Source organism: Micromonospora sp. CPCC 205539, assembly GCF_036906815.1.
In the GTDB taxonomy this organism is placed as follows: Bacteria; Actinomycetota; Actinomycetes; order Mycobacteriales; family Micromonosporaceae; genus Micromonospora.
Map to the genome: position 1 here is coordinate 1 of NZ_JBAKHW010000017.1, position 57671 is coordinate 57671.

Genomic DNA, 57671 nt, shown 5'->3' on the forward strand with positions numbered 1-57671 from the left:
CCACCGGTGAACGCGAGACCAGCAGCGGTCAGAGCGGTGCGACGGATCAGATCGGTACGCATGATGGCGTGCTCCTCTGCCTCGGGGGATGTGCGGCATGGGGGCGTGCGGGCCGCACGAAGAACGCGGGGAAAGTTTCTGGGGATCTGCCCGGCGGCCGGGGGGCCTGCTCGGGTGTCCGGGGGTGTAACCGTGGCGGCCCGGCGGGTGTTCCCGACGGCCGGTGGCTCGGGGTGTAACCGTGGTGGCTTGGCGGGTGTTCCCGGCGACCGGTGGTTACGGGGCTGTGAGCGTGGCGGCCTGCCATGTGTTCTCGGCGGCTGCCGCACCGGGCTCGGGGAGCCGCGGTGGTATGCCATGTTCAACGACCCGGCCCCGGCCACGATTCCACCCTCAGAGTGGCCCCGCCCACGGGACACCACGGCGCAGACCGGCCCACTGCGCGCATCCCACCTCAGACGGAACCGGACACTCACCCCAGAGATGACGAGCGCGCGCCGCCACCCGCCGACACCTCAACCCGCCCCCACGCTCACCGGGCGGCTTGGTGGACGCAACTTCAGGGAAACTGCTGCCTCCTCAGCGTTCGAGGCAGCAGTTTCCCTGAATTTGTGCAGGGCGACGGGATATTAACGACCGATTGTCCGACTCCAGGGCACCTGCGCGCGTTGGCGGGCCCATGATCGCGCCCGATTCAGGAAACAGTGCCCTCCCGGCGCGGACGAGGCCACTACATCCGGGATCGAGCACGATCAGGCGAGGCGGCCAGCAGCGGGCGTGGCCTGACTCCGGTTCAGGCGCTGGGGGCGGGGACGCCGTCCGGCCCGGTCTGGGTCGGAATGGGACGGGAGGTCGACGCGGCGGCCGTACCGGACTGATCCGCTGGCCAGGGGATCTCGGGCGCGGGGTGGAAGGTGATGCCGGCGGTGGCCCAGCGCTGACCGTGGCCAGCCAGCCGATCCCGGAACCCGGCCCAGTCGTGCGTCGCCCGGGGCGACCAGCCCAACTCGGCGATGGCGGGCAGCCGGGGCAGCAGCATGAACTCGATCTCGGCGAGCGAGGTCACCGACTCGGTCCAGAGCGGTGCCTCCACGCCGAGCACCGCCGACTCCGGTACGTCCGTCACGTGTGTGCCGGGGTCCCAGTCGTACGCCTTCCGTACGTCGATGAGGCCCGCCCAGTCGTGCCCGATCGGGGTGTCCGCGGTGTACTTCATGTCCAGGTAGGAATGGTTGCCGGGGGAGACGATCAGCCGGGCGCCCCGGCGTACCGCGTCGAGCGTCGTCGGGTCCTCGTTCGTGGTGCCCCACCACTGGAGGACCCGCCCGTCGACGTGCGCCGCCGGTGCGAGCTGGTGCCAGCCGACCACGGTCTTGCCGGTGTCGGCCACGATCCGCTGTGCCCGCTCGACGAAACCGGTGTACACCTCGCCCTTGACCTTGAACGCCTCGTCGCCGCCGATGTGCAGCCACGGCCCGGGGGTCAGCGCGGCCAACTCGCCGAGCACGTCGGTGACGAAGTCGTACGTCCGCTCGTCGGCGGGGTCGACGTAGCTGAAACCGACCTCGGTGCCGGTGTACGGCGGCGGCGCGACCTTGTCCGGTGCCAGCTCCGGGTACGCGACCAGCGCGGCGTTGGTGTGGCCGGGCAGGTCCACCTCCGGGACCACGGTGATGTGCTGGGCAGCGGCGTAGGAGACGATCCGGCGGTAGTCGGCCTTCGTGTAGTACCCGCCGGGGCCGTCGCCGACCTCGGTCGTTCCACCGGTGGTCGTCAGCCTCGGCCAGGTGTCGACGGCGATCCGCCAGCCCTGGTCGTCGGTGAGGTGCAGGTGCAGGTGGTTGAGCTTGTAGCGGGCCAGGTGGTCCACGACGCGCAGCACGTCCTCGACGGCGAAGAAGTGCCGCGCCACGTCGAGCATCGCGCCCCGGTACGGGAACCGGGGGCGGTCGGTGACGGTGCCACCGGGCAGGACCCACTGCTCGGCGACCGGAGTCAGGCTCTCGATCGCCGATGGCAGCAGTTGGCGCAGAGTCTGTACGCCGTGGAAGAGGCCCGTGGCCGTGCCGGCGGTGATGGTGACGCCGGCCCGGGTCACGGACAGCCGGTACCCCTCGGCGCTCGAACCGTCCGGCTGGTCGTCGGTCAGCACCAGCGCGATACCGCCGGCCGGGGCCGGTCGGGCAGCGCCGGCCACCGGCAGCGGGTAGCCGGTGGCCGGGCGCAGCAACTCGGCGAGTTGCTGGGCGACCGCGAGCGCGGCCGGGTCGTCGCTGGCCAGGACGACCGCGTCGGCCGGCAGCAGCCAGTCCTCGGCGGGGTCCGATTCGACCCGCTGCGGGGCGGGCACGACGTCGGCCAGCCGGACCCGGGCCGGCGAGACGAGCAGGTCGCCGGCGGTCCGCGCGGCCAGCTGGGCCAGCTCGGCCGCGGCCGGTTCGCGAGTCGAAGGACCGGCTAGCTCGGCCGGTTCCGGTTGGCGAGCCGGTCGCGGCACCGGACCGGTGGGCCCGGCCGCGCCGGGGGTGGCGGCGGTGGAGGGGGTGGACACGGCGGCGGCTCCGGGGGTGTATTTGCATCGAATATGGCAAAGGTGAGGTTCGCCGGTGGGCGTGCCATCAAGCGTACGGCGGCGGGCTCGGATGCGTGATCGTGCGCGTGGAAGCGTTCCCAAAAACCGGTACGAACGCGGATAGTCGTGATGGCTGTGCACATTGTCACCGAACGGGCCCAGGTTGCCCGTTGTTCGCTTAACCTTCGCCCACCGATCGGCGGCAGCGGCCGGATTACCGGTGGCCCACCCCGGGGTATGGGAGCAACTGAACCTTCGTTAAGTGTCGGACCGGCGCGCGTGGGAGGCTTTGGTGGCAGCGCAAGACATGGTGCAGGACAAGTACGTCTACGACTTTGCCGAGGGCAACAAGGACCTCAAGGACCTGCTCGGTGGCAAGGGGGCCAATCTGGCCGAGATGACCAACCTCGGCCTGCCCGTTCCGCCCGGCTTCACCATCACCACCGAGGCCTGCAAGGCGTACCTGGCCACCGGTGCACAGCCGGACGGACTGGCCGGCCAGATCGAGGCGCACCTGGAGTCTCTGGAACGCGCCATGGACAAGCGCCTCGGTGACCCGCAGGACCCGTTGTTGGTCTCCGTCCGCTCCGGTGCCAAGTTTTCCATGCCCGGCATGATGGAGACCGTCCTCAACGTCGGCCTCAACGACCACAGTGTGGTCGGGCTCTCCGCGCAGGCCGGGGGCAACGACCGGTTCGCCTGGGACTCGTACCGGCGCCTGATCCAGATGTTCGGCAAGACCGTCTGCGACGTGCCGGGTGACGAGTTCGAGCACGCTCTCGACGAGGCCAAGCGCGCCAAGGGCACCCGGGACGACCTCGACCTGGACGCGGACGACCTGCGCGGGCTGGTCGACGCGTACAAGAAGATCTTCTTGAAGCACACCGGTCGGGAGTTCCCACAGGAGCCGCGCGAGCAGTTGGACCTCGCCATCCGCGCGGTCTTCGAGTCGTGGAACGCCGAGCGCGCGGTGCTCTACCGCCGTCAGGAGCGGATCCCGGCCGACCTGGGCACCGCCGTGAACGTGGTGGCCATGGTCTTCGGCAACCTCGGCCCGGACTCCGGCACCGGCGTGGCCTTCACCCGTGATCCGGCGAGCGGCGCGCAGGGCATCTACGGCGACTACCTGGCCAACGCCCAGGGCGAGGACGTGGTCGCCGGCATCCGCAACACCGTGCCGTTGCAGGACCTGGAGCGGCTGGACAAGTCGTCCTACGACGAGTTACTCGGAATCATGGCCCGGCTGGAGGGGCACTACCGGGACCTCTGCGACATCGAGTTCACCATCGAGCGCGGCAAGCTGTGGATGCTGCAGACCCGGGTCGGTAAGCGCACTGCGGCCGCCGCGTTCGTCATCGCCGGGCAGCTCGTCGACGAGGGCCTGATCGACCTAAACGAGGCGCTGCACCGGGTCAACGGCGCGCAGTTGGCCCAGCTCATGTTCCCCCGCTTCCAGCTCGACCACGAGTTCCAGCCGGTGGCCAAGGGCATCGGCGCCTCACCCGGCGCGGCGTCGGGCAAGGTGGTCTTCACCTCCGCCCGGGCCGTCGAGCTGGCGGCCGAGGGTGAGTCGGTGATCCTGGTCCGCCGGGAGACCAACCCGGACGACCTGAACGGCATGATCGCCGCGAAGGGCATCCTCACCTCGCGCGGCGGCAAGACCAGTCACGCGGCCGTGGTGGCCCGGGGGATGGGCAAGACCTGCGTCTCCGGCGCCGACGAGATCGAGGTCAACGTGCCGGCGAAGCGGTTCACCGTCGCCGGCCAGACCGTCGGTGAGGGCGACGTCGTTTCCATCGACGGCACCACCGGGAAGGTCTACCTCGGTGAGGTGCCGGTCATGCCGTCCGAGGTGGTGCAGTACTTCGAGGGCAGCCTCGACCCGGAGCACATCGACAATGCGCTGGTTCGGGCCGTACACCGGATCATGACGCACGCCGATGCGAATCGGCGGCTGGCGGTCCGCACGAACGCCGACACCGGCGCGGACGCGGCCCGTGCCCGGCGCTTCGGCGCCGAGGGCATCGGGCTGTGCCGCACCGAGCACATGTTCCTCGGCGACCGGCGTGAGCTGGTCGAGCGGCTGATCCTCGCCCGCGCCGAGGGTGAGCGGGACGCGGCGCTGGCGGCGCTGCTGCCGTTGCAGCGGGCCGACTTCGAGGAGATCTTCCGCGAGATGGACGGCCTCCCGGTCACCGTCCGGCTCATCGACCCGCCGCTGCACGAGTTCCTGCCGCCGCTGGAGCAGCTCGCCGTCGACGTCGCGGTCGCCCAGGAGCGCGGCGAGGACGTGGCCAAGGAGGAGGCGCTGCTCGCCGCCGTCCGGCGGATGCACGAGGAGAACCCGATGCTCGGGCTGCGGGGCGTTCGCCTCGGCCTGGTCATCCCCGGCCTGTTCGCGATGCAGGTCCGCGCCATCGCCGAGGCGGCCGTCGCCTGCGTGCGCGGCGGCGGGACGGCCAAGCCGGAGATCATGGTGCCGCTGGTCGGCGCCGTGCAGGAGCTGGAGACGGTCCGCGCCGAGGCCGAGAAGATCATCGCCGAGGTCGTCGGTGACAGCGGGGTCGAGGTGCTGATCGGCACGATGATCGAGGTGCCCCGGGCGGCGCTGACCGCCGGGCAGATTGCCGAGGCGGCGCAGTTCTTCTCCTTCGGCACCAACGACCTGACCCAGATGGGCTGGGGCTTTTCCCGCGACGATGTCGAGGGCGCGTTCTTCTGGCGCTACCTGGAGTTGGGCATCTTCGGCATCTCGCCGTTCGAGTCGATCGACCGCGACGGGGTGGGCCGGCTGGTGCGGATCGCCACCGAGGAGGGGCGTGCCGCCCGGCCGGGCCTGAAGATCGGCGTCTGCGGCGAGCACGGCGGTGACCCCGACTCGGTGCACTTCTTCCACGAGGTCGGGCTGGACTATGTCTCCTGCTCGCCGTTCCGGGTGCCGGTGGCCCGGCTCGAAGCCGGCCGGGCGGCCGTGCAGACCGACGGCTCGGACAGCCGCTGACGGAGGACCGGCGGCGGGCCCGAACGAGACCGGGCCCGCCGCCGACACCGGCTCAGATCGGCGGGCGACGCCAGGTGGGTCGGGTCGAGCGGCGCAGCTGCGTCGGCAGGGTTGCCATCGGGGTACGCATGGCCAGCGGGGCGTGTGCGTCTGGGATGCTGGCGACGGCGCGGACCCCGCTGCGGCGACGATCGTCCAGCATCGAGCCGGCCCGACGGGCCACCACCCGCGCCTCCTCGTGCAGCGCCTCCAGGTCCTCCGCCGGCGCGATGGTGACCAGGGTGAGCAGAGCGGTGCGCCCGGCCGGGTAGGTCACCACGCAGCCGGCGGTCGTGCACACCACCGACTCCCGGAACTCGCCGTGCTTGACCGTGTCGGCTACCCGGTGGCCGAGGCCGAAGCTGGCCGCGGCGAGCGCGGCGAGGTGGGTCGCGTCGGTGCTGGGCAGGTCGCTGGAGATGAGCAATCCGTCGGTGCCGGCCAGGACCGTCCCGGCGATCTCGGGGCGACGTCGGCGCAGCCAACGTAGTTCCGTTCCCACCGTGTCTGCGTCCACGAGCGTTTCCCCTCACCGGTCGGGCTCTGGCGTCGGTCGGCTGGTCACGTTACGCGCTGGGAACGCTACCGGTGGCCACCTCCGCTCGCGAGCCCGTAACCCTCGGCAATCGGTTGACAACTCAGGGCCGATCGGCGGTTGTGGACCCATGAACGAGGCGTCGGGAGCAGGTCGAGTGGGTGTGGCGGGCGTAATCTTGGCTCGCTCGTACACCGCCGATTGCGTTCGCCGTCGAGGGGGAAGGGTCACTGAATGACCAGCGTCTGGGAGAACCTGACCGTCGACGCCCGCGACCCGGCCCGACTGGCCCGTTGGTGGGCCGAGGCGCTCGGCTATCACATCATCACCGACCGGCCCGACGAGGTGGAGATCCGCCAGTCTGCCGACAAGCTTCCCGGCCTGGTCTTCGTGCCGGTGGCGGACGGAAAGCAGACCAAGAACCGGCTGCACCTCGACCTGCGTCCGGCGGACCAGGAGGCTGAGGTCGAGCGACTGGTCGACATGGGTGCCCGGCACGTCGACGTCGGCCAAGGCGACGTCGAGTGGACGGTGCTCGCCGACCCGGAGGGCAACGAGTTCTGCGTTCTCCGTGAGCGCGAGGAGTGAGCCGGGTTTGCGAGCCCCGCAGTCGCGAGCAAAAGCGGCCGTGCGAGCGCGAGGAGTGAGCCGGGCGGACGCCCGGCTGGTCGAGGAGGCACCGAAGGACACCGGCCATCGCCGGTCACCGTACGAGCGTGACCGTGCCCGGGTGCTGCACTCCGCGGCGTTCCGCCGGCTCGCCACCAAGACCCAGGTGCACACCGCCGGCACCGACGACTTCCTGCGTACCCGGCTGACCCACTCGCTGGAGGTGGCCCAGATCGCCCGGGAGATGGGTGCCCGCCTGGGCTGCGACCCGGACGTGGTGGACGTCGCGGGTCTCGCCCACGACCTCGGGCACCCGCCGTTCGGGCACAACGGTGAGGCCGCGTTGGACCTGCTCGCCACGCCGTGCGGTGGCTTCGAGGGCAACGCGCAGACGCTGCGGGTGCTGACCCGGCTGGAGGCGAAGGTGCTCGCCCCGGATGGGACGTCCGCCGGGCTCAACCTGACCCGGGCCTCGCTCGACGCCAGCGGCAAGTACCCCTGGCCGCGCCGCCCGGGGCAGCGCAAATTCGGGGTGTACGCGGACGACACGGCCGTCTTCGGCTGGATCCGCGCCGGTGCTCCCGGCGACCGGCGTTGTCTGGAGGCGCAGGTGATGGACTGGGCCGACGACGTCGCGTACTCGGTGCACGACGTCGAGGACGGCATCCACGGCGGGTACGTCACGCTGCGCCCGTTGCTCACCGATGCCGACGAGCGGGCCGCGCTCTGCGCCGACGTGGCACAGACCTACTCCGGCGAGTCCGCGGTCGATCTGGCCGAGGTGCTGGTCGACCTGCTGGCCGACCCGCTGCTCGCCCCGTTGGCCGGGTACGACGGCAGCCACCGCGCGCTGGCCGCCCTGAAGGCCACCACCAGCGGGTTGACCGGCCGGTTCGTCTCCGCGGCGGTGGCCGCCACCGAGGAGAAGTTCGGCTCCGGCCCGCACCGGCGCTACGCCGCTGATCTGGTGGTGCCGAGGCTGGTTCGGGCGCACTGCGCCCTGCTCAAGGGCATCGCGCTGCGCTACGTGATGCGTCGTTCCGGCTTCCGGGGCCGCTACGAGCGGCAGCGGGCGATGCTGGCCGAGCTGGTGGCGGCGCTCGTGCACAGGGCGCCGGACGAGCTCGATCCGATCTTCGCCCCGTTGTGGCTCGCGGCGCCGGACGACGACGCCCGGCTGCGCGTGGTGATCGATCAGGTCGCCTCGCTGACCGACCCGGGAGCGGTGACGTGGCACACCCGCTTGGCCGGCGGTGGCGGTCAGCGCCACTTAGGCTAACCTAACTGGCATGACGGAACGCCCCAGGAACGTCACCTCGGCCCGGGTGCTGCGCACCGAGCGGCCCACCCCCCACCTGATCCGGCTCACCCTCGGCGGGGACGAGCTGACCGGCCTGCCGGTGGGCGAGTTCACCGACCACTACATCAAGCTGGTCTTCCTCCAGCCCGGCGTCGCGTACCCGCAGCCGCTCGACCTGGCCGCGATCCGGCGCGACCTGCCCCGGGAGCAGTGGCCCCGGCTGCGCGCGTACACCGTGCGGCGCTGGGATCCGCTGAGCGGTGAGCTGACCGTGGACGTCGTGCACCACGGCGACGAGGGGTTGGCCGGCCCGTGGGCCGCCGCGCTGCGCCCGGGTGACCCGGTGCACTTCGTCGGCCCCGGCGGGGCGTACGCCCCGAGCCCGGCCGCCGACTGGCACCTGCTGGTCGGCGACGAGAGCGCGCTGCCGGCGATCGGCGCCGCGCTGGAACGGCTGCCGCTGGGCGCCCCGGCCCACGTCTTCGTGGAGATCAGCGACGCGGCGGAGGAGCAGCACCTGCCCAGCCCGGGCGCGGTCCAGCTCACCTGGCTGCACCGTGGTGACCGCCCGGTCGGCGCCGCATTGGTGGCGGCGGTGCGTGAGCTGGAGTTTCCGCCGGGTGTGGTGCACGCCTTCGTCCACGGCGAGGCGACCTTCGTCAAGGAGTTGCGCCGGCTGCTGCGCGTCGACCACGCCGTGCCCGCCGACCAGCTCTCCATCTCCGGTTACTGGCGACGCGGCATGGACGACGAGGGTTGGCGCTCGACCAAGGCCGACTGGAACCGGCAGGTGGCGGCCGAGGAGCCGGCCTCCCTTCCCGCCTGACAGGTGGATCAGTCTTGGCCGTCGTCGAGGCCAGGTACCCACCTGAGTGCCGTGGCGGTCCCAGCTCACCGCTCGGTCCGCCGGTCCCAGTCCTGACGGAGCGTGGTGAGCCGTCGGTTGAGCACCACGGCGTACGCGACGATCGTCGCGGAGAAGAGGAACAGCAGCAGGCGCGGCTCACGTACCGTCGTGGCGATCACGCTGACCGAGATCACCACGTACGCGGTGATCGCCAACCGGCCCACGCTCGGCCGGGCCGTGAGCCAGTAGAGGGCCAGCCCGCACAACGTCCAGACCACGACCGAGGCGGCCAGCAGCAGGCGTAGCTCCAGCGGCAGCCGGTCCGTGCCGTGGTCGACCAGCCGTACCACCTGCCCGAGCGACCAGCCGAGCAGCAGCAGCGACCCTTCGAGTGGGATGTGCAGGTAGCTGTAGGCCTGTCCACCGCGTAACCACACCACCGCGAGGCGGGTGGTGACGAAGGTGGTGTAGACCCACCAGATGGCGGCCGGCACCACGAAGGCAAGCCCGGCGATGAGCAGCTCGTGCGGTCGGGGGTGGTCGGGTACCGCGAAGAGCAGGCCGGCCAGCGCGCTGCCCAGCACGATGATGGTGAACTGCCCGATCCGCTCCGGCAGGTGGCGTTTGTCCACCGGCCACTGGTCGAGCCGGCGCCGGCCGACCCAGGGCGTGGCCAGTTCGATGACCATCGCGACGATCCACAGCACCGGGCGCTGCGCGGTCGGCACGGCCAGCGAGACCAGCCAGATCAGCCAACCCAGCCCGAACCCGATCAGGTAGACCGTGGTTATCGTGCGAGCTGTCGGGCTCGTCGGCCGGGCCCGCAGGTAGAGCAGGAGCAGCACGCCCCGGACGATCAGGTACCCGACCGGCAGCAGGACGCTCTCCGGCACCTCGTCCACGCCGAGCGTCATCGCGCCGGCCCCGACCAGCGCGACCAGCACCAGCAGCCGGTGCGGCAGGTCGTCCGGGTCGAAGCGGGTGTCGTAGTAGACCTGCCCCAGCCAGGCCCACTGCACCACCAGGAAGAGCCCCAGCACGGCCAGCACGGACCCTTGGGCGGGGGTCGGGTCGGTCTCCAGTCGGGCCACCACCGCCGCCAGCGCGTACACGAAGACGACGTCCAGGAAGAGCTCCAACCAGGTGGCGTGCCGGTGTCCGGCCTCGTCCGTCACCGGTGTCTGCCCGCGTACGGTGAGCCGACCGGTCAGCCAACCCGGCAGGCGGGCGCCTCCGGTCCGTACCCTCCGCATCTGGTCATGGTCCCCGCGCGGGCCCGGCACCGGGCGCGAACCGGCGAGCCGGCGGCGGTGGCCGCCACACCGGCGTCCCCCGGCCGGCGTGCCGCCGGTCCGGCAGGGCAGGATGTACGCCGAGGGGGTGGCGCATGGCTGGGCGGATCCGGGACGAGGACATCGCACTGGTCCGGGAACGCACCTCGATCGGTGACGTGATCTCCGAGACCGTCACCCTGAAGTCCGCTGGCGGCGGCAACCTCAAGGGTCTGTGCCCGTTCCACGACGAGAAGAGCCCGTCGTTCAACGTCTCGCCGGCCCGCAACGTCTGGTACTGCTTCGGCTGCGGGGCGGGCGGCGACGCGATCAAGTTCCTGATGGACGCCGAGCACCTCAGCTTCATCGAGTCCGTCGAGCGGCTGGCCGGCCGCGCCGGCATCCAGCTGCGCTACGTGGAGGACGACAGGGGCACCCCGCGCCCCCGCCCGCAGCAGGGTCAGCGCCAGCGCCTGGTCGCCGCGCACGCCGCCGCGGTCGAGTTCTACCGGTCCCAGCTCAGCACGGCAGGGGCGCGGCCGGCGCGGGAGTTCCTCGCCCAGCGTGGCTTCGACCGGGCCGCCGCCGAGCGCTACGGCTGCGGGTTCGCGCCGGACGGTTGGGACCTGCTCACCAAGCACCTGCGGCAACAGGGCTTCACCCACCAGGAGTTGGTGACCGGCGGGCTGTCCCGGGAGGCCCGCTCGGGCTCGCTGATCGACCGGTTCCGCCGCCGGCTGCTCTGGCCGATCCGCGACCTCGCCGGCGACGTGATCGGCTTCGGCGCCCGCAAGCTCTTCGACGACGACGACGGCCCGAAGTACCTGAACACCCCCGAGACGCCGATCTACAAGAAGTCGCACGTGCTGTACGGCATCGACCAGGCCAAGCGGGAGATCGCCAAGCAGGGGCGGGCGGTGATCGTCGAGGGCTACACCGACGTGATGGCCTGCCACCTGGCCGGCGTGACCACGGCCGTGGCGACCTGCGGCACCGCGTTCGGCGCGGACCACATCGGGGTGCTGCGCCGGCTCCTGCTGGACACCGACTCGGTGGCCGGGGAGATCATCTTCACCTTCGACGGGGACGCCGCCGGGCAGAAGGCCGCGCTGCGCGCCTTCTCCGACGACCAGCGCTTCGTGGGCCGTACGTTCATCGCGGTCAGCCCGGACAACATGGACCCGTGCGAGCTCCGGCTGGCCAAGGGCGACCTGGCGGTACGCGACCTGGTGGCCCGGCGCGAGCCGCTGGTCGACTTCGCGCTGCGGCACGAGATCGGCCGGTTCGACCTGGACACCGTCGACGGTCGGGTCGAGGCCATGCGCCGGGCCGCGCCGCTCGTCGCGCAACTCAAGGACCGGGAGAAGCGCCCCGAGTACGTCCGCAAACTCGCCATGGACCTCGGCATGGAGATCGAGCCGGTGCAGCGGGCGGTGCTCGCCGCCGCGAACGCCCCACCGCCCGGGGCCTCCCGGGACGCGGCACCCGCCGCCCGGCCCGCGCCGGCCCGGCCCGAGCCGATGCCGGACAACCCGCAGTCGATGGTCGAGCGGGAGGCGTTGAAGTTGGCCCTCCAGCAGCCGGTGCTGGCCGGGCCGATGTTCGACGCGGTGGAGGCCACGGAGTACGGGCACCCGATGCACGTCTCGGTGCGCGCGGCCATCGCCGCGGCCGGCGGGGCCGCGTCGGCGACCGGCGGCGCGGTCTGGATCGAGTCGGTCCGCGACACCTGCGAGGATCTGACGTCGGCGGCGCTGGTCGGTGAGCTGGCGGTCGAGCCGCTGCGGATCGACGGCGAGGCGGACCCGCGCTACGTGTCGATCACGATGGCCCGGGTGCAGTTCGGGTCGGTGACCGCCCGCGTCCGGGACCTGAAGTCGCGCATCCAGCGGATCAACCCGGTCAACAACAAGGACGAGTACTTCGCCGCCTTCGGCGAGCTGCTGTCACTGGAGCAGCACGCGAGGGCGCTGCGCGAGCAGGCCGCGGGAGGTCTCTAGATGGGGCTGTTCAGCCGCAAGCCGAAGCTTCCCCAGGCTGCCCGGCCACCGCTGACCGCCGACGAGCGGGTGCTGGCCTGGGCGGCGGCGGGTAACGGCGAGGGCGACGGGGTGGTGGTGGCCAGCAACCTCGGGCTGTGGCTGCCCGGCCGGGGGCACCGGATCGGCTGGCACGACATCCTCAAGGCGGTCTGGTCCGGCCGGGAGTTGACCGTCACGCCCGCCGAGGCCCTCGTCGAGCGCGACGGCTACACCGTGGTCGTCGACGGCCCGGCCGAGCCGTACCTGCTGCTCGACCCGGGTGAGTTGCCGCACCAGGTGCGGGCTCGGGTGACCCGCTCGGTCGCGTACACCGAACACCACCCGGTGCCCGGCGGCGCGGCCCGGGTCGCGGCCCGACGAGCGGCCGGGGTGGACGGTCTGGCGTGGACGGTCCGTCTCGACCCGGGCACCCCGGCGGACGACCCGGAGCTGCTCGCCGAGACCGACCGTCTGGTTACGGCGGCCCGTGCCGCCACCGCACCCGCCAACCTGTGAGCGAACGCTCGGTCTGCTCAACTGCCCCGGTAGTAGCGACTGGCGCCGGGGTGCAGCGGGATCGGGTCGCTCAGCGCGGCGCTGGTCCGGTTGAAGTTCGCCGCCTCGGGATGGACGCTGATCAGCTCCCCCTGGTGGTCGAAGAGCGTCCGGGTGAGGTCGTACGCCAGGTCGTCGGGCATGTCGGCGCTGACCAGGATCACATTCGCCACGGTGATGGTGGGCGCGTCGCTCGCCGTGTTGTAGACGTTGGCGGCCAGCGTCGAGGTGGTGTAGACGGAGCCGTAGCCCTTTTCGAGCGGCTGGAGGAGGTCGTCCAGCGGTAGCAGTCGGAACGTGCCGGGCGAACTGGTGAGCAGGTCCTTGATGCCGGGCGTGGGCAGGCCGCCGGAGAAGAACAGGGCGTCCAGGGTGCCAGCCCGCATCTGTTTCACCGTCTCGGGCAGCGACAGGTTGAGCCGCCGCACATCGCGATCCGGGTCGAGACCCGCAGCGTTGAGCAGCCGGCCGGCGATGATGTCGGTGCCGGACTTCGGCGAGCCGGTGGAGACCCGCTTGCCGCGCAGGTTCGCGACGGTCCCGATCTTCCCGTCGGTGCGCACGATCAGGTGGGTGTAGTTGCTGTAGATGCGGGCCAGCGCCCGGACCGGCTGCGGCTTCCCATCGAACGCGCCCCGCCCGGTGATCGCGTCGGCCGCGGTGTCGGCGAGACTGAAGGCGATCTCCATGTCGCCGTTGGCCAGGCGGTTGATGTTCTCCACCGAGGCGCCGGTCGGTTCGGCCCGCGCCTCGTAGCCGGGCAGATGCCGATTGATCAGATCCGCGTAGCCGCCGCCGAGCTGGTAGTAGACACCGGTGGTGTTGCCGGTGGCCAGGAAGATCCGCCCGCCGTGCCAGGCGTTCGACCTGGGCGATTCGCCGCCGCAACCCGTGACGAGCACGGCCAGCAGCAGCGACGCCACCAGCCGCCGCAGTCGTCCGGTCACCGGCGCGCCGCCGGCTCCAGTGCCTCAGCCACCCGCTGGACCAGGGTCGCCGTCTCGTAGCCGATCTGGCCGAGGTCGCAACCGGGCGCCGCGAGCACGCCGAGCAGCGCGCGTGAGCCGACCGCCATCACCAGCAGCACACCGCCGTCCATGTCGACGATCTGCTGCCGTACGCGGCCGGCGGACATCAGCCGAGCAGCGCCGATGGTCAGACTCGCCAGACCGCTGATCACCGCGGCGAGCTGATCGACCTGGTCGGTCGAGAGGTGGGGGGAGGCGGCCAGTCGAAGCCCGTCCTCGGAGACCGCGAGGGCATGCGAGACGTCCGGCACCTGGTCCACGAAGTTCGCGAGCAGCCAGTCCAGGCCTGTTGTCACGGGTGGGGTCAACGGATTCTCCCGGTGGGTGTCGAGTACGGATTGGAGCGGGCGGCGCTCGCCACGCCCTCGGCGAGGGCGCTGAGGCGACGCCGGACCACCTCGGGATCGAGCAGATCCGGCTCGGTGCGCGACGGCGGTGGGGCGGGCGGGTTCGTCGGCAGGTTCGTGGGTAGCTGTTCACCGCGGTTGCGACGAGGCAGCCCGCCGGCGGTGACCTGTGGCGTTGGCGGGCTGCCCGGCGGCGGCGAGAAGGCAGCGCCGGGCAGGGGCGGCACCGCTGGTGGCCGTACCGTGGCGACGCCGCGAATCTGACCGCCCGCGCCCAGACCAACGGCGAACTCGGTGGCCGCCGGGTGCGGTGGCCCATCCGGTGGCTTCGCCATGCCCGCTCCCGGTGCCATGCCCCTGCTCCCGGCCTGGGCGGACACCAGCGGTCGCGCCCCGGTGGCACCCTTGCTGCCCTGCCGAAACCATGCCGCTGGCCGGCCGGGCAGCGGCCGACCCGCCACGGGCTGGTGACTGGTGACCGCCTCGACCCGGGTCAACAGCACGTCGGGGATATCCACCTGCGCGACCGTGCCGCTGCCGGTGTTGTAGAGCTGCACCTGGATTCCGTACCGGTTGGCCAGGTGAGCCACCACGTGCAGCCCCATGCTGCCGGCCGCCGCGCTGCTGAGCATGGCCGGGCTCGCGAGCCGCTCGTTGATCGCGGCCAGCCGGCCCGGCCGGATGCCGATCCCGTGGTCGTGCACCCGCAGCAGGAGCCCGTCCACCGTGCGCCGGCCGTCGACCAGCACGGGAGCGTGCGGCGGTGAGTAGACGGTGGCGTTCTCCAGCAGCTCGGCGAGGAGGTGCACCAGGCTGCCGACCGCGGCGCCCTGGACCCCAGCCACCGGCAGGTTCAGCTCCACCCGAGGGTAGTGCTCGATCTCCGAGGCTGCCGCCCTGACCACGTCCTCCAGAACGAGCGGAGCCTCGTGCCCCCGGCTCGGCTCGCCGCCGGCGAGGACCAGCAGGTTCTCCCCGTTGCGGCGCAGGCGCGCGGCGAGGTGGTCCAGGGCGAAGAGGCGTTCCAGGATCTGGGGATCGGTCTCCTCGCGCTCGAAGTCGTCCAGCATCCGTAGCTGGCGGGTGATCAGCGTACGGATCCGGCGGGCCAGCGCCTCGGCCATCCGGGTCATGTCCAGGCGCAGCTCGGCCTGCGCGCCGGCGAGGCGCAGTGTGGTCTTGCTGACCGTGCCGAAAGCGGCGGCGACCTGGGCCACCTCGTCGTGACCGCGCGCGATCGCGGCGGTCACCGCGTCGGCGGCGCTCTCGTCCGGGCTCTCCGCTCCGGCGGCGATGGCGGTGACGCGTTCCGGCAGCTCGTGGTTCGCCATGGCCAGTGCCGCGGCCCGGAGCCGGCTCAACCGCCGACTGATGCGAATCGCCAGCACCGCCGCCGTGACCAGTGAGCCTAGCGCCACCGCGCCGGTCACCCCACCGGTGAGCAGGGCCGTCCACAGCGCGTCGCGGGCCAGCGCCGCGGCGTCGCGGTCGAGGTCCTCGGAGAGTTCCCGGCCGAGCAGGTTGTACCGGCGGATGGTGCCACTCTGCGCCACGAACCAGGCGTCGCCGTCGGTCTTCATCGCCTGGGCGCCACCGTCGGTCTCCAGCACCGCGTCCCGCATGCCGTGTGCGGTCTCCACGTCGGCACCGCTCATCAGCCGTACCCAGGAGCTGTTCGCCGTGCCGGTCGCGATCCGGAGGAACTCGGCCTCGCGCTGTTCCTGGGCACCGTGTAGCCAACCGAGCCTGGCGAGTTCGCCGGCGGCGAGCTTGCCCCGAACGAAGACAGCGCGCAGCAGGTCACGTTCGACGGAGGCCAGATGCTCCTGAGCGGCGACGGCGGCGACTTCCCGGGCGGCGTTCGCCAGCTCCGGGTCACGCAGCTGGGCCGGCAGCGCGTCCGCGACGGCGAGCAGTGACTCGACGGTGCGGGCGTACGCCGGGTCCGCCTCCGTGCCGGCCAGCGCCAGGGCGCGGTTGGGGGAGAGTCGTTCGAGCTGCGCTTCGGCGCTGCTGAGCACCGGCGTCAGCTCCGGCACGGACTGCCGGGCCTCTTCACCGGCGGAGCGGTACCGCTCGACGGCGGTGTCGACGCGGCGCCGCTGCGCATCCACCAGTGGCCGTCCGGCCGTGCCGCCGCGTTGGCGTAGGGCCGCCGTCTCGCCGAGTTCCCGTTCCAGCTCGTGGACCAGTTGGACGGTGACGGTGGCGGTGCCGGAGAGGACACGGGCCCGGTCGGCGTCCGCGGTGGCGGCGAGCGCGGCGTTGGTCTGCGTGGCACCGAGCACGGTCAGACCGATGATGGTCACCATGATCGGCGCGAGCAACTGGGTGCGGATCGAGCGCAGGTTCTCGAGGGCGCGGCTGGTGCGGTGCTGGCGTACGTGGGCGGGGAGCGGCACGGGGTCTCCCAGGTCGGGGTGGTGCCCGGCCCGGGCGGTGAGCCCGGGCCGGGACGATCGGATCAGCTCGCGGCGTTCAGCTCGGTCAGTGCCGTCTCCGCCCCGCGGTGCAGCGGCACCGGGTCGGTCTTGCGTGCCTTGTTGAGGTCGATGCCCTTGGCCGCCGGGTTGGCCTGGCTGAGGGCGTCCTTCTTCTCGAACACGGTCTTTGTGATGACGCAGGCGACGTTGGCGTCGAGGTTGTCGCGCACCAGTAGGACGTTCGGTACCACGATGGTCGGGACGTCGGCGGGGGTCTTGTAGACGTCCTTGGCGATCGTGCCGGCCTGGTACGCCGGGTTCAGCTCCGCCATCTTCGGCAGCAGCGGGGTGATGTCAATGAACTTGACCTTGTCGGCCGCGGTGGTGAAGAGGTCGGTGACGCCACCGGTCGGGGTGCCCCCGGACCAGAAGAAGCCGTCGATGCTGCCGTCCTTCATGCCGTCGACGGTCTTGGTCAGGTCGAGCCGCTGCGCCTGGACGTCCTTCGCCGGGTCGAGGCCGGCCGCGGTCAGCAGCCGCTGCGCGATGACCTCCGTACCGGACTTGGGCGATCCGGTGGAGATCTTCTTTCCCTTCATCTCAGCGACCGAGGTGATCCCCGCGTCGGCCCGGACGACGACCTGGGTGTAGTTGTCGTAGATCCGCGCGAGCGCCTTGACCGGCTGCGGCGCTTTGAAGCTCCCCTTGCCCTGCGTCGCGTTGACCGCGGTGTCGAAGAGCGAGAAGGCCACGTCGTACTGCCCGGCGACGAGCTGCTCGATGTTCTGCACCGAGGCGCCGGTCTCGGCGGCGGTGCCGGTGAGCTTGCCGCCGCTGGCGGTGGCCAGTTGCCCGGCGAGCGCGTTGCCGACGACGTAGTAGACCCCGGTGGCGTTGCCGGTGGCGATGCCGACCCGGGTGTCCTTGGTGACCTCGCAGGCGACGGCGCTGGAGGTGTCGTCGGTGGCCGCACCCTTCTGCTGGCCTCCGCATCCGGCGACGCCGGCCGTGACCAGGGCGAACGCCCCGAGACCCGCGGCTATTCGCACGTTGATCCGTCTCACCTTTTCTCCTCCTGATGGTCTTGCTGATTGACGCTCCTACCAGCGGCGGCCGTCCGGTTGGCCGCGCCGCGACGGAGCAGAACACCCGTCGCGGTGAGCGCGACCAGGGCGGCGCCGACCATGACGGGGACAGGTTCGAGCCACAGCAGCACCAGCCCGGCGATCGCGCCGAGGATCCGCTCGGGCGTCCCGGCCCGGCCGACGCCGGGCAACCAACCGCCGGCCGCCACCGCGAGCACGGCGACCCCGAGCGCGGTGGCCAGGCCGGCGAGCAGGACGCGGTCCACCCCGCCGATGCCGAGCAGCCCGAGCCCGGTCGGCGTGAGCACGAAGGCGATCGGAATGAGGTACGCCGGTAACGCGTACCGCAGGGTGTGCCACATGGTCGGGACCAGTCGCCCGCCCGTGACGGCGGCGGCGGCCACGGCGGCGAGCGCGGTCGGTGGGGAGACCTCGGAGAGCACCGCGAAGTAGAAGACGAACATCGCCGCGGCAGGTGTGGCGACGCCCAGGTTGAGCAGTGCGGGCCCGATGATCACCCAGCCGATCACGAACGAGGCGGTGACCGGCACGGCCAGGCCGAGCAGGGTGAGCGCGATCGCGGCGAGCAGGGCGGTGAGCGCGAGCACCACGAACGGGTCGGAGCTGACCGCCTGGGCGCCGCTGAGCAGCAGCGCCGCGGCCTGCGGACCGAGCCCGGTCTTGGTGGTGGTGGCGGTGATGATGCCGGCCGCGGCGCAGACCGCGCTGACCGCCAGCACTCCGCGCACCCCGTTGCTGAGCGCCTCGACCAGGCGTGCCGGGGTGAGCCGGTGCCGCCGGTCCAGGAAGGAGAGCGCAGCCGCCAACGCGGTGGCCAGCACCACGGCCCTGGTCGCCGAGGCGCCGACGGCGAGCATCACGACGATCACGATCAGCGAGAGGAAGTGGTAACCGAAGCGGGCCAGCAGCGTCCAGGCCGAGCCGGCGTCGATCGTCACCCGACGCACCCCGGAGCGGCGGGCGTCGATCTCCACGGCGAGCAGGATGCCCAGGTAGTAGAGGAGGGTCGGCACGGTGGCCCAGCCGAGCACCTGGAGGTACGAGACGCCGAGGTATTCGGCGATGATGAACGCGGCGGCGCCCAGCGTCGGCGGTGACAGGATCGCGCCGACGCCGGCCGCGGCGAGCATGCCGCCGGCCCGCTCCGCCGGATAGCCGGCCCGCCGCAGAATCGGCCAGGTGACCGAGCCGATGCTGACCGTGGTGGCCGCGCCCGAGCCCGAGACGGTGCCGAGAAGGAAACCGGCGGCGACCGCGGTGCGTCCCGGTGCGGTTCGGGAGCGGCGGAAGGCGGCGGCGGAGAGTTCCACGAAGAACCGGCCGGCGCCGGAGAGGTCCAGCACGGCGCCGTAGATGGTGAAGAGCACGATGTACGAGGCGGCGACGTCCAGTGGGGTGCCGTAGAAGCCGCTGTCGGAGTTGTAGAACGCGTCGATGAGCTGCCCGAAGTCGAGCCCTGCGTGGGCCACCGGCCAGGACTGCGGCAGCAACCCGCCGTAGTAGCCGAAGGCGAGGAAGAGCACACAGACCGCGGGAAGGATCCACCCGGTGGTCCGCCGGCACGCCTCCAGCAGCAGGAGCAGCAGTACGGTGCCGAGCACCATGTCGACCGGGTCGAGCAGCCCCTGACGATCGAGGAAGGCGTTGTAACCGCCGCCACCCGTGCCGATGGCCACCGGCAACACCGGGTAGAGGCAGCTCATCAGCGCGGCCACGGCGAGCGCCCAGTCGAGCGGGGTGGGACGGTTTCGTCTCGTCGATCCGCTCGGCGGGTCGGTGGTCGCTGCCGACGTGCCTCGTCGGGGCAGGCGCACTCCCGAGGGGTACGCCAGGAAGACCATGGGCAGGATGCCGGCAAGGAAGATGATCAGGTAGAACTTGCTGCCCTGTGCGAGAGGGAAGAAGACCTGCCAGATTGCGAGGGCGGCGACGGCGAGGGTGACACCGGTGCAGAAGAGGCCGAGCGGTCCGGTGAACACCCGACCCGGTTTCTCATCCTCGAATTGGGCCGCCAACTCACGGTCGGGCTGCCCGCCGACGGCCAGCGGGGCGGGGTCGGTCGCGCCGGGTTCCGTCGCCGGCTCCTTCTCGGCGGGTGGCCTCAGCAGCCGTTCTTCGACGTCGGCCGAGGCGGACGCGTCGATGTCTCGGGGCGAGGGGTTTGGGTCCTGAGCGGGGTGCACGGGCGACACGGTGGGGGACAATACGCGGGTGTGTGCCCTATGGGAATATCGTCGAAAGCTATTGCTGTGAGTAGCTGATTGCGTTGAGGGGAAACCCTCAGCGCGATGATGCTCGTGAATGTGAAGCCACGTCAGCAATAGCAGGAGAGTCCCGGATGGGCGACGATGGTGCAGGTGGCAGGGGATGTGGTTGCCGTTCCGAGGTCGACCGATCGACACGGCGGGCAAGCGCATAATTCTCCCCCTGATATGACCGAGAGTCACATCCGCTGTTCTGCGTGTGCCGCTCGGTGCCTTGTTTGTGGCATTTATCTGGTTCTAGCGCGCCTGCGGCACGGCGAAAAATCTCTCGGTGTGACCTTCTCGTGATCACGGTGGCGAGGTGGGTGTCCACGAATGTCAACGAACCACAATGTCCGGAAAGGACGACCCGGTCTGCCGCTGTTGGTGTCGCCCCCTGCTGTGCGGCTGGACCGTCCACGGTGATCGCATGCCTGGGTGGCGTTATTCGGGTGGTGTTGTCGGGGGTCTTGGTTAGGGTCGGGCGATGACTTCGGGGCGACCACTTATCGAGGCTCGCGGGCTGGTGAAGCGGTTCGGTGACTTCGCCGCCGTGTCCGGCATCGACGTCGACGTGCGGCCGGGCGAGGCGTTCGGGTTCCTCGGGCCCAACGGCGCCGGCAAGTCGTCCACCATGCGGATGGTCGGCTGCATCTCCCCGCCGAGCGGGGGTGAGCTGCGCATCCTGGGCATGGATCCGGTCCGCGACGGGCCGGCGATCCGAGCCAGGATCGGCGTCTGCCCACAACTGGACAATCTCGACCCGGAGCTGACCGTCCGGGAAAATCTGACTGTCTACGCCCGCTACTTCGGCATCTCCCGCCGAGTGGCCCGGGAGCGGGCCGCCGAGTTGCTCGACTTCGTCCAGCTCACCGAGCGGGCCGACAGCAAGGTCGAGCCACTCTCCGGCGGCATGAAACGTCGGCTGACCATCGCTCGTGCGCTGGTCAACGATCCGGAGCTGGTGCTGCTCGACGAGCCGACCACCGGGCTCGACCCGCAGGCCCGGCACCTGGTCTGGGAGCGGTTGTTCCGGCTCAAGCAGCAGGGCGTCACGCTGGTGCTCACCACGCACTACATGGACGAGGCCGAGCAGCTCTGTGACCGGCTCGTGGTGATGGACGGCGGGCGGATCGTCGCCGAGGGCTCGCCCCGAGCGTTGATCGAGCGGCACTCCACTCGCGAGGTCGTCGAGCTGCGCTTCGCCGCCGAGTCGCAGGAGCCGTTCGCCGGCAAGCTCGACGGTCTGGGGGAGCGGGTCGAGGTGCTGCCCGACCGCATCCTGCTCTACGTGGCCGACGGCGACGCCGCGGTCGCCGAGGTCACCGCCCTGGGGCTGCACCCGGCCAACGTGCTGGTGCGACGCAGCGGCCTGGAAGACGTCTTCCTGCAGCTGACCGGTCGCACGCTGGTCGACTGACCGCCGGCGGATGACGTTGGCGGCTCAGCCCCGCGGCATTTCCGGCGTACCACCCAGGGCCCGCGAAGATCCTCTCGGCTTCCTGAAAGTCGGGGTGTTACGACGGGGGGACGGCCCGACTTCCCGGAAACCGAGTCGATCAGGCGGCCGACGTGGGCGGGCCGGGCTGCGGGCGGGGGCGGGACCGTGGCGGGGGCCGGACGACGCGGCCGCCGGACCGTGGGCGGGGCCGAGCTGCGGGCGGGGCCCGGACGACGCGGCCAAACGCGGGCGACAGAGGCAACGGGGTCGTCGTAGGGTGACCGGCGATCTGTCGTAACCCGGGGGAGTTTCATGTCCGATCTGTTGGCCGCCAACCGACGTCAGGCCGGGTTGACTGCCCTCTATCTGGGCATTTTCGCGATGGTCTGGTTCAGTGTGCCGGCGGCGGAGCAACCGTTGCGTGCCCTACTCGTGGTGGGCAGCATCGCCGCACTGCTCACCGCCGCGCTGGGCGGCGTGCTGTCGGCCCAGCTCCGGGGGGCCGGCAGCCCGCGGGACCGGGCAGCCGACCGCCCGTACCTGCTCATCGTCGTCGCCGAGTTCGCCGCCGCCGGGCTGGGTGCCGCCGTGCTGGTCGCCGCCAACTGGTCCGAGTACGTTCCGGTGCTGGTCTGCCTGGTGGTCGGTCTGCACTTCTTCCCGCTCGCCCCGCTGCTACGGGATCCGTTGCTCCGTCCGCTCGGTGGGGCGCTGTGCCTGGTGGCGGCGGCGGGCCTCGTCACCGGCCTCGCCTCGGCGGTCTCCGCCGGCCTGGTGGTCGGCGTCGGCGCGGGAGTGCTGCTGCTCGGTCACGCCGCGCAGGCGCTGATCCGCGCTTACCGATCGGCCTGACCGGCAGGGGTCGCCGAGGTCGACGCGGTCCGATCGTTGACGGTTCAGCAGCAACCGCTGCCGGTGCTGACCGTCCTGGGTTTCGGCTGGGCGTCGGCGCCTAATTCGACCAGGGGTCGGGTGCAGCGATGATCGCGGCAACCCCGTCTGGCCGACGGGGTTGCCGCGAGGGCCAGCCGGACACCTGGGTCCGACCTGACCTGTCGAACTCGGTCAGCGGGCGACGGGAGGGACCTGGACGTCGACGTCGAGCCCGTAGTCCGAGTACAGCCAGGTCACCTCCATCTCCTCGTGCCAGCTCGGCTGGTCACCTCCGTCATGGTTCGGGTATTCGATGATCGTGATGAAGGAGATCTTGCTGACTTTCTGCGACTTCACGCCGATCTCGATGATCCCTTCGCCCGGAACTGTCTTCGGCCGGTCGGCATCGGTGGGCATGCTGACATAGCTGAACGAGTAGCGTTCGACGGCCGATTCGCCGCTACCGGCCGTGCCGAGGGCGGTGACCGTTCCCACGCTCCTCAGGGCGTCGAGCTGCGATGCCGGATTGACCGTGGTGGCCGGGTCGGCGAAGGGGACGTAGATGTGGGTGAGGTTGCGGAAGATGGCCGGCTGACCGAGGTGTCGAAAGCGGTCGCCCTTCGAGATGTAGAGGTCGCCGCCGACGATCCGCTCCTCGCTGATGATCCGCCCCTTCGCCTGTCTGGTCACCCGCCCGGTGGGCCCGTTCGGATCGAATTCCCCTTCGAAGGACTCCTTGGCGGAACCCGGCTTGCCGCGATCGACCCAGTTGCGGCTGGTGGAGACGCGGAACCGGAAGCTGCTCTGCGCGGAGGCCTGTGCCGCCGCGACCAGCCGAAGTTCCGGGGTCACCGCGGCGGCGGTGGTAGAGCCCGGTTGAGCGGAGGTAGTGCCCGGATCGCCGCCCGGGCCGGCCAGGCCCACGGCGGCGACGGCCACGACCCCGAGGAGCGCGAGCGCACCGCCGGTGGTAGCCACCGTCCGGCTCCGTCGCGCCCGCTGGCCCCGCATGATCAGGTCGGCGGTCGGCGCCTCGTTCGGCGGCTCTGCGTCGGCCAGATCTCGAAGCGCCATGGAGAGGTCCCTTCCGTCGATGGTCACTTGACTGCCTCCAAGGTGGACGTGTGGGGATGGGGGATGAGGTCACGAAGCTTCGCCATGGCGCGGCTGTGCTGCGTCTTGACCGCGCTGACCGAACAACCCAGCTCGGCAGCCACCTGCCGCTCGGTCAGGTCGACGTAGTACCGCAGCACGATCACCGCCCGCTGTTGGCGCGACAGCGTCATCAGGGCAACGCGTAGGTCCTGGGATGCCCCGTCCAACCCGGCGTGCGGGTCGACCCGGTCAGGCAGGTCAGCCGTCAGCGTCTCCCGACGGGACCGCCGCCACCAGCTGACGTTCCCGTTGATCAGCATCCGGCGCAGGTATGCATGTGGGTTGCCCGGGCCGACCTTCCGCCAGCGGACATACAGCTTGACCAGACAGTCCTGCAGCAGATCCTCAGCCCGTTGCCGGTCACCGATGAGCAACGTGGTGAACTGAAGGTGACGGGGCCACGCCTCCGCGACGAAGCTCGCATAGCTGGCGTTTCTTGACGCCGGATCGGCAACTTCCTTGGTCATACCTCTCACACGCCCGGGACCCTGGGAAAGGTCTACACCGTACGGAAACCGGCGCGACAGCGTCGGCGGCTCGTCGTAGCGTGGTCGGCGGTTGTCGTACCCCGGCGGTAGTCAGGCGTCGTGGGTGAAGCGCGGGGGTGGCGTGACGTGGGTGTGGTGCAGCGGGCGCGGCCGGCATTGCCCCGGGTGCCGGCGCTCGCCGTGCTCGGCTACTTCCTGGTCGGCTACCGCCGCACCTGGCGGGCCGGGGTGTTCTCCTCGTTCCTGCTGCCGGTGCTCACCGTGCTCGGCTTCGGGCTGGGGGTCGGCGCCTACATCGACCAGGGTGTCGGTGGCGTGCGCTACCTCGACTGGTTGGTCCCCGGGCTGATCGCCTCGACCGCGCTCCAGGTGGCCGTCGGCGACTCGACGTGGCCGGTCTTCAGCAACTTCCAGTGGATCAAGACCTACTTCGCGCAGAGCGCGGCGCCGCTGCGGGTGGCCGACATCCTGGGCGGGCACCTGGCCTTCGTGGTGTTCCGGGTGTGCACCACTATCGTGGCGTTCCTGCTGGTCACCGGGCTGTTCGGGGCATTGCGCTCGCCCTGGGCGGTGGCCACCCTGCCGGTGGCGATGCTGCTCACGCTGGCCGTGGCCGCGCCGACCTTCGCGTACGCGGCGTCGGTTTCCAGTGACAGTTGGCTGGCGATGCTGTTCCGGTTCGCGATCGTCCCGATGACGCTGTTCGCCGGGGTGTTCTTCCCGGTCGAGTCGCTGCCCGAGGTGCTGCGCTGGCTGGCGTACGTGACGCCGCTGTGGCATGCCGTCGACCTCTGCCGCGCGCTCACGCTCGGCGTCGCTCCGCAGTGGTCGGCGATCGGGCACCTGCTCTACCTGGCGGCCTGGTCGCTCGCCGGCTGGTTGCTGGCACTGCGCGCGTTCCGTCGCAAGCTCGTCGTCTAGGGAGGGTGTCGTGGTCACGCTGGTCCTGCCCCGGCTGGTCGACGTCTCCGCCGCGTCCCGGCGGTCGGCGTCGGTGGTCGAGCGCAACATCGCGGTGCTGAAGCCGGCCTACTGGCTGCTGCTGCTCTCCGGCTTCGTGGAGCCGCTGCTCTACCTGCTCTCCATCGGGGTGGGCGTCGGGACGCTGGTCGGTGACCTGCCGCTGCCCGGCGGGCGGCTGGTCTCGTACGCCGAGTTCGTCGCTCCGGCGATGCTCGCCTCCTCGGCGATGACCGGCGCGCTGGCGGAGACCACGTTCAATTTCTTCGGCAAGATGAAGTACATGAAGCTGTACGACGGGGTGATCGCCACCCCCGTGCGGCCGTTCGAGATCGCCGTCGGCGAGCTGGGTTGGGCGATGCTGCGGGGCAGCGCCTACTCGGCGGCGTTCCTCGGGGTGATGGTCGCGCTGGGCCTGACCACCGTGGCCCGGGCACTGACCGCCCTACCGGCCGCCGTGCTGGTGGGGTTCGCGTTCGGCGCGCTCGGCATGGCGCTGTCCACCTTCATGCGCAGCTGGCAGGATTTCGACCTGATGGGCTCCGCCCAGTTCACCCTCTTCCTCTTCTCCGGCACGTTCGTGCCGGCGCAGGCCTACCCGACCCTGCTGCACTGGCTGGTCGAGGTCACCCCGCTCTACCGGTCGGTGCACCTGATCCGTGGTGTGACGCTGGGCGTGGGTGGCTGGGCCTGGCTGCTCGACGTGCTCTACCTGCTGGCGATGATGGCGTTCGGCCTGCTGGTCGCCGGGCGGCGGATGAGCAGGTTGCTCTACCGATAGGGGTTACGCGCAGCCATCGACGGGGCATGTCGGAGACGACACCACCGACGGTGAGGAGGGGCGATGGCCTCAGACGAGTCTTCCGCCCGCAGCGGCATCGAGCGCGACTCCGCGAGCGAGCCCGTCGGGCCCGACGCGGGGCCGGACAGCCCCACCGACCTGTCGGGCGCCGGCTGGATGGCCGCGATGCGTCGGACGGTCCGCGAGTTTCAGGACGACAGCCTGACCGACTGGGCGGCGGCCCTGACCTACTACGGGGTGCTCTCCATCTTCCCCGGCCTGCTGGTGCTGATCTCCCTCCTCGGCCTGCTCGGCAACAGCGCCACCGAAGGCGTGCAGGACACCGTCAACCAGGCCGTGCCGGACGGCAGCATCCGGGAGATCATCACTGAAGCGATCAAGTCGGCCGATCAGAACGGCGGATTGGCCAGCGTCGCGGCGGTCATCGGTCTGTTGGCCGCGTTCTGGTCCGCCTCGGGTTACATCGGCGCGTTCATGCGTGCCTCGAACACCATCTACGACGTGCCGGAGGGTCGGCCGATCTGGAAGACCTTGCCGATCCGGGCCGGCGTGACCGCGCTGATCGGGGTGCTGCTGCTGGCCAGTGCGGTGATCGTGGTCTTCACCGGCCGCCTCGCCGAGCTGGTCGGGGACGCCGTCGGGTTGGGCTCGACGGCGGTGACGGTGTGGGACATCGCCAAGTGGCCGGTGCTGTTGATGCTGGTCATCCTGATGTTCGCCATCCTCTACTGGGCCTCGCCCAACGCGCGGCACGGCGGGTTCCGCTGGGTCAGCCCGGGTGGCGTGCTCGCCATGGTGATCTGGCTGGTGATCTCCGGCCTGTTCGCCTTCTACGTGAGCAACTTCGGCTCGTACAACAAGACCTACGGGGCGCTGGCCGGGGTGATCATCTTCTTGATCTGGCTCTGGCTGACCAACATCGCGATCCTGCTGGGCGCCGAGTTCGACGCCGAGTTGGAGCGCGGCCGGGCCATCGCGGCCGGGCACAACGTCGACGACGAGCCGTACGTCGAGCTGCGCGACGACCGCAAACTGAGGAAGAAGCGCGACGCGGCTGGTCGCTGACCCTTCGCAACCGCCCCGCCACCGCGTACCGGGTGGCGGGGCGGTTCGCTGTCCACCCCGCCCCAGCCCGCATCGATGCCTGGCTTTGATCAGAGAAGCGCAGGCCGCTCCGCGCCCCGCGTCAAGATCCGCGCAACTTCGCCGAAATTGCTGCCTCCGATGCGCCTGAGGCAACAACATCCCTGATGTTGCGCAGATCTTGACCGACGATCCGCAGATCCGCCCCCTCGCCCGCCGGTGCCGGCAGCAGGCCTGCTCGATCCACTCGGTATCAGGGAAATCGGGCCTTCTCGACGCGCCGGACACCCCGACTTCATGGACCCCGAGTCGATCAGGCCGTTTCGGCCTGTGCCTGGCCGCGTCGGGGCCGTTTCGGGCCTGTGCCTGGCCGCGTCGGGGCCGCTTCGGCCCGTGACCGGCCGCGTCGGGGCACCGCGATGGGCGCAGACTTTCCTTGATCCACTATTAGCTTTTGTTCGTTCGGACAAAAGTTGGGATCAGAACGGTTGAAGCTCTGGACAGGCGATGCGGAACGCTCCTACTGTGTCGGACACAACACCTCGGCATTACGTCGATGTGAACGAGTTCGGTGAAGAGGTGAGACCTCGGTGCGGACCGTCGACCCCCTGCACGTCCGGCTGTTGCGCCTGCTCCGCGACGAGGGAGCCGTGTCCAGGGCGGAGTTGGGCGACCGGCTGCAGATGCCGCGCCCGCGCCTGCTCGCCGAGTTGGATCGTCTGGTGGCGCTGGGCTACGTCGCCGAGGCCGGGCTCGCCGCCTCCCGAGGTGGGCGGCGCTCCACCTTGGTCGAGCTGAATCCGAAGCTGCGCTTCGCGGCCGTCGACCTGGGCGCCAGCTCGATGGATGTCGAGGTGGTCAACGGCCGGCTCGAGCCGGTGGCCCACTACGCCGAGGCAGCCGACATCCGTAACGGGCCGAAGGTGACCCTGCAACGGGTCAACGAGCTGCTGCACAAGGCCCGGGTCGACGGCGCGTACGAGCGCCTGGACGCGGTGGGCATCGGGGTGCCCGGCCCGGTCAGCTTCCGCGACGGCGTCCCGGTCTCGCCACCGATCATGCCCGGCTGGGACCGGTTCCCGGTGCGCGAGCTGCTCACCCGCGAGCACGGCTGCCCGGCCGTCGTGGACAACGACGTCAACATCATGGCGATCGGCGAACGGCACGGCGGGGTCGCCCACTCGGTGGACGACTTCCTCTTCGTGAAGATCGGCACCGGAATAGGGTGCGGCATCTACCTCAGCGGTGAGGTCTACCGGGGGACCGACGGCTGCGCCGGGGACATCGGTCACATCCAGGTCGACTCGCACGGTCCGATGTGTTCCTGCGGCAACGTCGGCTGCCTGGAGGCGCTGTTCAGCGGTGCCGCGCTGGCCAAGGAGGCCACCGTCGCAGCCCGCAGCGGAGTGTCACCGGCCTTGGCCGAGCGGATCGCGGCCCGCGGCGTGGTGACGGCCCTGGACGTCGCCGAGGGCGCCGTCGAGGGGGACGTGGCCTGCATCCAGCTCATCCGTGACGGCGGACGACGGGTCGGCGGGGTGCTCGCCGGCCTGGTCAGCTTCACCAACCCGTCGATGATCGTGATTGGCGGCGGGCTCGCCCAGCTCGGGCACATCCTGCTCGCCGAGATCCGCAGCGTGGTCTACCGCCGGTCGCTGCCACTGGCCACCGGCAACCTGCCCGTCGTGCTGTCCGAGCTCGGCGGCCGCGCTGGCGTCGCAGGCGCGGCGGTGCTCGCGAGCGACGTCGCCTTCGGAGAAGCGTCATGACTGAGGGGGAGACCGTGGTCCAGCCTGAAGAGACCGTCGGCGCCGACGCGCCGCTGATCGAGGCCCCCGCCGACACCGTCGCGGGCGAGGTGGTCCTGCGCCTCACTGATGTGGTCAAGACCTTCCCTGGCGTACGCGCGCTGGACGGCGTGCAGCTCGAGGTGCGGGCCGGCGAGGTGCACTGCCTGCTGGGGCAGAACGGCGCCGGCAAGTCCACCTTGATCAAGGTGCTGTCCGGGGTGCACCAACCCGACTCCGGCCTGGTCGAGTGGCGCGGTGAGCCGACGAGCTTCACCAACCCGCAGGCCGCCATGCGTGCCGGCATCGCCACCATCTACCAGGAGCTCGACCTGGTAGAGGACCTGTCGGTGGCGGAGAACGCCTTCCTCGGCCACGAGCCCCGCAGCCTCGGCTTCGTCCGGCGCGGGCAGATGGCCCGGCGTACCCGGCAGATCCTCGGTCGTCTCGGTCACGGCGAGATCCCGCCGCGCCGGATGGTCCGGTCGCTGCCCGCCGCCGGTAAGCAGATCGTCAGCATGGCCCGGGCGCTCTCGCACGAGGCCCGACTGATCATCATGGACGAGCCGAGCGCGGTGCTGGCCCACGACGAGGTCGGCAACCTGTTCCGGATCATCCGTGAGCTCACCAGTCAGGGCATCGCGGTCATCTACATCTCCCACCGCCTGGAGGAGATCCGCGAGATCGGCGACCGGGTCACCGTACTCAAGGATGGCCGGACCACGGCGGCGAACCTGCCGGCGCGCGACACCCCGACCCGCGACCTGGTCAGCCGGATGACCGGCCGCACCATCGAGTACGTCTTCCCGGACCGCCCGACCGAGCCCACGGTCGGCGCCGAGCTGCTCCAGGTCGAGGGGCTGACCCGCGCCGGTGAGTTCGCGGACGTCTCGCTGGAGGTCCGCGCCGGGGAGATCGTCGGCATCGCCGGCCTGGTCGGCTCCGGCCGATCCGAGCTGCTGGAGACGATCTACGGCGCCCGCGCGCCGGAGGCCGGGTCGGTCCGGATGGCCGGTCGCGCGCTGCGTCCGGCCAGCGTCGGCGCAGCGGTACGGGCCGGGATGGGCATGGCACCGGAGGAGCGCAAGAGCCAGGCGTTGCTGCTCGGGGAGCCGATCTACCGCAACGTCACGCTGGCCACCTTCGGCCGGTACGCGCGGCTCGGCTTCACGAACGCGAGCAGGGAGCGGGCCGAGGCGGATCGGATCGCCGAGAACCTGGAGCTGCGTCCTCGGGACGTCAACCGGCCGGTGCGCACCCTCTCCGGCGGCAACCAGCAGAAGGTGGTGGTCGGGCGTTGGCTGCTCGGCGACATCAAGCTGCTGCTGCTCGACGAGCCAACCCGCGGCGTGGACGTCGGCGCGCGGGCCGAGCTTTACCAGGTCATCCGGGCGCTGGCAGCCCGGGGCGTCGGGGTGCTGCTGGTCTCCAGCGAGGTGCCCGAGGTGCTGGGCCTGGCCGACCGGGTCCTGGTGATGCGGGAGGGGCGGGTCATCCGCGAGGCCCCCGCCGAGGATCTCGACGAGAACATCGTGCTCGACCTCGTCATGGCGGGGTCCCTGATGGAAGGCGCACCGGCATGAGTGAGGTCCCTGCTCCCACCGCGACGCCGGAGCGCGCCGCGCAGCTCCCGGCGCAGTCGCCTCCGGTGGACCCGGCCGAGACGGCGGCGGCCAGCGACAAGGCGGCGGCATCAACGGGTCGGCTCTCCTGGTGGCGGGGGGACGGCGGCGAGGGCGCCAAGCGCAACCTCGGCCTGATCGGTGTGCTTGCCGCGCTCATCGTGGTCGGCGCGATCACCAAGCCCGACCTCTACGGCGATCCGTCCTGGGTCTGGAACAACATCCTGGCCATCCTGCAGCTCGCCTCCGTCGTCGGCGTGGTCACGGTCGGCATGACCTTCGTGATCATCGGCGGTGGCATCGACCTGTCGGTCGGGGCGATCGTCGCGCTGGCCGGGGTCTGGTGCACCACAGTGGCCACCCAGAGCTACGGTGCCGGCGGCATGATCTTCGCGGCCATCGTGGTCGGCATCTGCGTGGGTCTCGTCAACGGCGTGCTCATCTCCTACGGGCGGCTGGTGCCGTTCATCGCGACGCTCGCGATGTTGGTGGCCGCCCGCGGGCTCGCGGCGTCGATCTCCAACAAGCAGACCCAGGTCTCGAGCAGCACGTTCATCAACGACATCGCCGCTCGCAAGGTGCTGGGGATTCCGGTCCTCGTCTACATTCTCGGCGCGGTCGTGCTGGCCGGGTGGATCCTGCTCAACCGGACGACCTTCGGCCGGCGGACCATCGCCGTCGGTGGCAACCCGGAGGCGGCACGGCTGGCCGGCATCAACGTCCGCCGGCACACCATGCTGCTCTACGGGCTCTCCGGTCTCTGCTGCGGCGTCGCGGCCATCATGCTCACCTCGCAGGCCACCTCGGCCCAGGCGGCCATGGCCAATCTCTACGAGTTGGATGCGATCGCCGCCGCGATCATCGGTGGGACGCTGCTCAGCGGTGGCCGGGGCACGGTCGTCGGCTCACTGCTCGGCGTGATCATCTTCGCCACCATCACGAACCTCTTCGCCATCAACGGCCTCTCCATCGAGGCGCAGAACATGGTCAAGGGCGGCATCATCGTGGCAGCCGTCCTGGTCCAGCAGCTCCAGTTCAAGTCCTTCACTCGGCTCCTCGCGCGGAACAGGCTCACCACCACAACCTGACGCACCGCACGTCGTCCCTGGCTACGTCGAGACCTTCGACAGTGGCCGGACCTCGCACACCCTCACCATCCTCACCCTGCATATCAGGAGGTCGTCATGACCCAGCACAGTCGCGACGTGTCGCGCCGTCGGTTGCTGTTCGGCGGAGCCGCCGTCGGCGCCGCAACCCTGCTCACCGCCTGCACCAGCAACGACACCCCGGCGGCCAGCACCCAGACCAAGGCCGCGGGCGACAGTTCCGGCAACAACGCCCCGGGCAAGAAGGTCGTCATCGGCTTCTCGGCCCCCGCCGCCGACCACGGTTGGATGGGCGCGATCCACGCCAACGCCAAGGCGCAGGCCGCGGCCTACTCCGACGTGGAGTTCAAGGAGGTCGACGGCGGGGCGAACTCGGAGGCCCAGCGTTCGACCCTCGGCACGCTGATCGCCCAGAAGCCGGACATCATCGTCGTGCTGCCGCACGACGGCAAGGAGGTCAACGCGGTCGCCCTGCAGGCGATGCAGGCGGGCATCCTGATCGTCAACCTGGACCGGGCGTTCCCCGACGCGCTGGCCTCGCGGCTGGTCATCAAGGGTGACAACTACGGCATGGGCGTCTCGGCCGGGCACTTCATCGGCAAGCAGCTCAAGGACAAGGGCGTCTCCAACCCGGTCATCGGTGAGATCGCCGGTCTGGAGATCCCGCTGACCGTCGAGCGCAGCGCCGGCTTCGCGGCGGCTCTCGCGACGTACGGCTTCAAGGTGACCAACCGCCGCTCGGCCGAGTTCACCTCGGACAGCGGCCAGCGCGAGGCAGCCCAGCTGCTCCAGGCGCTGCCCAAGATCGACGCGGTCTGGAACCACGACGACGACCAGGGCATCGGTGTCCTCGCCGCGGTCAAGCAGGCCAACCGCTCAGAGTTCTTCATGGTCGGCGGCGCGGGCTCGAAGCTCGCGATCGACGCCATCAAGGCCGACAACAGCGTGCTCAAGGCGACGGTCACCTACAACCCCTCGATGGCCTCTTCGGCGGTCTCACTCGCCCGGCTCATCGCGCAGGGCCGGGGCCTCGGCGACCTCACGGAGCTGCAGGTGCCCAAGGAGGTGACCCTCACCTCCGAGACGATCACCAAGGAGAACGCGGGCGACTACGCGAAGCTCGGGTTCTGACACACGGGGGGAGACCCACCTTGTCCACGACAGACAGAGAACTGCGGGTCGGCATGGTCGGCTACGCGTTCATGGGCGCCGCGCACTCACAGGCGTGGCGCACCGTGAACCGCGTGTTCGACCTGCCGGCGCGGGCCCGGATGGCGCTGATCTGCGGCCGGGACACACCGAAGGTGGCCGACGCCGCCGATCGGCTCGGCTGGGACGCGTACACCACGGACTGGCGTGACCTGATCACCCGGGACGACATCGACGTGGTCGACATCTGCACCCCGGGCGACAGCCACGCCGAGATCGCCCTGGCCGCGTTGGCTGCCGGCAAGCACGTCCTGTGCGAGAAGCCGTTGGCCAACACGGTGGCCGAGGCGCGGGCGATGACCGCTGCGGCGGACACCGCCCGTGCCGCCGGGGTGCGGTCGATGTGCGGGTTCAACTACCGCCGGGTCCCCGCGGTCACGATGATGCGCCAGCTGGTCGCCGACGGACGACTCGGGGTGATCCGCCACGTCCGAGCGACGTACCTGCAGGACTGGATCGTGGACCCGCAGTTCCCGCTGGTGTGGCGGTTGCAGAAGGACCGGGCGGGCTCCGGCGCGCTCGGCGACATCGGCGCGCACATCATCGACCTGACGCAGTTCGTGACGGGTCAGCGGATCACCGGCGTCAGTGCGGTGACCGAGACCTTCGTCAAGGAACGGCCACTGCCGGGCGAATCGAGCGGGCTGGCCGCGACGGTCGACGGCGCCGGACCGGCCACCGGGACGGTCACCGTCGACGACGCCGCGGTCTTCGTGGCCCGGCTGGACGGTGGCGCGCTGGCCACGTACGAGGCGAGCCGTTTCGCCACGGGTCGCAAGAATGCCCTGCGGGTCGAGATCAACGGCTCGCTGGGCAGCGTGGTCTTCGACCTGGAGCGTCTCAACGAGCTCGAGTTCTACGACGCCACCCGGCCCGGTGTGGAGCAGGGCTTCAACCGCATCCTGGTGACCGAGGGGGAGCACCCGTACATGTCGGCGTGGTGGCCGCCCGGCCACATCATCGGCTACGAGCACTCCTTCACGCACCAGATGCGCGACTTCATCGAGGCCGTCGCCACCGGCGCCGACCCGGCTCCGTCGTTCGCCGACGCGTTGCAGGTCCAGTTGGTACTGGACGCGGTGACCCGTTCGGCGGAGATCGGCTCCTCCTGGACCGAGGTGGAGCCGGCGCTGACCGCGGTGGCCGTCTGACCCATGTTCATCCGCGGTGGCGGTGCTCCTGCCACCACCGCCCGACCGGCTCTCCGGAGCCGACCGGCGAGGGACCGGCCGCGGTTTGCGCCCCGCGGCCGGGACGAGGTCGGTACCGGAGAGCGTGCAGCCGAGCCGTACGGCCCGGTGGCGCACGAGCAGGACGGCCGTTCGGTGCGGCCGGACCGGGATTCCCCGGCCGCACCGGAAGGCCGCCAACCAACGCCGACGATCCGTCGGAGACGCCGGAGATGTCGGCCTGAGATGTCCGGTCGGGGCACCATCGCCCCGGTTGGCCGGATGCGGGGGAGGCAGGGTCGAGACGCCGACCGACCCTGCCTACCAGCCCCGTCTGCCCGCACCCGTGCCGGGAACCGGTCCGGCGTCGTCGCCGCCGACGCCGACGTCGGAGTCCGGTGCGCTTCCGGTGCGGAGCGGGCGGACGGGGCCCATCCACCCAAGCCATATCTTTCCGAGAAATATTCTGATATTCCTATATCTCATTGCACCGACGGTTCCTCCTGAACGGGAAGGAGCACCATGCGAACGGGTGTCTGGTTGGTGGGAGCGCGCGGTTCGGTCGCGACCACCAGCATCGTCGGAGGGCTCGCGTTGCGAGCCGGCCTGGCCGGGCCGACCGGCTGCGTCACCGAGCTTCCGGACCTACGCGGGCCAGCCCTGCCGTCCTTCGCGGATCTGGTCTTCGGCGGGCACGACGTCACCACCACGCCACTGTGCAAGCGCGCCGAGGCCCTGGCCGACGCCGGTGTCGTCCCCTGGCGACTCGTCGCCGCGCTCCCCGACGAGCTGGCCGCCGTCGAGCAGGAGCTGCGACCCGCGCCGACGGGCGCCACCCAGGCCGACCGGGCCGCCACCGTGGTCGACGACCTCGTCGCCTTCCGCGAGCGGCACGCGCTGGACCGGGTGGTGGTCGTCAACGTCTCCGCCACCGAGCCGGCACCCCGACCGCATCCCGGGCACGCCGACCCCGAGGCGCTGCGCGCCGCCCTCACCGGCCCGGACGAGGTGCTGCCGCCCAGCTCCCTGTACGGGTACGCGGCACTGCTGGCGGGCTGCCCGTACGTCGACTTCACCCCGTCCACGGGGCTGCGGCTGCCGGCGCTGACAACGTTGGCTGAGCAATCCGGGCTGCCGTACGCCGGGCACGACGGCAAGACCGGGGAGACCTTGGTCAAGTCGGTGCTCGCGCCGATGTTCGCGATGCGGAACCTGGCCGTGCGCTCCTGGTCCGGGGTCAACCTGCTCGGCGGTGGCGACGGCGCCACTCTCGCCGACCCGGCCGCCAACGCGGCCAAGGTGCAGAGCAAGCAGCGGGTGCTCGGCGAGACGCTCGGCTACGTCCCGCAGGGCGGCACGCGCATCGAGTTCGTCGAGGAGTTGGGCGACTTCAAGACCGCCTGGGATCTGATCACCTTCGCCGGCTTCCTCGGCACCGGGATGCGGATGGAGTTCACCTGGCACGGCTGTGACTCCGCGCTGGCCGCGCCGCTGGTGCTCGACCTGGCCCGGCTGACCGCCGCCGCGCACGCCGCCGGGCACGTCGGGCCGCTGGCCGAGCTGGGCTTCTTCTTCAAGGACCCGCTCGGCGCGCCCACCCACTCGCTGGGCGAGCAGTGGGCCCGGCTGACCGACTTCACCCAGCGGTTGCACGCCGGCCGGGACGGTGGCCATGACCACGCTGGCTGACCTCGCCGAGTTGGTGCGAGCGCCCGCCGCGCTCTCCGTACCCGGCGACGTGGTCGCCGGTGCGACGGCGGCCGGCGCGTTGAGCCCGCGTACCCCCGCCCTGGCCGGCGCCTCGGTGTTGCTCTACTGGGCCGGCATGGCCGCCAACGACTGGGCCGACCGGCGGCTGGACGCCGTCGAGCGGCCCGAGCGGCCGATCCCGAGCGGCCGGGTCGCACCGGCCGCCGCGGTCGGGCTCGCCGCCGGCCTCACCGCCGCCGGCGTGGGTCTGGCCGCCGCCGTGGGCGGTCGCCGCGCCGCCGCGCTCGCCGTGCCGCTGGCCGCCAGCATCTGGGGGTACGACCTGCTGGCCAAGAACACCGCGGCCGGGCCGGTCGTGATGGCCGCCTGCCGAGGGCTGGACGTGCTGCTCGGCGCGTCCGGCGGCCGGCTGGTCCGGGCACTGCCGGCGGCGGCGACCATCGCCGCGCACACCTGGACGGTCACCGAGTTGTCCCGTCGCGAGGTCAGCGGCGCCGACGCCGCCCTGCCCCGGCGCACACTGGCCGGCACGGCCCTGGTCGCCGCCAGCGCCGCCGTCGCCGTCCCCGGCACCCGCGCCGCCACCCGGCCAGCCGACGTGACCACGACGAATGGTCGCGGCCGGTCCGGCCAGCTCGCGGCGGCGCTGCCCGCGGTGCTGGCCGGTTGGTACGCGGCGCGCTACGGCGCGGCTCAGGCCCAGGTCGTCCGGGACCCGTCGGCGGGGCGGGTACGCGCCGCGGTCGGTGCCGGCATCACCGGACTGCCCGCGCTACAGGGAGCGCTCACCGCACGCGGCGGGGCCGGCCTGCTCGGGCTGGCCGTCGCTGCGGCGGCGCCACTGGGCCGGCGGCTGGCCCGGAAGGTCTCGCCGACATGAGCGTGCCCCGACCCGCGACGCCGACGGCCGACGCCCGGACACTGCGCCTCGGGTACGGCACCAACGGCTTCGCCAACCACCGGCTCGACGACGCGCTCGCCGTCCTCGCCGATCTCGGCTACGTCGGGGTGGCGCTCACCCTGGACCACGACCACCTCGACCCGTTCGCGCCCGGGCTCACCCGCCGGATCGCGGCGGTCGGCCGACGGCTGAGTGAACTGGGCCTGGCGTTGGTGATCGAGACCGGGGCGCGTTACCTGCTCGACCCGTGGCACAAGCACGCGCCGACCCTGCTGCACGACGACCCGACCCGGCGGATCGAGTTCCTGCGCCGGGCCGTCCGGATCGGCGCCGACCTCGGTGCGGAGGCGGTCTCCTTCTGGGCTGGTGTCCGCCCCGAGCACGTGCCACCGCAGACCGCCTGGGACCGGCTGGTGGCCGGCTGCGCCACCGTCCTCGACGCGGCGGACACCACCGGCGTCACGCTCGGCTTCGAACCGGAGCCGGGGATGCTGGTCGAGGACATCGCCGGCTGGCGTCGGCTGCGGTCCGCGCTGGGCGACCCGGCCCGCTTCGGCATCACCCTCGACATCGGGCACTGCCGTTGTCTGGAGCCGTGGCCGGTGCCGCAGTGCGTCGCCGAGGTGGCCGGGCACCTGGTCAACGTGCAGATCGACGACATGCGCAGGGGCGTGCACGAGCACCTGGAGTTCGGCACTGGCGAGATCGACTTCCCACCGGTGCTGGCGGCCCTGGCCGAGGCCGGCTACCGGGGACTGGTCGCCGTCGAGTTGCCCCGGGACTCACACGCCGCGCCCGCCGTGGCCGCCCGATCGATCGACTTCCTGCGCGCCGCAGCGGCCAAGGCCGCCGGCCACAGCGGGGACGAGGTGCCCACCCGCGCCCTTTGCTCTGCTTCAACGGACGCAACAGCGGCCGTCCGGTATCCGGACAACGACCGTCGCGTGGAGTGAAGCAGAGCAAAGGACGCGCTCGGGCACCTGCGGAGCAGCACAGCAGCACGAGGGAGGAGACGGGATGACACCGGATTCACTACGGGCCGCGCTGCGGGGCGTACCCGATCCCGGCTGGCTGGACACGGCGCTGCGCCGGGTCGCGGCCGAGCCCGCCGCGATCACCCGGCTCTTCCCCGCCGCAGGCCGGCGCTGCGGCCGGGCCGAGTTGCCCGACGCTCCCGGGTGGACGGCCGACGACGCGGCCCGGGTGCTGCTGCTCACCGCCCTGCCCGCCGAGCACGTCGAGCACGCCGACGCCCTCTACCGGCACGGTGACGCCGCCGAGCGGCGAGCCGTGCTGCGGGCCCTGCCACTGCTGCCGATCGGCGCGGCCGGGTTGCCGCTGCTGCACGACGCGATCCGGACCAACGACACCCGGCTGGTCGCCGCCGCCCTCGGCCCGTACGCCGAGCACCTCGACCCGGCGGCCTGGCGGCAGGCGGTGCTCAAGTGCGTGTTCACCGGCGTGCCGCTGGCCGTGGTCGCCGACCTGGACTCCCGCGCCGACGGGGAGTTGGCCGCAATGCTGGCCGCGCTGGCCGCCGAGCGGCACGCCGCCGGCCGGGAGATGCCCGCCGACGCCACCGAGCTGCTCGACCGGCTCACCGCCCGTACTCCCAAGGAGGCGTGAATGCGCATCTTCGACCCGCACATCCACATGACCTCGCGCACCACGGACGACTACGAGCGGATGGCCGCGGCCGGGGTCCGGGCGGTGGTGGAGCCGGCGTTCTGGCTGGGCCAGCCCCGCACCAGTGCGGCGTCGTTCGCCGACTACTTCGACTCGTTGATCGGCTGGGAGCCGTTCCGGGCCGGGCAGTTCGGGGTGCGGCACTACGCGACCATCGCGCTGAACCCCAAGGAGGCCAACGACCCGCGCTGCCGCCCGGTGCTCGACCTGGTGCCCCGCTACCTGGACAAGGACAACGTGGTGGCGGTCGGCGAGATCGGCTACGACTCGATGACCCCCGAGGAGGACGAGGCGTTCGCCGCGCAGCTCGCGCTCGCCGTGGCGTACGACCTGCCGGCGCTGGTGCACACCCCGCACCGGGACAAGGCGCGCGGATGCGAGCGAACCCTCGCCGTGGTCGCCGAGTCGGGCATCGACGCGGGTCGCGTGGTGGTCGACCACCTCAACGAGGTGACCGTCAAGCTGGTCCGGGACACCGGCTGTTGGCTGGGCTTCTCCATCTACCCGGACACCAAGATGACACCGCTGCGGATGGTGGAGCTGCTGCGGGAGTACGGGCCGGAGCGGATGCTGGTCAACTCGGCCGCCGACTGGGGGCGCTCGGACCCGCTGCTGACCCGGGCCACCGGCGAGGCCATGCTGGAGGCCGGGTTCACCGACGACGACGTCGACCGGGTGTTGTGGCGTAACCCGGTGGAGTTCTACGGGCAGTCGGGCCGGCTCGACCTGGCCGACCTCGAGGTCGGCGCCGTGGACCCGGAGACCGGCAACTCGATCCTGCGCGGCGGCAGCTGATGCGGCTGCGGCACGCCGGCGGCGAGACCGTGCACCTCGGCTACTGCACCAACGTGCACCCCGCCGAGGACCTGGCCGGCATCCTCACCCAACTGGACACCTACGCCGTGCCGGTACGCGCGGCACTCGATACCGACGTGCTCGGCCTCGGCCTGTGGCTGGCCGCGCCCGTCGCCGCCGAGCTGGCCGCCGACCCCGGCCTGCGTCGTCGGCTGCGCGCCGAACTCGACGCGCGCGGGCTGGAGGTGGTCACCCTCAACGGCTTCCCGTACGCGGCCTTCCAGGCGCCGGTCGTCAAGCACGACGTCTACCGGCCGGACTGGACCACCGCGGCGCGGTTGGCGTACACCCTGGATCTGGCCCGGATCCTGGCCGACCTGCTGCCGGACGACGCGGCCCGGGGCTCGATCTCCACCCTGCCGCTGGCCTGGCGGCAACCCTGGGACGCCGACCGGGCCGACGCCGCCCGTGGTCGGCTGGACCAGCTCGCCGCCGGCCTGGCCGAGGTGGAGCGCGACACGGGCCGTCCGGTGCGGGTCGCCTTCGAACCGGAGCCGGGGTGCGTGGTGGAGAGCACCGGTCAGGCAGCCGCGCTGCTCTCCGGCGTGGACACCGAGCGGCTGGGTGTCTGTCTCGACCTGGCGCACCTGGCCTGCGCCTGGGAGGAGCCGGCCGCGGCGCTGGACCGACTGCGGGCGGCCGGCCTGCCGGTGGTGAAGGTGCAGGTCTCCGCCGCCGTCGAGGCGGCCGATCCGGCCGGTGGCGCGGAGGCGCTGCGCCGCTGGGTCGAGCCGCGCTTCCTGCACCAGACCCGGGGCGCGGGCTGCGCCGGCGTGGCCGACCCGGCCGACCCGGCGTACGCGGCCGACGACCTGGACGCCGCGCTGGACGCGGAGCTGCCCGGCCCCTGGCGGGTGCACTACCACGTGCCCCTGCACGCCCCACCCGAGGAACCGCTGAGCTCCACCCTGCCGGTGCTGCGCGACGCGTTGGCTGCCCTCTTCGCCGGCCCGACGGTGGGCTGCGACCACCTCGACGTGGAGACGTACACCTGGGGGGTGCTGCCGGCGGCACGACGGCCGCGCACCGACGCCGAGCTGGCCGCGGGCATCGCCGCCGAGCTGGCCTTCGCCCGCGCCGAGCTGGTCGGTCTGGGTCTGACTCCGACGCGGACCGCGTCGACGACGGTGGGGGTGTCCCGATGAGCCGGCGGCTGGTGGTACTGGACGTGGTCGGGTTGACCCCCCGGCTGCTGGCGCACATGCCCCGGCTGCGGGGGGTCGCCGACGGCGGCTTCCGGGCCGAGCTGGGCACCGTGCTGCCCGCGGTGACCTGCTCGGTGCAGTCCACCTTCCTCACCGGCGAACCGCCGAGTGGGCACGGGATCGTCGGCAACGGCTGGTATTTCCGGGAGCTGGGTGAGGTGCTGCTGTGGCGGCAGCACAACGCGCTGGTCGGCGGGGAGAAGCTCTGGCACGCGGCCCGCAAGGCCGAGCCCGGCTACACCGTCGCCAACGTCTGCTGGTGGTACGCCATGGGCGCCGATGTCGACTGGACGGTCACCCCGCGCCCGGTCTACTACGCCGACGGGCGCAAGGAACCGGACTGCTACACCGACCCGCCGGAGCTGCACGACGCGCTCACCGGCCGGCTGGGCACCTTCCCCCTGTTCACCTACTGGGGGCCGACGGCCGGGCTGCCCTCGTCGAAGTGGATCTGCCAGGCCGCCGAGCAGATCCTGGCTGACGTCTCGCCCGACCTGACCCTGGTCTACGTCCCGCACCTGGACTACGACCTGCAACGGTACGGCCCGTCCTCGGCGCAGGCCGCCGCCGCCGCGGCGGAGCTGGACGCGGTGCTCGGGCCGCTGCTGGACGCCGCTCGAGCCCGGGACGCCACCGTCGTGGTGCTCTCCGAGTACGGCATCACCGACGTGAACCGGCCGGTGGACGTCAACCGGCTGCTGCGCGCCGAGGGACTGCTGCGGGTGCACACCCAGGCCGGCATGGAGTACCTCGACCCGTGGACGTCACGGGCGTTCGCGGTCGCCGATCACCAGGTCGCGCACGTCTACGTCCGGGACCCGGCCGACGTGCCGGCGGTGGCGAAGCTCTGCGAAGGGCTGCCCGGCGTGGCCGAGGTGCTCGACGCGGAGGGCAAGGCCGCACACGGGCTGGACCATCCGCGCGCCGGCGAGCTGGTGCTGGTGGCCGAACCGGACTCCTGGTTCACCTACTACTACTGGCTGGACGACGCCCGGGCGCCGGACTTCGCCCGGCTGGTGGAGATTCATCGCAAGCCGGGTTACGACCCCGCCGAGTTGTTCTTCGACCCGGCCGGGCCGGGGGCGGCGAAGCTGCGGGCGGGGGTGGCTCTGGCCCGCAAGAAGGCGGGCATGCGCTACCTGATGAGCGCCGTCGGCCTGGACGCCGGGGCGCGGGCGGTCCGCGGCTCACACGGGCGGTTGCCGACCGATCCTGCGGACGCCCCGGTGCTGCTCTGCTCCGATCCGGCGGCGGCCCGGGACCGCATCGCGGCGACCGAGGTCAAGGCGCTGCTGCTGGAGCTGGCCGGGCTGGCCACCAGCGGCGCCGCGGAGCGGCCGGGGGAGGGCTCATGACGCTCACCGTCACGCCCGCCGACACCAGCGGGCTGCGGGCGCGCTTCGACGCGGAGTTGGCCGCCTTCCTCGACCGGCAGGGCCCGGACTGGCCGGACGGCGCGCCGCGCGGGGTTTTCACCGCCCTGCACCGGTTCGTGCTGGCTGGTGGGAAGCGGCTGCGTCCGCTCTTCTGCTACTGGGGCTGGCGGGGCGCCGGGGCGGCCGACGGAACGCCGATCGTGATGGCGGCGGCGGCGTTGGAGCTGTTCCACGCGTTCGCGCTGATCCATGACGACATCCTGGACGGCAGCGACCGTCGTCGGGGTGAGCCGTCGGTGCACCGGCTCTTCGCCGATCTGCACGCCCGGTCGTCGTGGCGTGGCGACCCGGAGGCGTACGGGCGGAACACCGCCCTGCTCTGCGGAGACCTCTGCGCGGCCTGGTCGGACCAGATGTTCCACGAGTGCGGCCTGAGCACCGATCAGGTGCACCGGGGGTACGGGGTGTTCGCGCTGATGCGCACCGAGGTGATCGCGGGGGAGTACCTGGACCTGGTCTCCGGGGTGGGCGACGGCTCGGTGGCCAGCGCGCTCACCGTGATCCGGATGAAGGCGGCCCGCTACACGGTGACCCGTCCGCTGCAGATCGGCGCGGCCCTGGCCGGTGCGGAGCCGGAGCTGATCGCCGTACTGGGCGAGTTCGGCGACCCGCTGGGCGACGCCTTTCAACTGCGCGACGACGTGCTGGGTGTCTTCGGCGACCCGGCGGTCACCGGCAAGTCGGTCCTGGACGACCTGCGGGAGGGCAAGCCCACGGTGATGATGGCGCTGGCCCGCAGCACCGCGGACCGGTCGCAGACCGCTCGGCTGCGGGAGCTGTTCGGCAATCCCACGCTGGACGCGGACGGCGCCGCGGAGCTGCGCGAGATCATCGAGGCGACCGGCGCCCGGGACAAGATCGAGCAGATGATCCGGGTTCGGACCGAGGCCGCGCTGTCCGCGCTGGAGGGCGCCCCGGTGGCCGAGGAGGCCCGGGTCGCGCTGGTCGCGCTCGCCGCGCAGGCCATAGACCGCAGCGCCTGACCCCGCCGGCACGTGCCCGGCCGCCCGTTCCCCGGACAACGTTCGGTGTCTGGGGAACGCTGCTGCCCGGCGACTTTCGGTTAAATCGACAAAAGTTCACGTTGGTTCGCCGGAAGGTATAGACACATCGACACTCGCAATTTAGTGTCGTGGCCAACACGACAATGTTTCGTCGAGGTGAACCGGCGGCGCGGTAACCCATCGACCCCACCACCGCTACGGCATCCGGCGCGACGGCGCGCGCCCGGCCTGGCAGTCATTCGTCAGGAAGGGACAGCACATTATGTCCACAAAGGGCAAACCGACCCACCGGTCCCGACGATGGTTCTCGGCCGGCGCGGCGCTGCTGCTGGCCACGACCGGCACGGTCGCGCTCAGCAGCCTGACCCCCGCCCAGGCGCACCCGATCAACGCCACCGACTTCCAGCAGGTCGAGCTGGCCCGCGGCGTGGCCGACATGGGTGAGCCGATGTCGCTGGCCGTGCTGCCGGACCGCTCGGTCCTGCACACCGCCCGCAACGGGCAGCTGCGGCGCACCGACGCCAACGGCACCACCTCCGTGATCGGCACCCTGGCGGTCTACAACCACGACGAGGAGGGGTTGCAGGGCGTCGGTGTCGACCCGAACTTCGCCAGCAACCGGCAGATCTTCCTCTACTACGCCCCGCCGCTCTCCACCCCCGGCGGTGACGCGCCGGCCACCGGCACCGACTTCTCGGCCTGGCAGGGCGTCAACCGGCTCTCCCGGTTCACCCTGAACGCCGACTTCACGGTCAACCAGGCCAGCAAGGTCGACGTGCTCGACGTGCCGGCCGACCGTGGGCTCTGCTGCCACGTTGGCGGTGACATCGACTTCGACTCCGCCGGCAACCTCTACCTCTCCACCGGCGACGACACCAACCCGTTCGACTCGGCCGGCTACTCTCCGCTCGACGAGCGGACCAACCGCAACCCGGGCTACGACGCGCAGCGCAGCGCCGGCAACACCAACGACCTGCGGGGCAAGATCCTGCGGATCAAGGTGAACACGAACGGGACGTACGCGATCCCGTCCGGCAACCTGTTCGCACCGGGCACGGCCAGGACGCGGCCGGAGATCTACGCGATGGGCTTCCGCAACCCGTTCCGGATGAGCGTGGACAAGGCCACCGGCACCGTCTACGTCGGTGACTACGGGCCGGACGCCGGTTCGACCAGCGCCACCCGCGGGCCGTCCGGTCAGGTGGAGTTCAACCGGGTCACCTCGGCCGGCAACTACGGCTGGCCGTACTGCACCGGCACCAACACCAGCACCGAGACGTACAACGAGTGGGACTTCGCCGCCAACACCGGCGGGGCGAAGTACAACTGCACCGGCGGACCGACCAACAACTCGTTCCGCAACACCGGTCTGACCACGCTGCCGCCGGCCCGACCGGCCTGGATCCGGTACGCCGGCGACGCCGGCACCCCGGCCGAGTTCGGTGGCGGCTCCGAGTCGCCGATGGGCGGCCCGGTCTACCGGTACAACGCCTCGTCGACCTCGACGACGAAGTTCCCGCAGTCCTTCGACGGGCAGTTCTTCGCCACCGAGTTCGGCCGCGGCTGGATCAAGCCGATCCACGTCAACAGCGACGGCTCACCGGGCACCATCGACACCTTCCCCTGGGTCGGCAAGCAGGTGATGGACTCGGCCTTCGGCCCGGACGGCGCGTACTACGTGCTCGACTACGGCACCGGCTACTTCAACGGTGACGCCAACTCGGCGCTCTACCGCTTCGACTACGTCGCGGGCGGCAACCGGGCACCGAATGCCGTGGCGAGCGCGAACAAGACCTCCGGAGCGGCGCCGCTCACGGTGGCGTTCTCCTCGGCCGGCTCGTCCGACCCCGAGGGTGGCGCGCTGACCTACTCGTGGGCCTTCGGTGACGGCACCACCTCCACGGCGGCCAACCCGTCGAAGACCTACAGCACCAACGGCACCTACACGGCGACGCTGACCGTACGGGACCCGCAGGGCGCCACCGGCAGTGCCAGCGTGGCGATCAGCGTCGGCAACACCGCGCCGACGGTGACCATCAACAGCCCCGGCAACGGGCAGGTGTTCAGCTTCGGCGACACGGTGCCGTTCAGCATCACGGTGACCGACCCGGAGGACGGCACGATCGACTGCGCCAGGGTCAAGATGACCTACGTGCTCGGCCACGACCAGCACGGTCACCAGATCACCTCGAAGACCGGCTGCTCCGGCTCCATCACCATCCCGGTCGACGGTGAGCACGACGACGCCGCGAACATCTTCGCCATCTTCGACGCGGAGTACACCGACAACGGCGGCCTGACCACGCACACCCAGCACACGCTGCCGCCGCGGCACCGGCAGGCCGAGTTCTTCGGCGCCTCGTCCGGCATCAACGTGTTCAGCAAGACCCCCGCCGAGGGCGGCAAGACCGTCGGTGACATCAACAACGGCGACTGGATCTCGTTCCAGCCGTACCGGTTGAACAACGTCACGTCGTTCAGCGCCCGGGTCTCCTCGGCGGGTGCCGGTGGCACCCTCCAGGTCCGGGCCGGCTCGGCCACCGGCACGGTGCTCGGCTCCGCGACGGTCCCGGTCACCGGCGGCTGGGAGACGTTCACCAACGTGACGGGGGCGATCACCAACCCGCCGGCCGGCACCACCACGCTCTACCTGACCTTCGCGGGCTCGGGGACGGGTGCGCTCTACGACCTGGACGCGTTCACCTTCACCACCGGCACGCCGCCCACCGGCGGGGCCGGGCCGATCAAGGGCCTGGGTGGCAAGTGCCTGGACGTACGGTCCGGGGGCACCGCTGACGGCACGCAGATCCAGATCTACACCTGCAACGGCAGTGCGGCGCAGACGTGGACGGTCACACCGAACTCGACCGTCAAGGCGTTGGGTAAGTGCCTGGATGTCTCGGGTGGCGGTTCGGCCGACGGCACCAAGATCCAGCTCTGGACCTGCAACGGGACCGGGGCACAGAACTGGGCCGCGCAGGCCGACGGCACGCTCCGCAACGCGGCGTCCAGCAAGTGCCTGGACGTCTCCGGAAACAACTCCGCCGACAGCACCGTGGTCCACCTGTGGACCTGCACCGCCGCCGCGAACCAACAGTGGATCCTGCCCTGAGCTGACAGGACGGGCCCCTCGTCAACGCCCGCTGTTGTTCGAGGGGCCCCTCCTCACCGTTATTAGGAGAGCGATATGCGCAGACTCCTGCGACCCGTCCTCGGCGCGGCCACCGCTGCCCTCGCCGTCCTCGCCTGCACGGCCCCGGCCAGCCCGGCCAGCGCGGCCGACGCCCCCTACGACGTGTTGGTCTTCTCCAAGACCGCCGGCTTCCGGCACGACTCGATCGCGGTCGGCACCCAGGCCATCCGCGACCTGGGCGCGGCCAACAACTTCACCGTCACCGCCACCGAGGACGCCGCCGCGTTCACCACCTCCAACCTCGCCCAGTACGAGGCGGTGGTCTTCCTCAACACCACCGGTGACGTGCTCAACGCCAGCCAGCAGACCGCCTTCGAGTCGTACATCGGCTCGGGCCGCGGCTACGTCGGCGTGCACGCCGCGTCCGACACCGAGTACGACTGGCCGTTCTACGGCAACCTGGTCGGCGCGTGGTTCGCCTCGCACCCGGCCATCCAGCAGGCCAACGTCAAGGTGGAGGACCGAGGGCACGCGGCCACCGGGCACCTGCCGCAGACCTGGACCCGCACCGACGAGTGGTACAACTACCGGACCAACGCCCGGTCCACCGCCAAGGTGCTGGCCACCCTGGACGAGTCGTCGTACTCCGGTGGCGGGATGGGCGCCGACCACCCGCACACCTGGTGCAAGAGCGTCAGCGGCGGCCGGTCGTTCTACACCGGCGGCGGGCACACCCAGGCGTCGTACGCCGAGCCGGCGTTCCGGACCCACCTGCTCGGTGGCATCCGGTACGCGGCCGGTCGGAGCAAGGCCGACTGCCGGCCCGAGACCGGCTACACCCCGCTCTACAACGGCTCGACGACCGGCTGGTCGCAGGCCGGCCCGGGCAGCCTGACCAACTCCGACGCCACCCTCACCACCACGGGCGGTATGGGGCTGTTCTGGTACAGCGCCAAGCAGTTCACCAACTACTCGTTGAAGCTGGACTGGAAGCTGGCCGGTGACGACAACTCCGGCATCTTCATCGGCTTCCCACCGTCGAGCGACCCGTGGTCGGCGGTGGACAACGGCTACGAGATCCAGATCGACGCCACCGACGCGGTGGACCGCACCACCGGCGCGGTCTACACCTTCAAGTCCGCCGACATCGCGGCCCGCGACGCGGCGCTCAACGCGCCGGGGGAGTGGAACACGTACGAGCTGCTGGTCGAGGGTGAGCGGCTACAGCTCTTCCTCAACGGGGTGAAGATCAACGACTTCACCAACACCAACCCGGTACGTTCGCTGGCCGGCCACATCGGCATCCAGAACCACGGCACCGGCGACGACGCCTACTTCCGCAACATCCGGATCAAGGAGTTGGGCAGCAACCCGCCGACGGGGAACACCACCCTCCAGGCCGAGTCCTTCAGCTCGGTCAACGGGGCCAGCCCGTTCACCAAGGCGGGCGCCAACGGTGGCCAGACCCTCGGAAACATCGATCCAGGCGACTGGGCGGCGTACAACGGTGTGAACCTGACCGGCGTCACCTCGTTCACCTCCCGGGTCGTCTCGGGTGGCCCGGGCGGCACCGTCCAGGTGCGTACCGGCTCGGCCACCGGCCCGGTGCTCGGCACGGTCGCGGTGCCGAACACCGGCAGTTGGGACACCTACGCCAACGTCAGCACCAACCTGTCGAACGTCCCGTCCGGCACCCAGAACCTCTACCTCACCTTCTCCGGTAGCGGCAGCGGGCTCTTCGACGTGGATGACTTCACGCTGGTCAAGGGCAGCGGCGGCACTCCCGGGGTCGGCGCGATCAAGGGCCTGGGCGGAAAGTGCCTGGACGTACGGTCCAGTGGCACCGCCGACGGCACCCAGATCCAGATCTACACCTGCAACGGCAGTGGGGCGCAGACCTGGACCGTGACGCCGAATTCGACGATCAAGGCGCTCGGCAAGTGCCTGGACGTCTCCGGCAGCGGCACCGCCGACGGCACCAAGATCCAGCTCTGGACCTGCAACGGCACCGGGGCGCAGAACTGGGCGGCCCAGTCCGACGGCAGCCTGCGCAACGCGGCGTCGAGCAAGTGCCTCGACGTCTCCGGGAACAACTCGGCGGACAGCACCATCGTGCACCTCTGGACCTGCAACGGTGCGGCCAACCAGAAGTGGACGCTGCCCTGATCGGTTGAGCCCAGCGGGGCGGTTGGACAAGGCCCCCCATCGGTGACCTGACAACGGCACGTGACCCACCCCGCCGGGAGTGCCCCGCCGGCGGGGTGGTGTCGTCTCCGCCCGGTGTCCCGGCCCCTGCTCGGCGATCTTGCGCTTTGTGTCGCGCAGATGTCGCTATTGCGGCACTAGTCCCGACCGAAAACGCAAGATCGGCGGGGCGTGGCGGGCGTCGACGCGCCCGACGGGCACGGCCCCGATGGACACGGCGAGCCGGCTCACAGCCGACTGCCGTACCTTGACCGGCATGGGGCGTTTCGCGCGGTGGCGCCAGGTCGTGCGGGCGCAGGGGGATCTGCTGCGCGGTGGGCTGCGTCGGGCCGAGGAGGAGCCCGCCGAGACCGGCCCGGCGCCCAGCCTCAACCGGCTCGACGCGCTGGTGGAGGGCTTCGCCGCTGGCCAGCCGGTGCGCTGGAGCCTGGCCGGGCAGCCTCGGCCGCTGCCCAGCGTGGTCGACGTGGTGGCGTACCGGATCATCGAAGTGGCCCTGACCAACGCGCACCAGCACGCTCCGGGCGCGGCGGTCGCGGTCCGGCTGCGCTACGACGCCAAGGGCATCACCATCGAGGTACGCGACGCGGGGGGCCCTCCCGGGACGGCACCGCCCTCGGGTGTCGGACCGGCCGCGCCCCCAGGTGGCGCGGGCACCCCGGGCGCGGGGCGCGGCCTGATCCAGGTCCGCAGGAGAGCCGAGAAACTGGGCGGCACCTTCTCCGCCGGCCCCCGCGCCGAGGGCGGTTTCACCGTCCGTGCCCTCCTGCCCGCGCCCGAGGACGTGGCCGAATGAGGGCGTCGGCCGAACAACCCGGTGCGGTGGGCTTCCGCCACGGGGGCGGCGGAAATAGGGTGGGGGCGGCGACCGTGACGGTGGCCGGTGACCCGGTGGGAGGCGCAACCCGTCGGGCGCAGGTGCGTTCCGCACCCACCGGTTGACGTTTCGCCGCCGCGTACCGGCCCGACCGGTCACCCTCGCCCCGGTCCGCACACGGAATCCCCATCACAACAGGGGAGAAGGACAAATGGCGCGACCCATCACGCTCTTCACCGGCCAGTGGGCGGATCTGCCGTTCGAGGAGGTCTGCCGGCTCGCCTCCGAGTGGGGCTACGACGGCCTGGAGATCGCCTGCTGGGGCGACCACTTCGAGGTCGACAAGGCGCTCGCCGACGACTCGTACGTCGAGCGCAAGCGGGAGACCCTCGCGAAGCACAACCTCGAGGTCTTCACGATCTCCAACCACCTGGTCGGCCAGGCGGTCTGTGACCACCCGATCGACGAGCGGCACCAGGACATCCTGCCCGGCCGGATCTGGGGCGACGGGGAGCCCGAGGGGGTCCGTCAGCGGGCCGCCGAGGAGATCAAGGACACCGCGCGGGCGGCGGCGAAGCTCGGGGTGAAGACGGTCGTCGGCTTCACCGGCTCGTCGATCTGGCACACGCTGGCGATGTTCCCGCCGGTGCCGCCGGCGATGCTGGAGCGCGGCTACCAGGACTTCGCCGACCGGTGGAACCCGATCCTCGACGTCTTCGACGAGGTGGGCGTGCGCTTCGCGCACGAGGTGCACCCCAGCGAGATCGCGTACGACTACTGGACGACGAAGCGGACGTTGGAGGCGATCGGCAACCGGCCGGCGTTCGGCCTGAACTGGGACCCGTCGCACTTCGTCTGGCAGGAGCTGGACCCGGTGAACTTCATCTTCGACTTCGCCGACCGCATCTACCACGTCGACTGCAAGGACGCCAAGGTGCGCACCGGTGACGGCCGGCGTGGCCGGCTCGCCTCCCACCTGCCCTGGGCGGATCTGCGCCGCGGCTGGGACTTCGTCTCCACGGGCCACGGCGACGTGCCCTGGGAGGACTGCTTCCGGGCGTTGAACGCGATCGGCTACGACGGGCCGATCTCCATCGAGTGGGAGGACGCCGGGATGGACCGGCTCGTCGGTGCCCCCGAGGCGTTGCAGTTCGTCCGCCGGCTCGCCTTCGATGCTCCGACCGCCGCCTTCGACGCGGCGTTCAGCAGCAAGGACTGACCGCACCCGGACAGTCGACGGGCCGGTCGCCCAGTGGCGACCGGCCCGTCGAACGTACGGTTGATCAGAGCGTGCTGCCGTTGGTGCCCGAGCCGGACGGCTTGGTGCGGGGGGTGGTGCTGGCCGACGGCGACCCGGAGGTCGTGCCGGTCGTGCTGGTGCCCGCCTTGGCGCCCACGGTGGCCGGCGTGCCGGCGTACGCGTCGTCAGCGGCGGTCAGCTGCTGCTTGCTGGTGCTGCCGTTGCCGGTGCCCAGCTTCTCGCCCAGCTTCGACTGGCCGAGCTTGTCCTTGCCCTCGCTGTAGAGCTTGTTGGCCTGGGCCTGCGCGACCCCGGCCGCCTCCTGGACGGTCGGGTGATCGAGCACCTTGCGACCCCGGACCACGAGCTCTTCGTACTTCTCCCGGCCGGCACGGGCGCCCAGGACGAATCCCGCAGCCAGCCCGCCAAGAAACATGATCTTTCCGCGCATGGCGGCTCCTTCCGTACCTGACGCGCCGTCGCCCCTGGCGGGTTGCCCCGCCGGTGGCGACCAAATCGCGCCTGCGTCCTCTGTCCGCACCTAACTACCCATCCTGCTCTCCGCTCATACCTGCTTGTGCCGGGATGACGAATTGCCCGAATTCTCGCTGCGTCCCGGCGCTGATCCGGACACGGAACCCACTGGACCAACACCCCCGGATGTCCTGTACTGTTGTCCCGTCGCACGGCGCAGGAGAGATCCGGAGCCGAGCGGTGCACGATCCCCTGTAGCTCAATTGGCAGAGCAGCCGGCTGTTAACCGGCAGGTTATTGGTTCGAGTCCAATCGGGGGAGCTCCTCCACCCAACGCCCGTCGGCAGTACGCCGGCGGGCGTCGTCGTGTTCCGACCCCCAACCACCCGGTTGGAGGTTTCGCCCCTCTGCGCCGGGCGGGCCGGGCAGGATGAGCGCATGTCCGGACGACGCGGCAGGGCCACGTTGGTCGCGGTCGCGGTCGTGCTGGCCTGGCTGGTGATCGGCGGCGTCGCAGGGCCGTACTCCGGTCGTCTCGGTGAGGTCGCCACCAACGACAACGCCGCCTTCCTCCCCACCGACGCCGAAGCGACCCGGGCCCAGGACCTCGCCGCCGAGTTCGTCGACCGGCCGACCACCCCGGCGCTGGTCGTCTACGAGCGGACCTCCGGCATCACCGACGCGGACCGGCAACGGGTCAGCGCCGACGCCGCACGCTTCGCCCAGGTGCCCGGCGTGGTCACCCCGCTGCCTCCACCGATCCCCAGCGACGACGGTCAGGCGCTGCAGGTCGTCGTGCCGGTGGACGACGCCGAGGGGGAAAAGATCGGCGATGTCGTCACACAACTGCGCGACATCGCCGGCGGCGACCGGGACGGGCTCAGCGTGGACGTCGCCGGACCGGCCGGCCTGCTCGCCGACCTGATCGAGGTGTTCTCCGCCATCGAGGGACCCCTGCTGCTGGTCACCCTGGTCGTGGTGCTGATCATCCTGCTGATCGTCTACCGCAGCCCGGTGCTCTGGATCTTTCCGCTGCTGGCGGCCGGGATGTCGTACGCGCTGGCCTCGGTCTTCGTCTACCTGCTCGCCGACGCCGGCGTCGTGAAACTCAACGGGCAGGCCCAGGGCATCCTCACCGTGCTGGTCTTCGGCGCCGGCACCGACTACGCGCTGCTGCTGATCGCCCGCTACCGGGAGGAGCTGCACCGACACGACCGGCCCTGGGGCGCCATGCGTACGGCGTGGAAGGGCGCCGCGCCGGCCATCATCGCCTCCGGCGGGACGGTCATCGTCAGCCTGCTCTGCCTGCTGCTGTCCAGCCTCAACTCCAACCGGGCGCTCGGCCCGGTCGCCGCCATCGGCATCGCCGCGACTCTGCTGGTGATGCTCACCTTCCTCCCCGCGCTGCTGGTGCTCGGCGGCCGGTGGGCGTTCTGGCCCCGACGGCCCCGAGCGGACCAGGCCGACCCGCAGACCGAGCACGGCATCTGGGCCAGGATCGCCGGCTTCGTGGCCCGGCACGCCCGACCGATCTGGCTGAGCACCGCGGTCGTGCTGGCCGTCCTCACAATCGGGCTCACCCAGCTCGGCGCCACCACCCTCGGCCAGTCCGACCTGTTCACCAAGCCCACCGACTCGGTCGACGGCCAGGAGGTGATCGCCCGGCACTACCCGGCGGGCACCGGCAGCCCGGCCAGCATCTTCGTCACCGAGCAGACCGCCCGGCAGGTGACCGAGGTGGCGCAGGGCGTACCCGGTGTCGCCGCCGTCCGCCCGCTCAGCGCGGGTCAGCAGGGCGGCCCGCCGACGGGGGACGCCACCCCGAAGGTGATCGACGGGCGGGTCCAACTGGAGGCGACGCTGGCCGACCCGCCGGACAGCGACGGCGCCGAGCGGACCATCCGCGAGCTGCGGGTGGCCGTCCACCAGGTGCCCGACGCGGACGCCGTGGTCGGCGGCTTCACCGCGATCAACGTGGACACCTCGGACGCCGCGAAGCGCGACCAGAACATCATCATCCCGGTGGTGCTGGCGGTCATCGCGGTCATCCTGGCCCTGCTGCTGCGCGCGATCCTCGCCCCGTTGCTGCTCATCGCCACCGTGCTGCTCAGCTTCGCGGCCACGCTCGGTCTCTGCGCGCTGCTGTTCCGCCACGTCTTCGGCTTTCCGGGCGTGGACTCGTCGTTCCCGCTGTTCGCGTTCGTCTTCCTGGTCGCGCTCGGCATCGACTACAACATCTTCCTGATGAGCCGGGTGCGGGAGGAGTCGGCCAAGCGCGGCACCCGGGCCGGCGTGCTGGGCGGCCTCGCGGTCACCGGTGGGGTGATCACCTCCGCCGGCATCGTGCTCGCCGCGACCTTCTCCGCGCTGGCCGTCCTGCCGCTGGTCGCCCTCGTTGAGCTGGGCACCGCGGTCGCGGTCGGGGTACTCGTCGACACCATCATCGTCCGGTCGCTGCTCGTGCCCGCGCTCGCGTACGACATCGGGCCTAAGATCTGGTGGCCGGGCCGGCTGTCCCGGGCGAACGGTGAGCGGGAGGCGCGCGATGCTCGCTGAAACCGACGTGGTCATCGTCGGCGGCGGCCTGGCCGGCCTCGCCGCCGCCCGCCGGCTGCACCGCGCCGGCGTGCCGTGGCGGTTGCTGGAGGCCGGCGGCCGACTCGGCGGCCGGATCGCCACCGACGTCGTCGACGGCTACCTGCTCGACCGCGGCTTCCAGGTGCTCAACACCGCCTACCCCCGGCTCGGCACGCTGGTGGACACCGACCGCCTCGGCCTCGGCTACTTCACCTCCGGAGTGCTGGTGCGCAAGGGCGACACGTTGCTGCGGCTGGTCAACCCGCTGCGCGAACCGGCCGGCGGGCCACGGACCGCCCTGGCCGGGGTCGGCTCCCTGCTCGACCGACTGCGCTTCGCGGCGCTCGCCACCGGCTGCGCCACTCTCCCCACGTCCCGGCTGCTCACCGCGCCGGAGACCAGCTCCGAGGTGGCGCTGCGGCGGGCCGGCCTCTCCGACGCGATCATCGAGGAGCTGCTGCGGCCGTTCCTGTCCGGCGTGCTCATCGACCGCGAGCTCGCCACCTCCAGCCACGTGCTGGCGATGGTGCTGCGGTCCTTCGCCCGGGGGCGGATCGGCCTGCCCGCCGGGGGAATGGCCGCGCTGCCCCTGGCCATCGCCGATCCACTGCCGGCCGACCTGATCGAGCTGGACACTCCGGTCGCCGAGGTCGCCCCCCACCGGGTCCGCACCCAGGCCGGCGACATCGGCTGCCGCGCCGTCGTGGTCGCCGTCGACCCGCCCGCCGCGGCCGCGCTGCTGCCAGCCCTGGCGACGGTACGAATGCACAGCTACACCACCTACTACCACAGCGCGCCCGAGCCCCCGCTGAGCGAGCCGATCCTGCTCGTCGACGGCGACCGGCGGGAGATCCTCGCCAACACGGTGGTGCTCAGCAACGCCGCCCCCACGTACGCGCCGTCCGGGCGGCACCTGGTGGCCACCTCGGTGGTCGGCCCCACGGCCCCACCCGAGCCAACCGTTCGGGCCGAGATCGCCCGGCTGTACGGCCGGTCCACCGCCGACTGGACCCACCTCACCACCGTGGCGGTCCCGGACGCGCTGCCCGCCGCGCCACCACCGCAGGGGCGACTGCGCAAGCCGGTGGCGCTGGGCGAAAGCCTGTTCGTGGCCGGTGACCACCGGGACAGCCCATCGATCCAGGGCGCGTTGGCCAGCGGCTGGCGGGCCGCCGGAGAGGTGCTGGCGGAGCTACGGAAGGGCTGACCCCGGCCTCGAATGCGGACGCCGCAGCCGTAGTTGATCATCTATGATCCCCGCCATGCCCGCCCCTCTTCCGGCTCCCACCTTCGACCCCGGTGCCGCCTACCCCGAGGTCAACGACCTGCACAAGGCCCTCGTCGCCGCCGACTGGCCCGCCGTGCAGGCGGTGTTCGCCAACCGCGACCACGGCCACCGGGCGATGCTCGTGGGAATGGCCGGCGAGCGGTCAGGGACCGAGCCGTTCCTCCGGCGGGTGTACGACCACGACCCCACCGACGCCCTCGCCGGCGCGCTGCTCGGCAACAGCCTCATCCGCACCGGATGGCGGATCCGCAGCAGCTACCGGGCCCAGCACGTCAGCCGGGAGCAGTTCGACCAGTTCCACGACCACCTGCGGCGCGCCGAGCAGGTGCTCATCGACGTCACCGCCCGGCACCCGGCCGACTCGGCCGCCTGGACCCAACGGATCACCATCGCCCGAGGTCTGGAGCTGGGGCAGGCCGAAGCACGCCGCCGCTACGACCGACTCGCCCAGCACCATCCGCACCACGCCCCCGCGCAGTCGAGTCTGCTGCAGAAGCTCTGCCCGAAGTGGAGCGGCGACTGGGACCGCGCCTTCGCCTTCGCCCGGGAATGCGGCCAGGCCGCGCCCGAGGGCGCGCCGAACGCGGTCGTGCTCGCCGAGGCGCACCTGGAACGCTGGCTGGACTTCGACACCGACCGGGAGCGAATCGCGTACGTGCACAGCGCGCCGGTGATCGCGGAGATCATGCAGGCCGGGCTGCGGTCGGTGCTGCACCCCGCCTACGTCGACCGAGACGACTGGGTCTGGATCCGCTCGGTGTTCGCGCTGATGTTCAGCCTGACCGGTCAATGGGGGCCCGCCGCCAGCCAGTTCACCGTGCTCGGCAACCTCGGCACCGACTATCCCTGGGACTACGTCGACGGAGCCGAAGGCTTCACGAAGTACCGCAACCTGGCGTACGCGAAGGGTGGCCGGTCGTGATTCAGCACCTGGACGTGGACGGGGTGCCCACGCTGCTCGCCCCCACCGGCGGGCCGATGCGCGCCGGGCTGACCTTCCGGGTCGGCACCGCCGACGAGACGCTCGGCCGCGCCGGCATCACCCACCTGCTCGAACACCTCGCGCTGGCGCCGCTCGGCCTGGCCGACTACCACGTCAACGGCGCGACCGCCCAGGCGTTCACCACGTTCCACACCACCGGCTCCGAGACGGACATCGCCGCCTTCCTCACCGCCGTCTGCGGACACCTGCGGGAGTTGCCGGTGGCGAGGTTGGACATCGAGAAGGACATTCTCCGGACCGAGTGGAGCAGCCGAGGCGCCGCCGCGGTCGACGACATCCCACTGTGGCGACACGGCGCGCGGGACTACGGGCTGACCAGCTACCCGGAGTGGGGGTTGAACGCGCTCACCGCCGACGACCTGCGCGCGTGGTCGGCCCGGTGGTTCACCCGGGAGAACGCGGTGCTCTGGATCGCCGGTGACCGCGTGCCCGCCGGGCTGCGGCTGCCGCTGCCCGCCGGGACCCGCCAGGCCGTGCCGGTGGCCTCGTCGGCACTGCCGCGGACGCCCGCGTACTTCGTCAGCGGCTCCCGGGCCGTGGTGCTCGACTCGGTGGTGCGGCGCCGCACCGCCGCCGGCGTCTTCGCCGCCGTGCTGGAGCGTGAGCTGTACCGCTCGCTGCGCCAGGACGCGGGCCTCTCCTACACCACCACCACGGGGTACGACCCGCGCGGCGACGGGTACGCCACGCTGCGGGCGCTCGCCGACGCGTTGCCGGAGAAGCAGGACGCGGTCCTCGGCGGCTTCATCGACGTACTCGCCAAGATGCGGGTCGGGCGGATCGAGCAGGCGGACCTGGACGCCACCATCGCCAAGCGGGAAGACTTCCTCGGCATCGCCGAGGTGGACGCGGCGCGGCTGCCGTCGTACGCGCTCAACGTGCTGACCGGCGAGCCCAACCTCAGCATCGACGAGCACCGGGCCGAGCTGAAAGCCGTCGACCTCGCCGACCTGCACGAGGTCGCCGGAGAGGTGATGGCCTCGGCGCTCTTGATGGTGCCCGGCGGCCTCACCGCCGACTGGGCCGGCTTCGTCGCGGCGCCCACCCACTCCGCCGATGTCGTGCAGGGCACCACCTACGCCTCCAGGGGAGGCAACGGCGGGCTGCGGATCGGCGTGGACGGGGTGAGCCTCCTGCGCGCCGACAGCCCGCTCACCGTCCGGTACGCCGACTGCTCCGCCATGCTGGTCTGGCCGGACGGCGCGCGGCAACTGATCGGCTCGGACGCCATCGCGCTGCACATCGAACCCACCCTCTTCAACCTGCACCCGGCGGCGCTCCCCGTCATCGACGCCCAGGTGCCGGCCGACCGGCAGATCGCCATGCCGGCTCGCACACCGGAGTCGATCCCACAGCCGCAGGCCGCCGAACGGCAACCCGGCCAGTCCGCCGACCGCTCCTGGTGGGAGGTGCCGGTGATGGCCCTCAGCGGGGTGGCCACCCTGCTGGTGGGCGGTTTCAACCTGCTGCTGACCCTTGCCATGTTCACCACCGAGACCGAGCCGGGCGACGAGTGGCTGTGGGGCGTCGTCGCGGTGCTCTGGCTGCTCGCTGTTATTCTCGCGTTGCCCATCGTGCTGGTATGGCGACGGCGGCGGCGATGAGGTGGGGCCGGATCGGTGCTGGCCGGTGATCCACCGGGCGGGATAAGATCCGGCTCGGTGTTCGGGGCGGTAGCTCAGCCGGTTAGAGCAGGGGACTCATAATCCCTCGGTCGCGGGTTCGAGCCCCGCCCGCCCCACTTAACGCCTGGCCTGCATGTTCATGCTGGTCGAATGTGGCATTGCGCGCGATCGTGTCCGAGGACAGTGCGCTCGAGGTCGAGTGGTGGGCCAGTGGTGCGCCGTGAACGTTCGCGGTTCCATCTAGAGGCACACGACCCGCTCGTCGATGTGACGGGCGGTTTTTGTGTCCGCAACGCTGCTGACCGACACTCCCGCCTGCTGCCTGCACCTCAAGGCATGCTCGCCGAACATCCTGACTCGGTCCCGAAGGACCTGCGGTGCGAGAAGTGGTGCAGTCAGGGGGTCGGGCTTTTCCTCGGCAGCGAGGCGATATTGCATGCATAATGAATGCATGGTTGCTCTCCAGATTCGAGACGTGCCGGAGGAAGTACGAGACGCCCTGGCTGCCCAAGCCAAGGCGCGTGGGCAGTCGCTCCAGGCGTACTTGCTGGAACTGGTGGAGACGCAGGCTCGACGTCTGCACAACACAGCCACCCTTGACCGCTTCGCGGGCCGGTCTGATGGCGCTCGCGCCCTGCCAGGGGAGAGCGCCGCCGAGTTGACTGACCAGCGGGAGCAGCGGGGGCCATGGGGCAGTGCCGCATGATTGTCGTGGACGCTTCGGCCTTGGCTGATGCTCTGGTCGATGACGGGCCGGTCGGCGACGCGGCGCGGGCCGAACTGACCGCAGATCCGCACTGGGCAGCGCCAGGACATCTTCTGGTCGAGGTCATGTCGGTGATTCGAGGCAAGGTCCTGGGTGGGAAGCTCGGCCTTGCCCGCGCTCAAGAGGCGATCGACACTCTGCCTTCACTGGTCAT

The 57671-nt window shown here is 71.3% G+C and carries 45 protein-coding genes and 2 tRNA genes (1 of these 47 running past the window's edge); 36 read left to right on the forward strand and 11 right to left on the reverse strand.

Going from position 1 to position 57671, the window contains the following annotated elements; translation table 11 throughout:
• Nucleotides 1–793 precede the first annotated feature (793 nt).
• The gene (locus V6V47_RS16655) at nucleotides 794–2584 is read right to left on the reverse strand and encodes a family 20 glycosylhydrolase (RefSeq protein WP_442934247.1); all 1791 of its coding nucleotides are present in this window, start codon (nucleotides 2582–2584) and stop codon (nucleotides 794–796) included.
• Between the two features lie 280 nt (nucleotides 2585–2864).
• Between V6V47_RS16655 and ppdK the strand changes: the two genes are divergently transcribed.
• Nucleotides 2865–5573, forward strand: coding sequence for a pyruvate, phosphate dikinase (gene ppdK / locus V6V47_RS16660; protein ID WP_334629150.1), 2709 nt, complete (start codon nucleotides 2865–2867; stop codon nucleotides 5571–5573).
• Nucleotides 5574–5625: 52 nt separating this feature from the next.
• On the opposite strand, the gene V6V47_RS16665 is transcribed toward ppdK, so the two are convergent.
• A complete protein-coding gene (locus V6V47_RS16665) occupies nucleotides 5626–6129 on the reverse strand; it encodes a roadblock/LC7 domain-containing protein (protein WP_334629151.1) in 504 nt (167 codons plus the stop codon).
• 252 nt (nucleotides 6130–6381) lie between these two features.
• On the opposite strand from V6V47_RS16665, the gene V6V47_RS16670 reads away from it, so the two are divergent.
• Genes V6V47_RS16670 through V6V47_RS16680 form a run of 3 tightly spaced genes read left to right on the forward strand, consistent with a single transcriptional unit; the run spans nucleotide 6382 to nucleotide 8882 of the window.
• Nucleotides 6382–6735: a VOC family protein gene (locus V6V47_RS16670; protein WP_334629152.1), complete on the forward strand. Its 354-nt coding sequence runs from the start codon at nucleotides 6382–6384 to the stop codon at nucleotides 6733–6735.
• A gap of 55 nt (nucleotides 6736–6790) precedes the next feature.
• Complete coding sequence (locus V6V47_RS16675) at nucleotides 6791–8035, forward strand: deoxyguanosinetriphosphate triphosphohydrolase (protein WP_334629276.1); 1245 nt, start codon at nucleotides 6791–6793, stop codon at nucleotides 8033–8035.
• Between the two features lie 10 nt (nucleotides 8036–8045).
• Nucleotides 8046–8882: a siderophore-interacting protein gene (locus tag V6V47_RS16680; protein WP_334629153.1), complete on the forward strand. Its 837-nt coding sequence runs from the start codon at nucleotides 8046–8048 to the stop codon at nucleotides 8880–8882.
• Nucleotides 8883–8947: 65 nt separating this feature from the next.
• Here the strand turns inward: V6V47_RS16680 and V6V47_RS16685 are convergent, their stop codons facing one another.
• Nucleotides 8948–10156: a low temperature requirement protein A gene (locus tag V6V47_RS16685; RefSeq protein WP_334629154.1), complete on the reverse strand. Its 1209-nt coding sequence runs from the start codon at nucleotides 10154–10156 to the stop codon at nucleotides 8948–8950.
• Nucleotides 10157–10290: 134 nt separating this feature from the next.
• Here V6V47_RS16685 and dnaG point away from each other — a divergent pair, with 134 nt between their 5' ends.
• Nucleotides 10291–12174 carry a DNA primase gene (dnaG, locus tag V6V47_RS16690; RefSeq protein ID WP_442934245.1) on the forward strand — a complete coding sequence of 628 codons (1884 nt, stop codon included), beginning with the start codon at nucleotides 10291–10293 and terminating at the stop codon, nucleotides 12172–12174.
• Nucleotides 12175–12711: a hypothetical protein gene (locus tag V6V47_RS16695; protein WP_334629155.1), complete on the forward strand. Its 537-nt coding sequence runs from the start codon at nucleotides 12175–12177 to the stop codon at nucleotides 12709–12711.
• 17 nt (nucleotides 12712–12728) lie between these two features.
• Here the strand turns inward: V6V47_RS16695 and V6V47_RS16700 are convergent, their stop codons facing one another.
• The 5 genes from V6V47_RS16700 to V6V47_RS16720 form a co-directional block, all read right to left on the reverse strand.
• Entirely contained in the window at nucleotides 12729–13697 is a 969-nt protein-coding gene (locus tag V6V47_RS16700; protein WP_334629156.1) for a TAXI family TRAP transporter solute-binding subunit, read from the reverse strand.
• Nucleotides 13694–14086 (reverse strand): roadblock/LC7 domain-containing protein, encoded by a 393-nt coding sequence (locus tag V6V47_RS16705; RefSeq protein WP_334629157.1) that lies wholly within the window; start codon nucleotides 14084–14086, stop codon nucleotides 13694–13696. Before V6V47_RS16705 ends, V6V47_RS16700 begins: the two co-directional genes overlap by 4 nt.
• Complete coding sequence (locus V6V47_RS16710) at nucleotides 14083–16527, reverse strand: sensor histidine kinase (RefSeq protein ID WP_334629158.1); 2445 nt, start codon at nucleotides 16525–16527, stop codon at nucleotides 14083–14085. Before V6V47_RS16710 ends, V6V47_RS16705 begins: the two co-directional genes overlap by 4 nt.
• Nucleotides 16528–16589: 62 nt before the next feature.
• Nucleotides 16590–17612, reverse strand: a complete 1023-nt coding sequence (locus V6V47_RS16715) for a TAXI family TRAP transporter solute-binding subunit (protein ID WP_334629159.1) — start codon at nucleotides 17610–17612, stop codon at nucleotides 16590–16592.
• Nucleotides 17609–19699 carry a TRAP transporter permease gene (locus tag V6V47_RS16720; protein WP_334629278.1) on the reverse strand — a complete coding sequence of 697 codons (2091 nt, stop codon included), beginning with the start codon at nucleotides 19697–19699 and terminating at the stop codon, nucleotides 17609–17611. The genes V6V47_RS16715 and V6V47_RS16720 overlap by 4 nt, the downstream gene beginning before the upstream one ends.
• Nucleotides 19700–20384: 685 nt before the next feature.
• Between V6V47_RS16720 and V6V47_RS16725 the strand changes: the two genes are divergently transcribed.
• Complete coding sequence (locus V6V47_RS16725; RefSeq protein ID WP_334629160.1) at nucleotides 20385–21317, forward strand: ABC transporter ATP-binding protein; 933 nt, start codon at nucleotides 20385–20387, stop codon at nucleotides 21315–21317.
• Nucleotides 21318–21650: 333 nt separating this feature from the next.
• Nucleotides 21651–22190 carry a hypothetical protein gene (locus V6V47_RS16730; RefSeq protein ID WP_334629161.1) on the forward strand — a complete coding sequence of 180 codons (540 nt, stop codon included), beginning with the start codon at nucleotides 21651–21653 and terminating at the stop codon, nucleotides 22188–22190.
• Between the two features lie 213 nt (nucleotides 22191–22403).
• Here V6V47_RS16730 and V6V47_RS16735 read toward each other — a convergent pair whose 3' ends face one another.
• Together V6V47_RS16735 and V6V47_RS16740 are read right to left on the reverse strand one after the other, a co-directional pair.
• A complete protein-coding gene (locus V6V47_RS16735) occupies nucleotides 22404–23312 on the reverse strand; it encodes a hypothetical protein (RefSeq protein ID WP_334629162.1) in 909 nt (302 codons plus the stop codon).
• On the reverse strand, nucleotides 23309–23833 hold the full coding sequence (locus tag V6V47_RS16740) for a SigE family RNA polymerase sigma factor (protein WP_334629163.1): 525 nt from the start codon (nucleotides 23831–23833) through the stop codon (nucleotides 23309–23311). Before V6V47_RS16740 ends, V6V47_RS16735 begins: the two co-directional genes overlap by 4 nt.
• 147 nt (nucleotides 23834–23980) lie before the next feature.
• Here V6V47_RS16740 and V6V47_RS16745 point away from each other — a divergent pair, with 147 nt between their 5' ends.
• The 20 genes from V6V47_RS16745 to V6V47_RS16840 all read left to right on the forward strand — a co-directional run bounded on the left by V6V47_RS16745 (nucleotide 23981) and on the right by V6V47_RS16840 (nucleotide 49763).
• Nucleotides 23981–24775: an ABC transporter permease gene (locus V6V47_RS16745; RefSeq protein WP_334629164.1), complete on the forward strand. Its 795-nt coding sequence runs from the start codon at nucleotides 23981–23983 to the stop codon at nucleotides 24773–24775.
• A 10-nt stretch (nucleotides 24776–24785) separates the two neighbouring features.
• Entirely contained in the window at nucleotides 24786–25595 is an 810-nt protein-coding gene (locus V6V47_RS16750) for an ABC transporter permease (RefSeq protein WP_334629165.1), read from the forward strand.
• Between the two features lie 63 nt (nucleotides 25596–25658).
• Nucleotides 25659–26681 (forward strand): YihY/virulence factor BrkB family protein, encoded by a 1023-nt coding sequence (locus V6V47_RS16755; RefSeq protein WP_334629167.1) that lies wholly within the window; start codon nucleotides 25659–25661, stop codon nucleotides 26679–26681.
• A gap of 608 nt (nucleotides 26682–27289) precedes the next feature.
• Nucleotides 27290–28468 (forward strand): ROK family protein, encoded by a 1179-nt coding sequence (locus V6V47_RS16760; RefSeq protein WP_334629168.1) that lies wholly within the window; start codon nucleotides 27290–27292, stop codon nucleotides 28466–28468.
• Nucleotides 28465–30069 carry a sugar ABC transporter ATP-binding protein gene (locus V6V47_RS16765; RefSeq protein WP_334629169.1) on the forward strand — a complete coding sequence of 535 codons (1605 nt, stop codon included), beginning with the start codon at nucleotides 28465–28467 and terminating at the stop codon, nucleotides 30067–30069. The genes V6V47_RS16760 and V6V47_RS16765 overlap by 4 nt, the downstream gene beginning before the upstream one ends.
• A complete protein-coding gene (locus tag V6V47_RS16770; protein ID WP_334629170.1) occupies nucleotides 30066–31196 on the forward strand; it encodes an ABC transporter permease in 1131 nt (376 codons plus the stop codon). The genes V6V47_RS16765 and V6V47_RS16770 overlap by 4 nt, the downstream gene beginning before the upstream one ends.
• A 96-nt stretch (nucleotides 31197–31292) precedes the next feature.
• Entirely contained in the window at nucleotides 31293–32345 is a 1053-nt protein-coding gene (locus V6V47_RS16775; protein ID WP_334629171.1) for a substrate-binding domain-containing protein, read from the forward strand.
• Between the two features lie 53 nt (nucleotides 32346–32398).
• On the forward strand, nucleotides 32399–33574 hold the full coding sequence (locus tag V6V47_RS16780) for a Gfo/Idh/MocA family protein (protein ID WP_442934248.1): 1176 nt from the start codon (nucleotides 32399–32401) through the stop codon (nucleotides 33572–33574).
• A 540-nt stretch (nucleotides 33575–34114) separates the two neighbouring features.
• Nucleotides 34115–35281, forward strand: coding sequence for an inositol-3-phosphate synthase (locus V6V47_RS16785; protein ID WP_334629173.1), 1167 nt, complete (start codon nucleotides 34115–34117; stop codon nucleotides 35279–35281).
• Entirely contained in the window at nucleotides 35265–36182 is a 918-nt protein-coding gene (locus V6V47_RS16790) for an SCO3242 family prenyltransferase (protein WP_334629174.1), read from the forward strand. Before V6V47_RS16785 ends, V6V47_RS16790 begins: the two co-directional genes overlap by 17 nt.
• On the forward strand, nucleotides 36179–37156 hold the full coding sequence (locus tag V6V47_RS16795; RefSeq protein WP_334629175.1) for a sugar phosphate isomerase/epimerase family protein: 978 nt from the start codon (nucleotides 36179–36181) through the stop codon (nucleotides 37154–37156). Before V6V47_RS16790 ends, V6V47_RS16795 begins: the two co-directional genes overlap by 4 nt.
• Before the next feature lie 64 nt (nucleotides 37157–37220).
• On the forward strand, nucleotides 37221–37829 hold the full coding sequence (locus tag V6V47_RS16800; RefSeq protein WP_334629176.1) for an EboA domain-containing protein: 609 nt from the start codon (nucleotides 37221–37223) through the stop codon (nucleotides 37827–37829).
• Nucleotides 37830–38684: a TatD family hydrolase gene (locus tag V6V47_RS16805; protein ID WP_334629177.1), complete on the forward strand. Its 855-nt coding sequence runs from the start codon at nucleotides 37830–37832 to the stop codon at nucleotides 38682–38684. It begins immediately after the preceding gene.
• On the forward strand, nucleotides 38684–39889 hold the full coding sequence (gene eboE, locus V6V47_RS16810) for a metabolite traffic protein EboE (protein WP_334629178.1): 1206 nt from the start codon (nucleotides 38684–38686) through the stop codon (nucleotides 39887–39889). The genes V6V47_RS16805 and eboE overlap by 1 nt, the downstream gene beginning before the upstream one ends.
• Nucleotides 39886–41304 carry an alkaline phosphatase family protein gene (locus V6V47_RS16815; RefSeq protein WP_334629179.1) on the forward strand — a complete coding sequence of 473 codons (1419 nt, stop codon included), beginning with the start codon at nucleotides 39886–39888 and terminating at the stop codon, nucleotides 41302–41304. The genes eboE and V6V47_RS16815 overlap by 4 nt, the downstream gene beginning before the upstream one ends.
• Entirely contained in the window at nucleotides 41301–42368 is a 1068-nt protein-coding gene (locus tag V6V47_RS16820; RefSeq protein ID WP_334629180.1) for a polyprenyl synthetase family protein, read from the forward strand. The genes V6V47_RS16815 and V6V47_RS16820 overlap by 4 nt, the downstream gene beginning before the upstream one ends.
• Before the next feature lie 283 nt (nucleotides 42369–42651).
• On the forward strand, nucleotides 42652–45501 hold the full coding sequence (locus V6V47_RS16825; RefSeq protein ID WP_334629181.1) for a PQQ-dependent sugar dehydrogenase: 2850 nt from the start codon (nucleotides 42652–42654) through the stop codon (nucleotides 45499–45501).
• A gap of 75 nt (nucleotides 45502–45576) precedes the next feature.
• Nucleotides 45577–47688, forward strand: a complete 2112-nt coding sequence (locus V6V47_RS16830; protein ID WP_334629182.1) for a ThuA domain-containing protein — start codon at nucleotides 45577–45579, stop codon at nucleotides 47686–47688.
• Between the two features lie 295 nt (nucleotides 47689–47983).
• Entirely contained in the window at nucleotides 47984–48523 is a 540-nt protein-coding gene (locus tag V6V47_RS16835) for a sensor histidine kinase (protein WP_334629183.1), read from the forward strand.
• Nucleotides 48524–48755: 232 nt separating this feature from the next.
• Nucleotides 48756–49763: a sugar phosphate isomerase/epimerase family protein gene (locus tag V6V47_RS16840; RefSeq protein ID WP_334629184.1), complete on the forward strand. Its 1008-nt coding sequence runs from the start codon at nucleotides 48756–48758 to the stop codon at nucleotides 49761–49763.
• Nucleotides 49764–49827: 64 nt separating this feature from the next.
• Here V6V47_RS16840 and V6V47_RS16845 read toward each other — a convergent pair whose 3' ends face one another.
• Complete coding sequence (locus V6V47_RS16845) at nucleotides 49828–50235, reverse strand: hypothetical protein (RefSeq protein ID WP_334629185.1); 408 nt, start codon at nucleotides 50233–50235, stop codon at nucleotides 49828–49830.
• Nucleotides 50236–50506: 271 nt separating this feature from the next.
• Between V6V47_RS16845 and V6V47_RS16850 the strand changes: the two genes are divergently transcribed.
• The 8 genes from V6V47_RS16850 to V6V47_RS16885 form a co-directional block, all read left to right on the forward strand.
• Nucleotides 50507–50579, forward strand: a tRNA-Asn gene (locus V6V47_RS16850).
• A 117-nt stretch (nucleotides 50580–50696) separates the two neighbouring features.
• A complete protein-coding gene (locus tag V6V47_RS16855; RefSeq protein WP_334629186.1) occupies nucleotides 50697–52814 on the forward strand; it encodes an MMPL family transporter in 2118 nt (705 codons plus the stop codon).
• Entirely contained in the window at nucleotides 52804–54042 is a 1239-nt protein-coding gene (locus V6V47_RS16860) for an FAD-dependent oxidoreductase (RefSeq protein ID WP_334629187.1), read from the forward strand. The genes V6V47_RS16855 and V6V47_RS16860 overlap by 11 nt, the downstream gene beginning before the upstream one ends.
• A 55-nt stretch (nucleotides 54043–54097) precedes the next feature.
• Nucleotides 54098–55045: a hypothetical protein gene (locus V6V47_RS16865; RefSeq protein WP_334629188.1), complete on the forward strand. Its 948-nt coding sequence runs from the start codon at nucleotides 54098–54100 to the stop codon at nucleotides 55043–55045.
• Nucleotides 55042–56730 carry an insulinase family protein gene (locus tag V6V47_RS16870; RefSeq protein WP_334629189.1) on the forward strand — a complete coding sequence of 563 codons (1689 nt, stop codon included), beginning with the start codon at nucleotides 55042–55044 and terminating at the stop codon, nucleotides 56728–56730. Before V6V47_RS16865 ends, V6V47_RS16870 begins: the two co-directional genes overlap by 4 nt.
• Nucleotides 56731–56793: 63 nt before the next feature.
• Nucleotides 56794–56867, forward strand: a tRNA-Ile gene (locus V6V47_RS16875).
• A gap of 335 nt (nucleotides 56868–57202) precedes the next feature.
• A complete protein-coding gene (locus tag V6V47_RS16880; RefSeq protein ID WP_334629190.1) occupies nucleotides 57203–57457 on the forward strand; it encodes a FitA-like ribbon-helix-helix domain-containing protein in 255 nt (84 codons plus the stop codon).
• Nucleotides 57439–57671 carry the 5' portion of a type II toxin-antitoxin system VapC family toxin gene (locus tag V6V47_RS16885; protein ID WP_334629191.1) on the forward strand. It continues 184 nt past the right edge of the window, so the window shows 233 of its 417 coding nt (coding positions 1–233); its start codon is at nucleotides 57439–57441; its stop codon lies off the right edge, out of view. Before V6V47_RS16880 ends, V6V47_RS16885 begins: the two co-directional genes overlap by 19 nt.

Coding starts and splice junctions, on each gene's coding strand:
- V6V47_RS16670 (WP_334629152.1), top strand. CDS start 6,382: ATGACCAGCGTCTGGGAGAACCTGACCGTCGACGCCCGCGACCCGGCC.
- V6V47_RS16680 (WP_334629153.1), top strand. CDS start 8,046: ATGACGGAACGCCCCAGGAACGTCACCTCGGCCCGGGTGCTGCGCACC.
- V6V47_RS16685 (WP_334629154.1), bottom strand. CDS start 10,156: ATGCGGAGGGTACGGACCGGAGGCGCCCGCCTGCCGGGTTGGCTGACC.
- dnaG (WP_442934245.1), top strand. CDS start 10,291: ATGGCTGGGCGGATCCGGGACGAGGACATCGCACTGGTCCGGGAACGC.
- V6V47_RS16695 (WP_334629155.1), top strand. CDS start 12,175: ATGGGGCTGTTCAGCCGCAAGCCGAAGCTTCCCCAGGCTGCCCGGCCA.
- V6V47_RS16725 (WP_334629160.1), top strand. CDS start 20,385: ATGACTTCGGGGCGACCACTTATCGAGGCTCGCGGGCTGGTGAAGCGG.
- V6V47_RS16730 (WP_334629161.1), top strand. CDS start 21,651: ATGTCCGATCTGTTGGCCGCCAACCGACGTCAGGCCGGGTTGACTGCC.
- V6V47_RS16740 (WP_334629163.1), bottom strand. CDS start 23,833: ATGACCAAGGAAGTTGCCGATCCGGCGTCAAGAAACGCCAGCTATGCG.
- V6V47_RS16755 (WP_334629167.1), top strand. CDS start 25,659: ATGGCCTCAGACGAGTCTTCCGCCCGCAGCGGCATCGAGCGCGACTCC.
- V6V47_RS16765 (WP_334629169.1), top strand. CDS start 28,465: ATGACTGAGGGGGAGACCGTGGTCCAGCCTGAAGAGACCGTCGGCGCC.
- V6V47_RS16770 (WP_334629170.1), top strand. CDS start 30,066: ATGAGTGAGGTCCCTGCTCCCACCGCGACGCCGGAGCGCGCCGCGCAG.
- V6V47_RS16775 (WP_334629171.1), top strand. CDS start 31,293: ATGACCCAGCACAGTCGCGACGTGTCGCGCCGTCGGTTGCTGTTCGGC.
- V6V47_RS16780 (WP_442934248.1), top strand. CDS start 32,399: ATGGTCGGCTACGCGTTCATGGGCGCCGCGCACTCACAGGCGTGGCGC.
- V6V47_RS16785 (WP_334629173.1), top strand. CDS start 34,115: ATGCGAACGGGTGTCTGGTTGGTGGGAGCGCGCGGTTCGGTCGCGACC.
- V6V47_RS16790 (WP_334629174.1), top strand. CDS start 35,265: ATGACCACGCTGGCTGACCTCGCCGAGTTGGTGCGAGCGCCCGCCGCG.
- V6V47_RS16795 (WP_334629175.1), top strand. CDS start 36,179: ATGAGCGTGCCCCGACCCGCGACGCCGACGGCCGACGCCCGGACACTG.
- V6V47_RS16800 (WP_334629176.1), top strand. CDS start 37,221: ATGACACCGGATTCACTACGGGCCGCGCTGCGGGGCGTACCCGATCCC.
- V6V47_RS16805 (WP_334629177.1), top strand. CDS start 37,830: ATGCGCATCTTCGACCCGCACATCCACATGACCTCGCGCACCACGGAC.
- eboE (WP_334629178.1), top strand. CDS start 38,684: ATGCGGCTGCGGCACGCCGGCGGCGAGACCGTGCACCTCGGCTACTGC.
- V6V47_RS16815 (WP_334629179.1), top strand. CDS start 39,886: ATGAGCCGGCGGCTGGTGGTACTGGACGTGGTCGGGTTGACCCCCCGG.
- V6V47_RS16820 (WP_334629180.1), top strand. CDS start 41,301: ATGACGCTCACCGTCACGCCCGCCGACACCAGCGGGCTGCGGGCGCGC.
- V6V47_RS16825 (WP_334629181.1), top strand. CDS start 42,652: ATGTCCACAAAGGGCAAACCGACCCACCGGTCCCGACGATGGTTCTCG.
- V6V47_RS16830 (WP_334629182.1), top strand. CDS start 45,577: ATGCGCAGACTCCTGCGACCCGTCCTCGGCGCGGCCACCGCTGCCCTC.
- V6V47_RS16835 (WP_334629183.1), top strand. CDS start 47,984: ATGGGGCGTTTCGCGCGGTGGCGCCAGGTCGTGCGGGCGCAGGGGGAT.
- V6V47_RS16840 (WP_334629184.1), top strand. CDS start 48,756: ATGGCGCGACCCATCACGCTCTTCACCGGCCAGTGGGCGGATCTGCCG.
- V6V47_RS16845 (WP_334629185.1), bottom strand. CDS start 50,235: ATGCGCGGAAAGATCATGTTTCTTGGCGGGCTGGCTGCGGGATTCGTC.
- V6V47_RS16855 (WP_334629186.1), top strand. CDS start 50,697: ATGTCCGGACGACGCGGCAGGGCCACGTTGGTCGCGGTCGCGGTCGTG.
- V6V47_RS16860 (WP_334629187.1), top strand. CDS start 52,804: ATGCTCGCTGAAACCGACGTGGTCATCGTCGGCGGCGGCCTGGCCGGC.
- V6V47_RS16865 (WP_334629188.1), top strand. CDS start 54,098: ATGCCCGCCCCTCTTCCGGCTCCCACCTTCGACCCCGGTGCCGCCTAC.
- V6V47_RS16880 (WP_334629190.1), top strand. CDS start 57,203: ATGGTTGCTCTCCAGATTCGAGACGTGCCGGAGGAAGTACGAGACGCC.